This window comes from Cohnella zeiphila, assembly GCF_014212055.1.
Lineage (GTDB): Bacteria > Bacillota > Bacilli > Paenibacillales > Paenibacillaceae > Cohnella > Cohnella zeiphila.
Map to the genome: position 1 here is coordinate 57,672 of NZ_JACJVO010000031.1, position 56,334 is coordinate 114,005.

The window sequence follows — 56,334 nt, forward strand, 5'->3', positions numbered from 1 at the left end:
CCAGACGCCGTACTTCCCGAACCACCGGTACGTTTTGCGCACGTCGGACGGGGTCAGCCGCAGCCACCGGCCCCATCTGCCGACGATGCGTTCCATCCGCGCTTGATCGAATAGGAATCCGATATAGTAGAGAATGAGGGCGCCGGCCAGCGAGCCAAGTGTGGAAAAAAGGATGACGCCCGCGATGCCAAGGTCCGAGTAGGTGGTCATAAAGCCGCCGAACGTCAGGACGATCTCCGACGGGATCGGCGGGAACACGTTCTCCAACGTGATGAGCAGGAACACGCCCGCATATCCGAACCGGTCCATCCACTCCACGATCCATTGTTCCATTTTCAAACACCTCTTTTATCGGAATATTAAGAAAAATGATGCTGCAGCTTCCGATGAATGGCCGCGTCCAGCACCTTGTAGACGAAGAACAGGCCCGCCAGCGCCGCCCCGTAGACGGCCAGTATCGTTTGGGCAATGACCATTCCCGTGCCGTCCGCTTCGAACAAATCACCGACGATTGTCAACGCCGCCAGCAGCGCCCAAGCGAGAACCGTCCAACCGAACAAATAATAATGGGCGGGGAGATGGAACAGCTCGGTGTTCTTGGAGAGCGACAGCAGCTCCTTTACTTTGAACTGCGAGATCGCTTCCGCCGTCGCCTGCTCCTTCGTCCGGCCCTGGGCCGTCAGATCTTGGGCGTAATCCTCCAAGTAGTTGCGGAGCTCCAAGCGGTCTTCCTCGCTCATGGCAAGCTGTCTCACGTATGCCTCGATATCGTTCATCTGCCGGTACATGGCGTTGAGCCGAATGTGGGAAATGTAGTTGACGGCGCTCCACAGCACGGCGACGGCGAACGAGACGCCGTAACCGACGGACAGCCAGAACTGATCGTCCGAAGCCGATCTTTGGTCCATCCAGAAAAACGCGCCGCATACGACTACGGACAGCGCCAGCAGCCACCCGTGCCGGAGATCGCTCAGACTGAATGCTTTTCTCCATCCGATCATGCTTGCTCCTCCTTTCAAATAAATCGATCCACGATGTCGCGCGTCTGCAGCCAATCCCGGACGTACCGGTCGAACAGCTCCCGGCCTTCCGCCGTAATCGCGTAATACTTCCGCCGCCCGCCGTGCGTCTGGTCTCCCCAATAGGAAGCGATGGCGCCCTGCTTCTCCAGCCGCTTCAAGGACAAGTACAGCGTCGCCTCCTGCAGCTCGAGGCCGCCGCCGGTTCTCTCCTTGATCGCTTTGGATATCTCGTATCCGTAATTGTCCCGCTCCCGAATGACCGACAGGATCAGCAGATCCACGGTCCCTTTGAGCATCTCCGCGTTCAATCGCCGCACCCCGCCTTACGTTGACTACCTAACGTTCCTAGGTACATCCCGATTATAAAAGAATGTACTTAACATTGCAAGGTACTCGCGCAAAAAAAGAAGCACCGCAGGAAATGCCCCCTAACGGTGCGATTCATGTTCTATAACGACAACAGGCATAAAGACGTCATCCAGACGGCGTGCAAAGACAAGAATCAGGTCTTCGCCATCGCGTTCTATGCTTATCGGGCTGCGATCGGGAAGCAGGCTGGCTCTGCCTTCCGCGAACAGTCCCTTGATTCTTATTGGCGATCCGTCCGGCTTTCCCGGAAGCATCAGGTACAGCTTGTCGCCCTTATGCGTAAACCGGACGGCTTCTCCCGTCTCCGTTACTGCTTCCGCCCGGGTCCACGGCCGTGTGCCGTAAACCGCCTCGCCATTCCGCTTCAGCCAATTCCCGAATTGCGACAATCGGCTCAGCTGTTCGTCCGGAATTTGCGCGTCTTCGCCGCGGGGGCCTACGTTCAGCAGCAAATTGCCGTTTTTGGACACGGCATCCGCAAAATCCGAAAGCAAATCCTCAAAGGAAGCGTAGTCCGCCTCTCGCTCATTGCGGTTATAGCCGAACGAATTTCCGATGCCGCGGGTCATCTCCCAGGAGTGGGCTTGAACCTCTCGGTATTGGGTATATTCCGGCGTGGCAAAATCGCGGTGGGGAATAGAGGGCGGGGCCAGGGCGGAGTGGATATCGGGATTCTTCTTGATCATCCGCTTGACCATGGCGTCCATCATGGCTCGTACCGGCTTCAGGCCCATCAGCTTGCCGATCGAAGTCGAATGCTTCCAGCGGTCATTGACCGCTCCGTCCGGAACGACCTCATAATAGTAAGCGAACAATCGGAACAAGGCGTCCCGGCCGCCCGGCCAGCAGATATCGTTCCATAAGATATCCGGGCGGTACCGCTTGATCAGCTCGCGGACCTGGGCATCGGCATAGGCGGGATAATCGCCTCCGGGCGTGGAGAAGGAATAATCCATGAAAGTCCGGGACATTTTCCGGCGGAACGTCCAGTCGATGCCTCCCGAATAGTAAATGCCGAAGCGCAAGCCTTCTCTTCGGACGGCTTCGGCCAACTCGCCGACGATGTCGCGTTCGCTGAACCAGTTCGGTTCGCGGGGATTCTTCACCTCCGTGGGCCATAGACAGAAGCCGTCATGATGCTTGGAGACGATCACGACATATTGGGCGCCGGCTTCGCTGAATACTCTGGCCCATGCGGAAGGATCCCAATTCTTCAGTCCTTCCGTAAACATCCGTTTAAACCCCTGATAGGGCATATCGCCATACTTCGCCTTATGATATTGGGCGGTTGGAGTGGCCGGATCCTTCATCGCATTCCAATAGCCTTCGGCGTAGGGGTAAACCAACATAGCCCGGTCGTAATCGTTTTTCAATGTCTCCGCGAAATGGCCCAATGGCGCAAAGCCCGGGACGGAATAAGGTCCCCAGTGAATAAAAATGCCAAACTTCGCATCTTGAAACCATTCCGGAACGGGATGAGCGTTTAGAGACTCTTGGGTGGGCTGATACGCCTTAGGTTCCATGCTCCGAATCTCCTCCATTCTTGCGGGCATCCGAGGACGGGGACGACAAAAAGTGTTTCACCGCCCTGTCGATAAAGGCTTGGGAAGCTTCCATCAGATCGCGATCTCCTTCCGGCCACGAGGCCCGGTTTTCTTGAAGCTGCGCGAAGGCCTGAATTTGCCCGGCATCTCCTCCGGTCGCTTCCTGCACCATTCGCCGCCATGCCTCGGCCAGCTTCTGCGCGGCGGGTCCGTCCGCGGCCTCTCCTGAACGCGCAAGCGTCACGGCTTTCAAGGTCAGCGCTCTCCAGGTATGATACAGTTCGAAAGCGCCATGCCCTTGCGCAAACCTTCTGCCGAGAACCTCTTTCTGAACGTCGCTAAAGGCATATTCCTTCCAATCCATCAAATTGCTGTTTCTCAGGATTCGGATAAAGGAGGTCAGCAGCTGCCACGACGGGTAGTTTCCGGCTGCGATCGCCGCCCGGTACGCTTCGATGGCGGCTAGGCTTACATGCGCGTCTTCTATTTTTTTGTAGAGAGCCATCTCCTGTTTTTGCAGGATGGATTCGATCTGAGACAACTCGGGACGGTTGACCACCTTGTCGCGAATTTCCGGCAAGGAAAGCCCTAACGTTCGATAGAAGATGATCTGCTCCAGCGTAAGGACGTCTTCCTCGGTATAAGATCTTCGCCCGCTTGCGGTACGTCCGGATGTCGGCAAAAGCCCGATGTGGTCATAATGCTGGAGCGTTCGTACGGTAACGCCGGTTGCCTCCGCCAGTTCGCCGATCAAATAAGTTTTGCCCGTTTCGCCCATGCGCCGCACCTCCTTGATCATTACATCACATGACGCAACGTCACGCGCAACCCATTTTCCGTTTTCGACTCAAAAAAACTACGGAGGCATCATCGACTAACAAAATTTGTGGGACATGCATGCCCATTCACAGGGCTTGCCAGCAAGCCAGTGCGCTATAACGATGCAAATCATCGCATCGTGAGCCCATTCGGCAGGCTTCGACGGCGAGCCGATGCGCTTGCGGTACAATATCGCACCGTTTTCGGGGGTTGGTGAAGCGATGGGGCTGTAAATGGTTCGTTAATTATGCCGTCGTAGAAAAAAAACATCTCCGAAGATCAGTCGTCTCCGGAGATACCGATGGAAAAGCGTTCGTCTCGATTCGGCGAGCGCGTGTGCGCCGCGTCTTTTGCTAGTGCGAATTGCGGGTGCTGTCCCGGACGACCAGGCGGGTATCCACCACTTCGCGGTAGCCTCCGCTTTTGCCGGCCTGGGACTCGTTGATCTTCTTGAGCAGAATATCGAGCGCGCGGCGCGACATCTTGCTCTTGGAATTGCTGATCGAGGTCAACGGCGAAGGAGAGAAGATACGGGCGTTGATGTTGTCGAAGCCGATAACCGAATAATCCTTGGGAACGCCGTAGCCCAACTTCTGAAGCATATAGATCGTCTCCCAGGCAATGACGTCGTTGAAGGCGAACACGCCCGTGAAGTCGACTCCTTCTTCGATCAACGAGCGGATCAGATGCCGCGTCTCGCTCTGAATCAGGCCGGGCTCCCGGACCAGCTGCGGGTCCAGCGGGACGCCGTACTCTTGCAACGCCTTCTTGTACCCCTCGTACCGCTCTTCCGCGCTGGAGATGTGAAGAGGACCGTTCAGGAACAAAATCCGCTTGTGGCCGGTGTCCAGCAAATACTTGGTCGCCAGATAGCCGCCCTTCTCGTCGTCGCAGATGACGTAGTCGAATTCGGGGATGCTCTTGAAGCGTCTTCCGATCAGGACGAACGGAACGCCGGTGCGCTGAAGGAACCAGATGTTGTCCTCGCTTCGCTGCGAAGGACAGATGATGATCCCGTCGACGTTCTTGCTAAGCGCCGTGCGGATGGCGCTCTCCTCCAGCTCCTCCCGATCCTCCGTATTGAGCACGATGATCGTGTAGCGGTGCTTGCGGGCCGCCTTCTCGATCTCTTTGACGATGATGCCGAAATGCGGGTTCGAGATGTCGCCGACGATGACGGCGATCGTCTTGGAGTATCCGGAACGGAGCGAACCGGCGACGGAGTTCTCGATGTACCCCATTTCCTTCGCCAGCCGCTGAATTTTTTTGCGCGTCTCCAGGGCGATGTCTTCCTTATCCTTGAGCGCCCTGGAGACGGTGTTGATCGTATAGTTGGTTCGCTCGGCGATATCTTTGAGCGTGACCCGTTTGCCGGCCATAGCATTTCCCCTAATCTTTCTTGAACGTTAATGTTATGATCGTAGCACGATTTTCCGCGGAGCGTCAATTGGTGTCGATCGGACCCGATGGAGGGGATAATGCTATGGCTTCTCCTTACTCGATGCGAATTCGGGTTCCGGTCTCGTAGGAGCGGATGGCCGCGTCGGCCAGCCGCAGCGCCCGATGTCCCGCACGCGCAGGGATGGGGGGCTCTTGGCCGGATCTCAAGGCGCCGAGCAGCGCATCCAGGTGCCGGTGGAACGTCCGGTGGAAGTCTCTCCCTTCGTCGTTGAAATAGCCGGCCTCCCATACTTCGCCGATCTCGCTTCCCGAAGGATGGTAGGTATATCTCCTCACGGTATCGTGAATGACCGCCCGGCCTTTCGTACCGTCGAGCTCCACCCGGTGCGTATCCGGATAAGCGTAGGAGGAATCGTACGTCCCGATCAGGCTGCCGACCGCGCCGTTTGCGAATTTGAGCGCCAGGATCAGCGTTCGGTAGCCGCCGCCCGTTTTGTCCGTCATCTCGGCCATGACCGATTCGATGGGCCCGCACAGATGCTCGAGCATGTCGAAGCCGTGGCACTGCGTCTCGATCAGGTTCGCATGCGGATGGCCTGGGCCTCCTTCCCCGCCGAACCGCCACGAAGCGAACGTCAGCTCGCCGATCTTCCCGCTCTCCATCGCGGCCTTGGCCAGCTCGACCGGCTTGGCGTAACGGTGATTGAAGTTGATCGCGAAAAAAAGGCCGCGCCTCTCCGCCTCCTCGAGGAGTTCGGCCGCTTCGCCCAGGTCAAAAACGAGCGGCTTCTCCACGAGCAGAGGGACCCCCGCCCGGATCACCTCCAGCGTCGCGGAGAAATGCTCCTGGTTGGGCAGGCACAGGCTGACCAGGTCCGGCTTCTCCTTCTCCAGCATTTCCTCTACGTCCACGTACGGCCGCACGCCGAACAGCTCGGCCTTGGCCTGCGTCTTGGCGGGATCCCGGCCTACGATCGCGCAGAACTCGACGTCGGGCCGCGTCGCGAAGATGCGCGCATGCTGCCAGCCCCAACTGCCGGCGGAGTCGAACCCCGTCGACAACCCTTGAACCGGCATCGCTCCTCCGGCGCCGACGAGCGCGATTCTGACTTTGCCTCCGCCGCTCATTGTTCGATCAGCACCTTTCCCGTGTCTCCCTGGAAGAACAGCTCGTAAGCATGCTGAATCTCGTCGGGGCCGAAGCGGTGCGTAATGATCTGCTTCAAATACGGAAGATGCTCCAGGATGAGCCGGTGATTCTCTTCGATCTCGCGGTAGCAGAAGTACTCGCTGCCGAGCACGGCGCGTTCCGTCGCGATCAGATCGGACGATACCTGCAGGTCCAGTCCTTCCCCGTGTCCGACGCATACGAGCACGCCTTTCTGGTTCAAGGCGTCGAGCTCGGCGCGCCGGGCCGCGCTTTTCCCGGTCGTGTCGATGGCCGCGTCGACGCTCGCGTATCCGTGAGCCCGGAGCGCGTCCGGGAGCTGCCGCTCCTTCAGGTTGACGGGAATGCCGCCCAGCCGCTCGGCCAATTGGAGACGATAGGGCACGAAGTCCATGATGAAGACGGGGACATCGTCGCCCAGCAGAAGCTTCGCCATCGCGAGCACGCCGAGTCCGATCGGTCCGGCGCCGCCGACCAGCACCGAGCGGATGGAGGAATGGACGAGCTTGGCTCGTTTGACGGCATGGCCGCCCGTACCCATGATGTCCAGCAGCATCGTCGCTTCACCTAGCGGAATGGAAGAATCGATCGCGAAGAACACGTTCTCGTTCACGACCATGTAAGGGCCGTAGCCCCCGTCGTGCGAAAAACCGTAATCGGCGCGCTTCGCCAGGCATTGATTGGTGGAACCCGAGCGGCAGTTGGCGCATTCGCCGCAGTAATCCATCAGGAAGACGACGCCCGGCGTGCCGACCGGCGTTCGGGTTCCCGTGCCGGCCGCCTCGACGATTCCCGACGCTTCATGTCCGGGGGTCGCCTGCGAGCCCTCAAAGAACTGGCTGCGGTCCGAGCCGCACAGGGCGTTCGCCTTCACCTTCAGCAGCAGTTGGCCCGGCCCCGGAACGGGCACTTCCTTTTCCCCGTATTCGACTTTGCCGTTCCCGACGAAAACCGGAATTCTCATGGTGCGCAGCGTTTGGGCGTTCTCCATGTCGTTTGTCCTCCCATGTAAGAAAGTTCGGCTCCAATAACGTTAATGTAAACGGTAATATTGTAGATTGTCAATATATATTACGTAAATATAAACAACCATTATCCCTTTAGTCCGGACATGACGATGCCTTCCACGAAGTACTTTTGACCGAGGAAAAAGACCGCGATGGCGGGCAGGATCACGACGGTCGTCGCGGCCATCATCAGGTTCCATTGGGCATTGTACGTGCCCTTGAACAGCTGCAGGCCGAGCGCCAGCGTGAACTTGTGGTCGTCGTTCAAGTAAATGAGCGGACCCATAAAATCGTTCCAGCCGTTCAGGAAGGCGAACAGTCCGACGGCGATAAGCGGAGGAACCGTTAGCGGGAGCATGAGCCGGCTGTAAATCGTAAAGTAGCCTGCTCCGTCGACGAATGCCGCCTCGTCCAGCTCCTTCGGGATCGTGCCGTAAAACTGGCGCATCAGGAACACGTTGAACGCGCCCCCTCCGAACCAGGCGGGCACCGTGAGCGGTATGATGCTGTTGGTCGCGCCGAGCTCTTTCCAGCCGATGAACTGCGGAATGAGGGTCACGGCGCCCGGCATCATCATGCTCGACAGAATGACCATGAAGATGATATTGCGTCCGGGCCAGTTCAGCCGGGCGAAGGCGTACGCGCACAGAGAGCTCGTCAGAACGGTCCCGGACACCTCGAGCACGACGATCTTCAGCGTATTCCAGAAGTACCGCCCGAACGGAAGCGCCGTTAACGCGTCCGAATAATTGCTCCACTTGAACGGACGGGGCACCCAGATCGGCGGCATCTCGAAAATTTGCGTAAGCTCCATAAAAGAGCTGCGGATCAGCCAGAAGAACGGAAACAGGCAGATGCAGGAGCCCCCGATCAGAACGACGTACAGGACGATGTTCACCGCACGCTTGGAGCCGGTCATGCCTTCCCCTCGCTTTCGTAATACACCCAAAGGGATGAAGATTTGAAGATCAGCAGGGTGAGCAGAAGGATAATGACGAACAAGATCCAGGAGATCGCCGAAGCGCTGCCCATCCGCATCGATTCGAACGCTTCCCGGTACGTGAAGAAGGAGTAGAACAGCGTCGCGTTATTCGGGCCGCCCCCCGTCATGATATAAGCCTGGCCGAATACCTGAAAGCTGCCGATAAACCCCATGACCGTGTTGAAAAAGAGCGTCGGCGTCATCATCGGAACGGTAATTCGGAACAGCTTGTGGCGCGCGGTCCCTCCGTCGACGTCCACCGCTTCGTACAGATGCTTCGGAATGCCCTGCAGGCCGGCCAGAAAGATGACCATCGTCCCTCCGACCGTCCACAGGCTCATCAGCACGAGGGACGGAACGGCCATCCGCTCCGAGAAGATCCACTGGGATTGCGGCAGGTGCAGGAATTTCAAGACCTGGTTCAGCAGCCCGAGATCCGGATTGAACAGCCACAGCCAGATGACCGAGGAAGCGACGACCGGCACCATCGTCGGCAGGAAGAAGATCGTTCGGAACACCGCTTTTCCCCGGATGCTCCGATTCAAGAGCAAGGCGACCGCGAACGCGAAGACGACCTGCAGCGGAACGCTAAGAACGACGTAATAGCTGGTCACCAAGAGCGACTTGTAGAAAAAAGGATTCGTCCCGTCAAACAGGCTGCGGTAATTCGCCAAGCCGACGAACGACATTTTGCTGAGGATGTTGTAGTCCGTGAAGCTGATCCCCAGGCTGAACGCCAGCGGCCCGAAGACGAAGATCAAATATCCGAGAATGACCGGCGAGGCGAACAAGAAGCCGAATAACGCCTCTTTCCTGGCTCTCCTCCACTTCTTGCCCGGCTTCGCCCGCCGATCCGATCCGTTCTCCCGCAATCCGTCCTCGCCTCCTTATTGGGGTTTGGTGTAGACGCCCTTCAAGGCCGCCTGCGCTTTCGCCTTTATGCCGTCAAGCGCCTCCTGGGCCGACGTTTTGCCGGACCATACGTTGTCCAGAGCCGGATCGATGATGGCGTTCAGGTCGGGAAGATCCCGGACGTAGTAGATCGGCTGCTGCATGCCGTTCTCGAAGGCGTTGTTCATGACCGCATCCTCGTAGCCTTCAGGGTGCGCGGAATTTCCCTCCGCCCACTTGGCGACCAGATCGGGCTCCTGGTACCACTTCTTCAGCACGGGCATCCACAGGCCGCTGCTCTGGAGCTCCAGCGTGCTGTCGGGGTTCATCATCCATTTCACCAGCTCCCAGGCTTCTTTCGGATGTTTCGTGCCTTGGAAAATGACGATCGGATCGCCCAGCGTCATCGTCACTTCCTTCTGCATCTTCGGCAGAACGCCGATACCGAAGTTCATCTTCGACACGCCAAGATCCGCCAGACTCCACTGGCCGTCGATCGTCATGGCGACTTTCTTGGTCTGAAGTCCCGTCGCGCCGCCCGGAATGTTCTTCTGCTGCGCCGGCGAAGGAGCGACGTGGTACTTGTTGATCAGGTCGGCCCACCTCTGAATCGCTTCGGCCGCGGGAGGCTCAGCCAGCATGAACTTCGTGCCGTCCTCGTTGACGAGCTGTCCGCCGTTGGCGTAGACGGCGGTCATATAAAGACCCGTCGGCAGCATGACGCCGTACTGCTTGATCTGCTTCGGATCGAAATCCGGATCGAGCGCGTTCCTCCCCTTCTGGTCGATCGTCAGCTGCTGCGCCGTCTTCACGAAGTCGTCCCAATTGTAAGCTTCTTCGGCTTTGGTCGGAGGAAGCGGCACGTTCAGCTGCTGGAACACGTCCTTGTTATAAAAGATGGCCATCGCCTCCAGCGCGCCGTTGATGCCCGCCAGCTTTCCGTCTGCCCACCAATACTGCGTATTCTCCAGGATGTCGGAGAGCTGAATGTCGGGATCGTCGTTCAAAAAGTCCATCAAGTTGTAGATGCGGCCTTCCTCGGCCCACTTCAGCGTCTGGTCGCCTTGCAGGAGGCCGACGTCCGGGAGCTGGTTGCCCGCCGCCATCGTCGTCAGCTTGGTCACGTAATCGTCGGGGATATGCTGGGTATTGACGGTGATCCACGGATACTTTTTCATAAAGCCTTTGATGGCGTTCTCCTGAATCTTCTTCTCGTTCGGACTGCCCCAGAACGTATACTTCAGCGTCACCGGAGCGTGGTCGTCCGAGGATGGGCTGCCCGAACTCCCTTCCGTTCCGGATTCCGAAGCGCTCGGCGCGGCGTCGGAACTTCCTCCCGAAGCGCCGCCCTCATTGCCGTTCGAACCGCCGCAGCCCGCAAGAACGAACCCTATCACGAAGATCGTGCTCAACAGCCATCCTGCTTTTCCGTTCATCGGAATGACCTCCTCTTTAACATTCATGTTATCGTTAATGGAAAGGTGAAAAAATGGGGAGGCCGTCCCTTAGCGGCTCCCGGCATTCAAGATCCGATAAAGCCGGCGCTTCCAGCCCTTCTCGGCTTTCGGCTTATCGCAAGACAGCCAGATGTTCATCGCGCCGCGCGACCGATTGTTCCAGTACGGGTACGGAATCGCGACGATGTCGTTCCCTTCCGCGTCCTTCGACCGGATGAGCACGGCTCCGTCGAAGAAGTCCTCCCGCTGCTCCAGCTCGAACCCGGCGTCCGGCGCGATCTTCCGGTTCCGGTATTTGTCGGGATCGAGCGATTCCCGGGTATATTGCACCGCCCCCCGCTGGATCGCGTACCGCTCGTTGTCCATGGACTCGAGACAATACAGGACGGGCCCCCGTCTGATCGCGACTTTGTCGGCGTGGCTGGCGACGTTCGGGTGAGCTTCAATGAGTGCCGCAGGCATATCCAGGTCCAGCCGGACGGTATCGCCTCTCTTCCAAACTCTCTCGATCTCGGCGAAGCCGTTCACGACCGTGAAGGAAGCCGGTTGGCCGTTTACGCTGACGGCATACTTCCGGCACCAGCCCGGAATGCGCAGCCGCATGGAGAACGAAGCCTCGCCGCCGGGATCGACGCCGATGTCCACCGTGCCGTCCCAAGGATAGCTCGTCGTCTGCTTCAGGCGCACTTCGTGTTCCCGAATGTTCAAGGCGGCGTCGCTTTGGACGTACAAGTTGACGGACACGCCGTTGTCATCGCAGGCATAAACAAATGAATCGATCTCGGGCATCAGCTTGACGATCATCGGCGGGCAGCACGGACAGCTGTGCCATTCCCATCGGTTGTGCTGGCCGTGGCTGACCAGCGGATTCTCGTAAAAATATTTTCGTCCGTTCATCGATCGGCCCGCGAGCAGAATGTTGTACAGCACCGTCTCCAAATAGTCGACGTACCGGCTCTCGCCCGTCGCCAAATAGAGGTTCCAGCTGAAGTAGCCCATGCCGACCGCCGCGCATGTCTCCAGGTAGCCGTCATCCGGCAGCTCGTAATCGCCTCCGAACTTCTCGTCGCGGCGAACGGCGCCTACGCCGCCGTTAATATGCGACTTCCGGTACGCGATATTGTCCCAAAGCTTCACGGCCGTCTGCAAATATTTCTCTTCCCCCGTGGACAAATAAAGCGCTGTCAATCCCGAGTAAAGAAGCGTGGCGCGAACGGCGTGACCGACGGCTTCCTCCTGTTCCAGGAGCGGCTTATGGTCCTGCGCGTAAGCCTCCCACGAAGGCCGGCCGTCATGGTTGCCACGGTTCTCGATCCAGAAACGGGCCAGTTCCAGATAGCCCGCCGCTTCGAACGGCTCCTGCAAGCGTCCTTGCAGTTCCGGCTCATCCAGCGCCAGCCGGTGCAGCTTGAGCAGCGCTTCCTCCGGAAGCGAATGGGCGGGCACGATATTCCGCTTGGGCGGAGGCCCCATCAGCTCGCATAGATGATTGGCGAACCGGACGGCCGCCTTCAGCAAAGTCGTCTTGCCGGTCGCTTTGTAATGGTGCACCCCGGCTTCCACCAGACAGCCGGCGTTATAGACGTCGTGCTGCCACCGCAAATTGCCTCCATTGTCTCCCCAGCGTTGGTTCGGCCGATCAAGCAGCGTGTACGTGTTGAGATAACCGTCTCCGACCGCTTCTTGCGCCCGCGCGATTTTCTCGATGATCCGGTCCGCCCTTCGGTCGAGCGCTTCGTCGCCATGGACGGCGAGAACGTCCGAAATCCCCCTTAACGTCTCATAAATAAGTCCGTCAAACCAAGGCTCTCCCGAATGATAACCGCCGCGCCCCTCGCTGACGAAATCGAAATTGCGCAGCGCCCCGTCGCTCTCGAACTTGTCGAGCACGTCATGCACGGTCACTTCCCGCAGCACCTTCAGCTTCGGCGCCCAGAACGCGTCCGTCAGTTCCACGCTGCCGACCGGAAGGTTCCGCAGCCTCTGGAACGGATAGGACGTCGCACGGCCCCTTCTTGCCGCAAAACGTTGATGGGACATGGACCCGCCTCCTTGAGATGGATTGGAAAACGATAACATTAACGTTAATGTAGCACCGAACTTGCGCAGGTGTCAATAGAATCTTCCGGATATTTTCGGAAGCCGGAGCGGACAATACGGAAAGGAGTGCAGCCATTTCCATTCAAAATTCGGGGAGGGTCGTTCATGGCGGAAAGAGCGGTGCTTGCCTACTTCAATACGCCGGATCAGGCGAAGCAGGCGGTGGAGGAGATGAAGTCGCTGCGGCTGATCGACTACGCGATCGATCGGTTCGACGGCTACAGCGGCACCGGCATGCAGCATCTCGATCAGCTGGGGAACACGATCGACGGAAGCTTCCGGGGGCTCGGCTTTTTGACGCTCGGAGGGGACTTCGACAATCCCGACGCGGCCATTCTGGCCGCCGCCAGCGTCAGCGCCAGCGGCATGAGCTCGGGCGGCCCGGACAACCGGGTGACCGGCCGCGACATTCTGCTGACCGCGATCGTGGACGCGGAGGATTACGAAGAGGCGACGCGGATCGCGCAGGCCGCGGGCGCGCTGTAAACGGAAGGGCCGGGAGGCCGCCCGGGAAGGGCGGCCGTTCCCGGCCTTTTGATTTTGCGCGGCGCCAACGCTCGGCATGGCGCCTTTAAGGTTCGCGGTGCAGGATTTGGTCCGCCGTGAGAGGGCCGTGCTAGGCTGAGCGAGCCGGAGATCTCGGAAGGCATGCTCCGGCTTCGCCGCTTCCTGCTCGGCTCCCCGGGGAGCGAGTGAACGGGTTATTTCTTTGCGAGATACGTGTCCAACTCTTTGAAGGTACTGCCGAACCCTTCCCTCATGATGTCATGCGAAGCTTCGAAGGTTTTGGCTTCTTCCTCGGTCGGAGATACGGGAGCCGTAATCAACGTAATCGTCGTTTGGCCCTCGTCCTCGGCGAACGTCATGGTATTCAAGATTCTCATCGGCCAATTGGCGTCGAAGGGAGCCCGGACCACGTTGCCCGCTTCATCGGAAAAGTAACTCGTGTACACGATTTTCTCCGGCGGATCGATCTCGCCGTATTCGAATTTAACCCACATGACGTCGCCGTCGTCCGGCTTCTGGCTGTAATGGAACACGCCGCCCGAACGGAAGTCCGCTTCGGATACTTCAAACGCCCATCCTTTGGGCCCCCACCAATTCTGCAGATGTTCCGCTGTGGTGAATGCCTGAAACACCAGTTCGCGCGAAGCATGGAACGTATGCGTGATCTCGACTTGAAGCGCCATTGCGATCCCTCCAACATGGATTGTTTTCAAGCTGAGTATATCACACGGGGAATATTCCCACAATGGAATATATAGAGACAGGACGGACCTTCTCCACGATCCGCGGTAGCGGCAGCGGCTCATTCCGCGCCGTCCAGCTCTGCCACGGCTTTCTTGATATATGCGTAGAGCTCGCCGTCCATCCCCTGAAGGAATCCTTCCCGGGGATGGTCCCGATAATACTTTTCCGCCGCCTGAACCCACTTCCCGTCTTCGGAAGCGACTGAATGAATCTCCTCTTTCCAACGACGGGCCAGAGCGGCGACCTCCGGATCGTCCGTCGGCTTTCCCCGGTCGCGGCAATCTCGGAAGTCGCCCATGAGCCGCCCCCCTTCCGCCCGCTCCCCCGGACTCCGGGCAAGAAAACGGCTTCTCATATGCTTCATCTGCTCCGGCGGGAAGTACGGATTCCGCATCATGTTCATAAACCGAATTTCGTCCAGAAAAGACTCTGCGGTGACGGGATGCCCCGTCTGAAGATGGTCGTGCATCGTCCTTACCCGGTCCCGAAGCTCTTCCAAAGCGCGGATCTGTTCCTCGATCTGGACCAGTTGCCCATGCAGCAGCTCCCCGGGGTCATACCCGGTATGACTCAGCATGACCTTGATCTCCTCCAGCGGAAAACCAAGCTCCTTCAGCATGATGACCTGCTGAAGCTTCCGCAAATCCTGCTCCAGATATAGCCGATGCCCCGATTCCGTGGCCCTCGACGGAGACAGCAGCCCGATTCGGTCGTAGTGATGCAGCGTCCGAACGGTAAGTCCCGTCCGTTTGGCCAGTTCCCCGATTTTCCATTCCCGATTCATCGCGACTCTCCTTGCTGTCCGTCCATTTTCCCGCCTGCCGTCATTATACCTTATTTCGAAAATCGGAAACGAAGGGCCTTGAACCTGACGCTGCGTCAGGATTTATGCTGGATGAACAGCACCTGGTCAACCGAGGAGAGGATTCAAATGCAAAGCGCCAACCGCCTGATCAAGACGTTAGCCTATGACCAACAGGTACGAATGATTTTTGCCGAGAACACGGAATTGGTCCGGAACGTGTGCCGCAACCCCAAGATCGCATCCATGCTGCTGAAAACAGCGCTCGGCACGACGGTATCGGCCGCCAGCCTGCTGGCCGGCACGCTGAAGGACGGGCAGCGCATCAACTTAAAGATCAAGACCGGCCGCCCCGGCTGCCAAATATTCGCCGACGTCGATGCCTTCGGGAACGTCTCCGGTTATATAAGCGATGGACTGTTCGAGACGCCGCCCCATTCGCCGGAAGGGCTGTCCCTCCCGGACCTGATCGGCGACAAAGGATGCGTTCAGATCGTCAAAGACATCGGGATGTACCGCACCTTTACCGGAATCACCGACATGCCTTATCGGAACATCGTCGACGATCTCTCCCATTACTTCCGCCAAAGCGAACAAACGCCCGCCTGCTTCGCGATTCATCTCGAGTTCGACGAGCAGGGGGAAGTATCGGCCAGCCGCGGGGTTTGGGCCCAACTGCTGCCGGGAGGGCGAGAGGAGCTGATCGGCCGGGTTCGGGAGCTGCTGGACCGCCGCCGCATGCAAGATCTGCCGCTCGCCGGCCCGGAGCGATTCCGCGAGTGGGCCATCGAGCTGTTCGGCGGCATCGAAGTCCTGGGGGAACAACCGATACGGGCATATTGCGGCTGCTCCAGGGAGATGTTCTACCCGATGCTGTACGGCCTGGGAACGGAGCAGCTGAGGCAAATCCGCGAGGAGAACGCCCCCGTCGAGATCGCCTGCCATACTTGCGGCAGCGAATACTCGTTCTCGGCCGAGGAGATTCGTGCCCTTTTGGCACCAAGGGAGAGAGACTAGCGCAGCGAAAAAAATACTGGACTGTTCGTTCCGAAAATGCGATAATCCTTTCAACGGGAAAGGAGAGAACCGTCGTGGGACGTTCGAAAGAGTTCGACCGGGAGCACGTGCTTCATCAGGCGATGCTGGTATTCTGGAAAAAAGGCTACGAAGCGGCCAGCATTCCGGATCTGCTAAACGCGATGGGATTGAGCCGATCCAGCCTGTACGAGACGTTCACGGACAAGGAGACGCTCTATGCCGAGGCCTTGAGACATTATAAAAAAGTCGGCCAAAGCAAACGAGAGCTCCTTGCCGGCGCCACATCCGCGAAGGAGGGAATTCGGCAGTATTTCGAGCGGCATATCGCCTTCGCGTTCGACGATAACTTGCCTCAGGGCTGCCTGGTCACCAACGCCGCCGTCGGATTGAGTTCGCCGGACGAGCCGTTTCGGAGAGCGGTTCGGGACAGCTTCGAGGAATTGGAGCGGCTTTTTTGCGAGCTTCTGCGCAAAGGACAGCAGACGGGGGAGATCGACCCGAACCAAGATATCAAGACCTTGTCTTTCCTACTGCTCAATCTCAACCATAGCATCAACGTCGTGTCCAAGGTCGAAACCGACAAACAAAGATTTCACGACATGGTGAATAAGGTCATCGAGATGCTGTGAATGCTCCCACCGCCTGGAGAGGCGGGGGCTTCTTGTTTCGACGATCGCTGCCTCTCCGAAAGAAAGGTCTTACATGATCTCCACAAGCGTTCGATGCGGTACGCAGCCCGTTCGGGGCAAACCCTCCCTACGGTATTCGATCCATTACGCTGCGATTTCCAAAGCCCGCTGCAAGATGACCTTGGCCGAAACGATGTCCCGGTCCTGCACCAGTCCGCATCTTTTGCATTCATGAAGCCTTGTGGCTAACGTTTTCGGAACATTCGCGCCGCATACGCAGGTCTGCGATGTGCCGTGGGCAGGCACTTGTACGAATCGCTTTCCCTGTCTTTCGGCCTTATAAGACAGATACGTGATGAACTTTCTCCATCCGGCATCCGAGATGCTTTTGGAAAGGCGGCGATTGCGGATCATGTTCTTCACTTTCAACTGCTCCACGGCGATCAGGTCATGGCTTCTGACGATGCGATGGGATTGTTTGTGCAAGAAATCTTTGCGCTGCCGCGCGACTTTTTGGTGGATTCTCGCAACCTTCCGTTTCGCCTTCTGCCGGTTACGGGAACCGCGTTGTTTGCGGGAAAGCCGCCGCTGGGCGCGTCTGAGCCGCTTTTCCGCTTTTCGCAGATGCCGCGGGCTGTTCACCTTCGTCTCATCGGACAGCGCCGGAAACGTGCGCAGCCCTACGTCGATGCCTACTGCCGTTTCCATCGTTTGACTTGCTTCGGCTGTCTCCACTTTCACGCCGATGCCCGCCATCCACCCGTCCGCATACCGTTTCACATTGATTTGGGTCACGTTCGCCCGATCGAATGGACGGTGTGCACGCATGCGGACCAAGCCGATTTTGGGCAGATAAACGTATCCGCCCTTGGCGAATGTCTTGGTTACTGCGCCCGGCTGGGGGTATGTAAAGGAGAGATATCGATCAGCTGACTTGTAATGGGGAAAACCTGCCTCCCCTCGGAAGAACCGCTGATAGGCATGATCCAGACGCCGCAGGCAATCCTGCAGCACTTGCGAATGGACTTCCTTGTATGCGGGGAATTCCTTCTTGAAGGCGGGCAATTCATTCTGCTGCATGGTATTGGTGACGGTCTTGCCCTCTTGGTTATTGGCGGTATCCCGTTGCTCCTTGGCCCTGTTGTAAAGCTTCCGGCACAAATCCAACGTTCGATTCATTTGTTGTTCCTGTTCGGGAGTCGGATACAGTCGAAACTGAAACGTGATTTGCACAAAAGGTTACCGCCTATACGGGAATGTATGTTCCCATCATACCACACAAACATTCGCCATTCATCCTCTTTTGTAAGAAAAACAGAAGGATTCTGACGCCCAAGGGCACAAGCAATAACAAGTATATTTAGGCTTCGCCTAACCGAGATTCATCCCCCACCTGCAGGGGAAGGGGACTTCTCTCGGAAAGCTGTTAAATTTTTTTTGCAATTATCGGAACGAACGTTCCAGAAAAGAGGTTTGCCATGAATACCGGAGAACTCCATGCAGACGAACGCCAAACCATCGACACCCCCTTCCCGGCGCGAATCATCTTCCTTCTCGCCGCCGCGTGCGGCTTGATTGCGGCGAATCTCTATTATGCGCAGCCGTTGGTAGGAACGATCAGTTCGGGATTCGGCCTCTCTTCCGGGGCGGCGGGCCTCATCGTCACGCTGGCCCAGATCGGCTATGGGATCGGATTATTGTTCATTGTACCCTTGGGGGATATCCTGGAGAACCGAAAGCTTGCGGTCGCGTTATTGCTCTTTAACGCCGTCGTGTTGACAGCCGCGGCCTTTGTCCAAAGCGCCGCTTGGTTTCTCGCCGTCTCCCTGCTGATCGGGCTCGGCTCGGTCGCGGCTCAAGTGCTGGTTCCGTTCGCGGCTCATCTGTCGCCGGACGCGACGCGCGGCCGCAACGTGGGCAGCGTCATGAGCGGATTGCTGCTCGGCATCATGCTCGCCCGCCCCGTATCAAGCTTGATCGCGGAATATATGGGCTGGCGGGCCGTGTATGGGCTCTCCGCGGCTGCGATTCTGCTGCTGGCTCTCGTGCTGGCGGCGGCGCTTCCGGCCAGACGCCCTTCGGCCGCGGCGCGATATTCCGCTCTGCTGGGCTCGATGTGGCATTTGCTCCGAACGACGCCCATCCTGCAGCGCAGGGCCTTCTATCACGCCTGCGTGTTCGGAACGTTCAGCCTGTTCTGGACGACGGTCCCTCTGCTGCTTACCGGCCCGACCTTTCACTTCTCCCAATCGGCCGTCGCCCTATTCGCCTTGGTCGGGGTCTCCGGCGCGGCAGCGGCTCCCTTGGCCGGACGGCTTGCGGACCGCGGCTGGATTCGCCCGGCCACCGGGCTCGCGCTGGCCTTGGTCATCGTATCCGTCGGCCTGCCTTTTGCCTTCCCGGGAAGCTCGACCCTCGCCCTGATCGCTCTGGTTGTAGCGGCCATTCTCCTGGATATGGGCGTTTCGGCGAATATGGTCCTGGGGCAGCGCGCGATTTTCTCATTGGGCGCGGAGTTCCGAAGCCGGCTTAACGGCCTGTATATGGCAATTTTCTTCGGCGGCGGCGCGTTGGGCTCGGCACTCGGAGGATGGGCCTATGCCGCCGGCGGATGGGAAGCGGCTTTGGCGATCGGAGCCGCATTGCCGGTTATCGCGATGATCTACTATGCGACCGAAAGAAAAGACTAAGAGCGGAATTCTCGTGCAAGATACGCTGCAAAGTGCGCCTCAACCCGTTCGGCTACTTCGTCCGCGGATTTCGAGCCGTCAACTTCGATATAAGGCAGCTTGCGCGAGATAACCTCTTGGCGAATATAGTCCCGCAAGAGCGCTTCGCGACCGAAAAAGTTGCTTCGGAACCGCTCCGGGTCGCCGGACCCGAACCTCCCTTGCGGCTTATCCCGCTTGGCGGCGGATTGCAGGGCGAATTCCTCGGTCGGCAGCAGCCAGATCGCCTGACGAACGTCCGCGAGCAGCGGTTGAACCAGCTTCGGAAAAAGCCTGGGGCCCTCCGCCAGAATGGGGGGCCGGGCGGGCATCGCCCGGAGATCCTCGCAGATCATCGGGAACCGCTCGTCGTTGGTCGCGAGAATATCGCGAAATAAAGCCTCGGGCGACGGATGCACCCACTTCTCTTCGACCGACTTGCCCAATCCGCTGTACATGGCCGGGTGCAGCGAAGGATCGGCTCGGGCGATGAAGTGGTTGTGTTCATGAAGATCGCAAGGGTAGATCTGCCAGCGATTGCGCTCCGCGAGCATGCGGGCGACGGTGGATTTGCCCGAATCCGACGCGCCGCCGAGCCACAGAACGTGGGATAGCGCAGACTTCGGCTCACTCATCGTTTGGCGCTCGATCGGCATCATTCGTCATTCGGTCGATCGCCTCTTCCCAGCGCAGCTTCATCCGCGCCCGCGTCAGCGGACCGTCCAGATGCTCCTGGTGAAACGCGACCGTCGTCTTCCCGGAGTCGACGGCGAGCAGCCGGATCTGCACCGTCGAAGCTCTCTCCCATCCTCGCGGCTGCCAGGTCAGCCGAAGCTGCTCGAGCGGCTTGACCACTCTCACTTCGCCCACGGAGCCGTCTCCGGTCCGATAGGCCCTCCCCGGCTCCAATTCGAGCTTGGCCAAGTCGCCCAGCCAGGCCTTCAGCCCCTCGGGGGAGAGCAGATAACTCCAGATCCGGTCTCTCGCAACGGGAAGCGTGCGGCGAACCCCGATCTGGTAGCCAGTCGTCCGGGTCAATCCGACGGTTTTATCGTTATTCATTAGTTCGCTCCTCCCAAAAACGGCAAACAAATGTTCGGCTCGATTGTATCGCGGTTTCCATTTTCCTGTCAAGAATATCGATCCGTGCGGAATGCGGCCTTCCCCTGATCTCCGGTAGCGCCTGTTACTGACGATACCTGTATAACCGTTAACTGGCTCCCCTCTCTCGGAAGCGGCATACTAAGTGCATCCAATCATCTGAGAAAAAGGGGAGATCCTCATGCGAGCCGTTACGATTCCGAAGTTCGGAGGTCCGGAAGTTCTTGCGTTGACGAATATATTCGTTCCTACGCCGGGGGCGGGGGAAGTGACGATCGACGTCGCGTATGCCGGCGTCAATTATGCGGAGGTGCTGTTTCGAAAAGGAGGGGTGCCCGACTTGCCGCTGCCGTTCGTCCCGGGCATCGAAGTCGCCGGAACGATCCGGGAGATCGGCGAGGGAGTCGACGAATTTCGCGTCGGCCAGCCGGTCGCGGCGTTGACCATCGTAGGCGGAGGCGGCTACGCGGAGGTGGCGAAAGCGCCGGCGCGGCTTGTGTTCCCGCTGGACGAGCGCCGGACCTCGGAGCCGGAGCTCGCCGCGGCCGCCGCCTCTCCCTCCAACGTCACGACCGCCTATATGATCATGGCCGATGCGGCCCGGCTGCAGCCCGGCGAGACCGTGCTCGTTCACGCCGCGGCCGGCGGCGTCGGCAGCGCGATCGGGCAGATGGCCCGGGCGTTCGGAGCCGGACGCGTGATCGGAACCGTCGGCAGCGAAGACAAAATTCCGTATGCCCGCAGCCTGGGGTACGACGACGTCATTTTGCGCGATTCGTTCAAAGAACAAGCACTGGAGCGAACGGACGGCCGCGGCGTGGACGTCGTCGTGGACCCGGTCGGCGGACAGACGAGAAGAACCTCGCTGGAGCTGCTGAAGCCGCTCGGCCGGCTGATCGCGATGGGCAATGCCAGCGATGCCGCCGACGTCGTTCAGTCCACGAACGAGTTATGGTTTTCCAGCAAAGCCGTGCTCGGGTTCAACCTGCAGCTCCTCAGCATGTACGCTCCCGAGCGGGTATCCCGGTCCGCCCGGGAGGCGCTGCGTCTGGCCGGAGAAGGCCGAATCCGGGTCGACGTGACGGACGTGCTCCGGCTGGACGATGCCGCCGAAGCCCACCGCCGTATCGAGCAGAGGAGCACGACGGGCAAGCTGGTGCTGAAAATCAACCCTTGATCCGGCTACAGAATGCCGAGCTCGCGCAGCTTGGCGTCCGTGTCCGTCCCTTCGCACGGGATGAACACGCAGCAATGGGCCTGGGTGCTTCCGTTGATCTGGGAAAAGGAATGAATGCGGAAGTTCAGCAGTCCGGCTTCCGGATGAAGAAGCCCGATCTCCGTGACCGTCTTCTCGGTCACATCGTGCGTCGCCCAGAGCGCGGCGAACTCCGGGCTGGCGTCAAGGAGGCGATCAACCAGCCGGCGGAACGCCGGATCGTCCAGGCTTTTCTCATACCGGCCGCGTACGACGGCGACCGTATAGCGGGCGTACTCGTCCCAATCCGCGATCGCATCCCGCAGGACGGGGTCCATGAAGACGAGCCATGCCATGGATCGGTCGTTCGGCTCCACGCTCGCAAAGTCGCGGATCACGCGGCCGGCGGCTTCATTCCACCCCAGCACTTCCGTGCGGTCGGTGGCGATAAACGCCGGATACCGGATTTGCCGGACCACCTTCTCGATCTCGCCCAATGTCTGCTCCAGGGGAGAACCGGCATTCGGCGGCATCTCCATATTCGCGAGATGGAGTAGGTGCAAATGCTCGTTCTCGCTGAGCCGCAGCGCCCGGGCAACGTTGTCTAGCACCTGCCGCGACGGCGCGGCGGCGCGCCCCTGTTCCAGCCACGTGTACCACGTCGTGCTGACGTGGGCCAGCTGCGCCACTTCCTCCCGCCTAAGCCCCGGCGTTCTCCTCCTCCCGTAGCCTTCGGGAAGCTCAGCTTGGGAAGGATTCAGTTTCTCCCGCCGCGACTTCAGAAAATCGCCCAGCAGCTTCTGTTTATCGATGGACAACGGAATCCCCCCTTGCCTTTGCTACTTAACCATCCGGCTGCGGATGGCGATTACGACCGCCTGCGTACGGTCGGCGACGCCCAGCTTGCCGAGGATGCGGTGCACGTGCGTCTTGACCGTACCTTCCGAGATGTACAGCGTTTCGGCAATCTCGACGTTGCGCCGGCCGTAAGCCATAAGCTGCAGCACTTCCAGCTCCTTGTCCGTCAGAGGCTCGAACTCCGCTGCTTCTTCTCCTGCCGGCAGGCTGTCCGGAAGCGGCTCCTGCTTCATCGCCTCGGCCATCGCCCGCGCGGCGGTCGTGCTCTGGAAGATTGCCGCGCCCCGGTGCGCCGCGCGAATGCCCTCCAGAAGCGTCTTCGTATCGGCATCCTTCAGCAGATAGCCGACCGCCCCCGCGCGAATGCCGTCGGCGACGTAAGCCTGAACGTCGAAGGTCGTCAGCAGCATCACCTTCGCTTCGGGATAGGCCTGGGCGATTGCCCGCGTCGCTTCGATGCCGGTCCGCTTCGGCATCTGGATATCCATCAGCACCAGATCCGGCCTCGTCCTCTCTACGGCCGAGATCGCCTCGTCCCCGTCGTTCGCCTCTCCGACCACCTCCATGTCCGGCTGCGTGCCGATAATGAAGCGAAGCCCTTGCCGAATAATCGGCTGGTCGTCTGCGAGCACGATGCGGATCGGATTGTCGAATTCGGTCATTCCTCATTCTCCTTTCGCTCAAGCGGCAGGTTCGCCTGAATCGTCAAGCCGCGCGGATCGTTCGTTCTCCAAACGAGGGAGCCCCCTGCCGCCTCGCAGCGCGATCGCATGCCCCGCATGCCGAAGTCGGGCGTCAGGCCGGACCCTTCCGTGTAGTTCCCGTCGTCGGAGACGGTCATGACGATGCGTCCGCTTTGCGCCTCAAGCCGAATGACCGCCGACTTCGCGCCCGAATGCTTGACGACGTTCGTCAGCGCTTCCTGCAGCACGCGGTACAGGGTCGTGCCCACCGCCATCGGAAGCTCCGGCAGTCCTTCTTCCCGGCATTCGAACCGCATCCGGATGCCCGAATGCTCCGCGCTCTGGCCGACAAGCCCCTTCAGGGCGATCAGGCCGAGCCCGGTGTCGTCGTCGCTCCATTCCCGCACGGCGGAACGGACTTCCCCCATCGCCTTGCGGGCGACGTCGAGCAGCACCGGCAGCTGCCCGGCCGCCTGCGCGGGACGGTCCGGCAGCATGAGCTCCAGCGCCTGAAGCTGGACGATCAGCGAAGTCAAGTGATGGCCGATCCCATCGTGTATTTCGCCCGCCAGCCGGGTCCGCTCGGTCAGCGCCGCGTAGCGCATCGACTGCACGGCCGCTTCCTGCAGTTCCCCATGCGCCTGCTGAAGCCGGGCGTGGGCTTCGTTCAGCTCTTCCAGATGCAGTTGGCTGATGCGGACGCTCTCTTTCAGGGAAGTAATCCCCCGCACCCCGAAAAAAAGCCCCAGCGGACCGAGAAGCTGGCTGAAAGGAGAAGAAGAGTCGTGATTGATGTACACGATTGCGGCCAACACCGCGGCGAGCGAGACCAGCACGATTTTCCCGAACCGATGCGCAGACGCGACCAGCCAAACGAGAGGCCACAATAGCAGGGAAGCGATATCCCCTCCGAAGCTGGGGCTGTAGCTCGGATGCCGCGCCTGGATCGCCAACGAGCAAACGATGACCAGCGCGGCCATGGCCGCGTACTCCCGCATTCCCCACGATCGCTCGCGCAGCCAGATGAACGCAAGATAAGCCAGCAGCAACACCGTGAAGGCGGTCCAGTCGACGACGCCGAACGCCGGGAACCGATCGCTGTATTGGAAAAGCAAAAAGACGGTAAACGCGGTGGCAAAAAACCGTACAGGCATCGGTCCCATACCGAACATATCCCCTCGAACACCGATTCATCGATAGTGTAGTCGGCTGAAGGTTCGATTGTCCAGCCCGGTCCGCCATATTCCTGAAGCTAGCGACCGGACGGCCGGATTCGCTCCTAACGCCTGCATCCATCATACCAGAAAGCATCTGCGAACCGAGTCTACCGCGGGCATGACGGGGTTCATCGCCTGCGTCTATCCGGAGATAGACGAAAAGAGCCGATCGGGAACCCGTTCGGCTCTTTCGTTACGCATCTTAAATCGAGGGGCCTTCGCCCTTCTCCCGAACGCCGAACCTTTTGATCGAACGGGCGCGCGCCCGCTCGATCTCGATCTGGCGGTTTCGCGCCGGAGCTTGCGTCACCAGCGAGCCGAGCAGCTTCTCGGCGGCGGCCGTGACCTCCTTTACCGCCAGCCGGAACGCCTCCTCGTTCGCCTTCGACGGGGAATTGAATCCCGAGAGCTTCCTTACGAATTGCAGCGAAGCCGCCTGAATCTCCTCATCGGTAGCCGGCGGATCGAAATTGAACAGCGTCTTGATATTTCGGCACATGCGGGGGAGCTCCTTCCGTTCTTTTCCCCCATTATAGGACAAACCGGGCAAGGCGGCTACGATTTGAAGTCCCGAAGGCGGAACTCGCGCCTCATCGCAGAAAGGCCGGCTCCCCGTCGCGGGGAACCGGCCCTGGTCCGAAAAACGTTAGCCCATATGCATGCCTTCCATAGCCCTCTCGGGCGCCGCTTGAACGGCGGCTTCTTCCGACGGCTTCTTGCCGCGCCGCAGCAGGAAGCCAAGCAGGATGCCGAACAAGGCGACGGCGAGCATTACGCGGAACGTGTAGTCGAACGCCTTCGGCGCCAGCGCGAGCATCGCCTTCGCCGCATCGGCCGCATTGCTTCCGGAGGCGGTCGGATCGGCAGCCGCAAGCGTCTTGAGACGCGACGTCAGGACGGTTACGACCGTCGCCACGGCGAGGGAGTTGATCACCTGCTGCATCGCGCTGGTCAGGGAAGTGACGCGGCTGACCAGGTCGCGCGGCGCTTTGTTGATCAGATGCGAGTTCAACGGCATCATCATGAGCCCCATTCCGCAGCCGGCCATAATGAGCGGAAGCAGCAGGTCCTTGCCCTCCGTCGTCATGTCCACGTGGGCATACTGGTAGATCGCCCCGGACACCAGCCCCAGGCCGATCACGACGAGCCAGCGAACGCCGATCCGGTCGAACAGGAAACCGCCGAGCGGCATGATGCACGCCGATGCCAGCGCTTGGGGAAACAGCGTCAGACCGGTGTCGAACGAGCCGAACCCCCTGGCTTGCTGCAGGAACTGGGGCAGCAGGAAGATGGCGCCGAACAGGGAGAACTGCACGATCCACTGCACGAAGATGGCGAACGAGAAGTCGGCGGACCGGAAGACGCGCAGCTCCAGAAGCGGAATTTTGGCGCGCAGTTCCATCGCGACGAAGGCGATCAGGGCGGCGCCGCCGCCGATCAGACCCGTCAGCGTCTGAACGGACGTCCAGCTGCTAGCCCCTTCGCTTACGCCGTAGGAGAGAGCCGCGAAGGCGATCGGGCCCAGCAGCATGCCGGGCAGGTCGAAGCCGGCCACCTTCTTGCGGGCGATCTTCGGCAAGCTCCACACCCCGAAGATCAAGCTGAAGATGCCGACGGGGAGATTGATCAGGAAGATCCAGCGCCACGAGTGATACTCCACCAGCCAGCCCGACAGAATCAGGCCGACGGGAGGCGCCAGCAGAATGGGCACGCCGAGCAAGCCCATGACCATGCCGATCTTGTTCGGCGGGGCGAGCCGATAGACGTACGCCATCGCGACCGGCATGACGAATCCGCCGCCGAGCCCTTGGATGACGCGGAACGTGATAAGCAGGTTCGCGTCGTTCGGCGTCGCGCAAAGAACGGAACCTACGGTGAACATAATGACGGACGTCAGGAAAACGTTCTTCGCTCCGAACCGGTCCGACAGCCAGCCGGCCAGCGGAATGACGGCCGCCGTGGCCAGCATGTAGCCGGTCACGGTCCATTGCAGCGTGGGCAGCTGCGCGTGAAAATCCGTTACCAGCTTCGATAAGGCGACGTTCATGGCGGTCGAATCCAGAATGACCATGAAGCAGCCGGTAATGAGCGCGATCAAAGGAATCATCAACTTGGACATGCGAAACTCGGACGGAGCGTCGCCGCCGGCGACTGCTTGCGCCATCTCTTCCACTCCCTTCACGTTCAACTTCCGCATGCCCCGCTGTTCCGGTTGACTTATTTCGGATAAGATAGGCACATGGACCGTTGAATGTGATATATTTTTAATTGCGGACAATTGTCCGCACTCAAAAATATACCGGACAATTGTCCGCTGTGTCAATCGTCCGTTTGCAAATTTTTTCCGTGGAAGGAGAATCGGCCGTGGAACCCCCCGAGACAAACGGCGCGTCGGATAGCCGCGATCTGCAATACCGCCGCCGCATTCTGGAGGCCGCCAGCCGGCTGTTCGAACGGAGCGGCATCGAATCGGTCAACATGTACCAGATCGCGCAGGAGGCCGGAATCGGCCAGGGAACCTTATATCGCCGCTTCGAGCATCCCGGAGAGATCTATTCCGAACTGTTGCATGCAAGCGTGGAGGAAATCTTGACGGAGCTGGAGGGGATCGCGGACGACGATTCGGACCGCGCCCCGGCTTCCGCTTTGGACCGGCTGGACGAAATCGTATGCAAGGTGCTTGATTATATAGACAGCCATGCAAAGCTTCTCTCCGCCATCAGCTGCATGTACGGCAAGAAGAAGTTCCTTCCGCATAAGAGGCCGGTTACCGACCGGCTGCACGGCGTGATCCGCAGGTGCCTGAGCCGCGCAACGGAACAGGGGGAGATTCGCGGAATCGATGTCGGGCTGACCGCCCACTTTATGCTGACGACTCTCACTCCGGAGCAATATCTGTATCACCGCGAGGATCTGGACTACAGCAAGGAACAATACTTGGCGGGCGTCCGCCGCCTGTTTCTGGAAGGCATTCGCGAGAGGTGACTTTTGGGGTCCGGACAGCCGAACGGTCCCGAGGCGGATAACCTCGGGACCGTTTGCCGGCTACTCCGGTTTCGCCGCCGCGATCAGCAGGAATATCGGGCGGCGAACCTCGTCCCGATACTCCGGATGGCGGTTCAGCATCTCCTCCGTCGGCTTCAGCTCCGACAGCTTCTCGACGCGGAAACCCGATCCGATCAGCGAATTCAGGTAGGTCGCGACCGTCCGATGGTACTTGACGACGTCATCCTCCAGGAACCGGGCATCGCGAGCCCCTTCCAGATGGTAATCGTCGACCGGCCAATGGCGCTTTTCTCCTTGCGGTCCGTATTCCCAGTCCTGCGCGGAGAGCGCGGTGAAGATCGGGTGCTCCACCGAGAAGACGAAGCTGCCGCCCGGAGTCAGACAGCGGTTCACTTGGCGGCAGACTTCGTCGAACGACTCGACGTAGTGGAAAGCCAGCGAGCTGAGAACCGCGTCGAACTCTTCTTCGGCGAAGTCGGCGTCCTCGATCGCGATCCGCCGATACTCGATCGCCGGATCGCTCGTCATCTCCCTCGCGCGCTCCAGCATTTTCTCCGACAAGTCGATCCCGACAACCGAACGCGCTCCCCTCTCCCGGGCGTACCGGCAGTGCCAGCCGTAGCCGCATCCGAGGTCCAACACGCGCTTGCCTCTCAAGTCGGGCAGCATTGCCCTCAGCTCGGGCCACTCGCCCGCCGCCTGCAGACCGTCGACCGACCGGGGCATCTGGCTGTATTTGCGAAAAAAAGCCGGTTCGTCGTACTTGTTCTGTTTCATGGATCTATTCCTCCTTGTCATCTCGGCCCGTCCCGCTTCGTTACCCCTTCGACAACGGAAACTCTCTGCCTTCGTCGTATTCGGCTCGCGCTTCTTTCACCTGCGAATAATGGTCGGACGCCCACTCCTTCAACATCCCCATATAGGGAACGAGCGATTGCCCCAGCGGCGTCAACGAGTATTCGGACACGGGGGGCACCGATGCCGTCACTTTCCGGGCCACGAGTCCGTCCCGTTCCAGCTGCCTCAGGGTCTGGGTCAGCATCTTCTCGGAGACGCCTTCGATGCGCCTCTTCATCTCGCCGTATCGGATCGTTCCGGCCTCGAGCGCGTAAAGCACAAGCGCGGCCCACTTGCTCGATATGATCTCCAGAACGTGCGTATAGCTGCATACCTCAAGGGAAATGTCGGGCTTGCTCGCGGTCTTTTTCACGGCACGGCTCCCTCCTTCCGAACTTTCAGGTTCGTATCGCACTTCAAAGTGCCTTCTTACCGAATTCTAGTTTATGGCTTATGGTATGTCTATTCCCGATTGAAGGAGTGATCGTCATGAAAGCATATTGGATCGAGGGCGGTTTCGGATTTGACCATATAAAAGAGACGGATAGGCCGATTCCGTCGCCTGGGCCGGGGCAAGCGCTCATTCGCATGAAAGCCGTATCGCTGAACTCGCGGGACATCGGGGTTATCGAAGGGTTTTACGAGCCGCGCCGCACGAAGCCGCTGATTCCGGTGTCGGACGGCGTCGGGGAAGTCGTCGCTTTGGGGGAAGGAGCTTCCAAGTTCCGGGTCGGAGAGCGCGTGGCCGCCATCTTCACCCAGAGCTGGACGGTGGGAGAACCGACGCAGGCGAATTGGACGTCGACGCTGGGCAGCCCGCTGGACGGTCTGCTCGCGGAGTACGCCGTGCTTTCGGAGGATGGGCTCGTCCGCGTGCCGGAGCACCTGACCGACGAAGAAGCCGCGGCCCTTCCTTGCGCCGGCGTGACGGCATGGCATGCGATCGTCGAGGAAGGCAAAGTCGGGGCGGGAGATACGGTCGTCGTGCAGGGGACGGGAGGGGTGTCCCTGTTCGCCCTTCAATTCGCCAAGCTCCAAGGGGCTCGGGTCATCGTCGCGTCGGGCAGCGACGAGAAGCTGGAGCGCGCGAAGTCCTTGGGCGCCGATTACGGCATCAACTATAAGCGAACCCCGGATTGGGACCGGGCCGTGCTGGAATATACCGGCGGAACGGGAGCGGATCATATCGTGGACGTAGGCGGCGGCACTACGCTAAACCGGTCCGTCTCGGCGCTGAAGGTCGGCGGACAGATCAGCATCGTCGGCATCCTGTCGGGTTCCGCCGTGGAGGATTTCGCGATCGTTCCCGCCATCATCCGCAAAGCCAGGCTTCAGGCGATCAACGTCGGCAGCCGCGCCATGTTCGAGAAGATGAATCTGGCGATCGCGCAGCACCGGCTGCGGCCGGTCATCGACCGCACTTTCCCCTTCGAGCGGTCCCTGGAAGCCCTCCGTCATTTGGCATCCGGCTCCTACTTCGGCAAGATCTGCATCTCGTTCTGAATCGCATCAAACAAAACCGGCCGGAGAAATTCCCGAGAGAACTCTCCGGCCCGCGACTTATACGATGCCCTGCAGAACCATGGCGTCCGCGACCTTCAGGAAGCCGGCGATATTGGCGCCTGCCACCAGGTTGCCGGATACGCCGTACTCTTCGGCCGCTTGCACGCTGTTTTCATATATATTTTTCATAATCGTGTGCAGTTTCGCGTCCACCTCTTCGAAGGTCCAGGACGTTCTCATGCTGTTCTGGGCCATCTCCAGCGCGGATACCGCGACGCCGCCCGCATTGGCGGCCTTGGCCGGACCGAACAGCACGCGGTGGTTCAGGAACACTTCGACGGCTTCCAGCGTCGACGGCATGTTCGCGCCTTCGCCGACCGCCCGAACTCCGCCCGCAACGAGCTTGCGGGCCGCCTCTCCGTCGATCTCGTTCTGCGTCGCGCACGGCAGCGCGATGTCGCAAGGGATGGACCAGATGCCCTCGCACCCTTCCGTATAGACCGCTTGCGGATGCTTGTCGACGTATTCGCGGATCCGCTTGCGCTCCACTTCCTTCAGCCGCTTCACCGTCTCGATGTGGATGCCTTCCGGATCGTAAATGTAGCCGTCGGAATCGCTGCAGGCGACGACCTTCGCTCCCAGCTGCGCCGCCTTCTCCATCGCATAGATGGAGACGTTGCCCGAGCCGGAGACGACAACCGTGCTGCCGTGGAAGCTCAACCCTTTGTACTTCAGCATCTCGTTTACGAAATAGACGCAGCCGTAGCCGGTCGCTTCCGTCCGGGTCAGGCTGCCGCCGTAACCGACGCCCTTGCCCGTGAGTACTCCGGCTTCATGGCCGCCGCGAATTCTCTTGTACTGCCCGAACATATAGCCGATCTCCCGCGCCCCGACGCCGATATCGCCGGCCGGAACGTCCGCGTCGGGCCCGATGTACTTGTACAGCTCGGTCATGAAGCTCTGCGTGAACCGCATGATCTCTCCGTCCGACTTGCCCTTCGGGTCGAAGTCGGAACCGCCTTTGCCGCCGCCGATCGGCTGCCCGGTCAAGGCGTTCTTGAAAATCTGCTCGAAGCCCAAAAACTTGATGATGCTGGCGTTCACCGTCGGGTGGAAACGCAGACCGCCCTTGTACGGGCCGATCGCGCTGTTGAACTGCACGCGGAACCCGCGGTTGACCCTGATCTTCCCTTCGTCGTCCACCCACGGAACGCGGAACTGGACGAACCGTTCCGGCTCGACAACCCGCTCCAGAATGCCAAGTTCCCGATACTTGGGATGCTTGGCGAATACGGGCAGGAGGGAATCGAGGATCTCCTTTACCGCTTGATGGAACTCGCTCTCGTTCGGATTGCGCCTCACGACGGTCTCGTAAACGGACTGCACATACTGGGCCGCTGCGGCCTGCTGATCTGACGTTAACGTGGTCAATTCGACTGCTCCTCTCGACATTTGCACTTCATGCACGAAAATTTGCATTAATAACCTAATTTAAACGAACTAGTAAGGAAACTTCAAGAATAAATTTTGTGAAAGTTCCACAAAAAAACCCCGCCTTCGCAGGCGGGGCAGAAGTTTTATAACAATTCTCGACGAAGTTCCTCGGGCGATTTGGGGGACAGATAGCCGAGCGGAATGTCGAACACGGTCTTGGCGCCCGTCGCGCCTTCCTTGCTCAGCCGGTAAGCCGCCCGGGCATACGCGACGAGCACGCTGGCCGTAAACTCCGGATTGCTCTCCAGCTTCAAGCCGAATTCGACGATCTGCTTGGTACCTTCTCCGGTCGTTCCGCTGCGGATGACGAAGCCGCCATGAGGCATTCCGGCGTGCTCCGAGCGAAGCTGCTCTTCGGTAATGAAAGTGACCGTCGTATCGTAATCCGAGAAGTAGTTCGGCATCGTCACGATCGCCTCGCGAATCCGATCCTGATCCGCTCCTTCTTCGGCCACGACGAAGCATTGCCGAAGGTGCTTCTCGCGCGTGGACAGCTCCGGCGTCTCGCCCGACCGGATCCGGTCGATGACGCTTTGCACGGGAACGGTATACTGAACGCCCGCCTTGACTCCCGGCACGCGGCGGATCGCATCGGAATGGCCCTGGCTGACCCCTTTGCCCCAGAACGTATAGTCCTTGCCTTCCGGAAGAATGGCTCCGGCCAGCAGCCGGTTCAGCGAGAACAGACCCGGATCCCATCCCGTCGAGATGACGCTCAGATGGCCGCCTTGCTTGGCTGCGGCGTCTACCGTGCCGAAAAACCCGGGAATGTTGGCATGGGTGTCGAAGCTGTCGACCGTATTAAACATTCGGGCGAATACGGGGGTTTGCTCCGGAAGGTCCGTCGCGGAGCCTCCGCACATAATCATGACGTCGATGCTGCCTTTGTATTGCTCGGCCGCCGAGACGTGCTCGAAGCGCAAGCCTGCCGCTTCCGAGTTCATTTGTTCGGGCTGCCTGCGGGTGAACACGGCCGCCAGCTCGAAATCGGGGTTCTGGGCGAGCGCCTTTTGGACGCCTTTGCCAAGATTGCCGTAGCCGACGATGGCCGCTTTTATTTTGCTGCTCATAGGAATCCTCCTCTGTATCGGATAATGGGTCGTCGATGGTTTCAACAGATATTAGTATATCTATACTTTACATGGGGTGTAAACTATTTCGTTGTGAAAAATCGACAAAAACCATCGCAACCAAGCCTCAAGCAGGAAAGATTCGGCTCCCCTACGCAGCCCGAGGGAAGCTGAGCGAGATGACGGCCCCGCCCGCCGCCCGGTTGCTCGCCGTGATCCGCCCGCCGCACCGTTCGACGATCGCGCGCGAAATGGCCAGGCCAAGCCCGGTTTCTCCATCCTTGCCTTTGACGAACCGGTGGAACAGATAGGGCAGCAGGCCGTCCGGGATTCCCTTCCCGTCGTCGGCGACGGTGAGAAGGACCTGGCCGCTCTCGATCGCGGCTTCGATGACGATGGTCTCTTTCGCATAGCGCGCCGCGTTCGACAGAACGTTCAGCAGCGCCTGCAGCAGCTTGTCCCGGTCGGCCTGCACGACAAGCCCCTGCGTCTGTGCCGCACCGCGGTATATCGTTCGAAGGCTCAGCCCCTTGGCGGCCAGAAGCGGGTTCATGCGCTCGATCGCCTCCGTGACGATCTCCCGGATGGCGACCGCGGAGGTCTGGAAGATATCCTCTTCGCTGTCCAGCTTGGCCAGAAGCGTCATCTCCGTGACGATCTTCGTCAACCGGCCGCTCTCGCTTAAGATAATGTCCAGCCCCTTGCGCGAGCTTTCCCCTTCGAATACGCCGTCCCGGATTCCCTCTGCGTAGCCGGCGATCGACATGAGCGGCGTCTTCAGCTCGTGGGATGCGTTCTGGAAAAACTGCTTTTGCGCGCGGCTATACCGGTCCAGTTCTCCGGCAAGCTCATGTACGGCCCGCGACACAGCCCCGATCTCCCCGCCTGCCTTCACGAGGGCAACTTCGCCGAATTGCCGCTCCCGCACTTTTTTCAGCTCTTCCCGCAGCTTCGCCAAAGGAAGGATCAGTCTCCGCGTGATCAGGACGCTGAGCAGGAGCGCCACGATGCCGCCGACCCCCAGCACGATCAGCAGCCGGCCCATCAGTTCCCGCTCGATCGCCTTGACTTTGCTGACCGGCGTCAGCAGCGTCAGCGTCCCTTGCGGAACTGTGCTGACGCTGGCGATATAGCTGCCGCTATTGCCGGTCGTAATCTCCTTCAGCGTAGAGGATGCCATCGTCCCCTGCAACGCGCCCGCCTTGGCGGCCGTCAACGTGGACGCGGTGCTCTTCAGCACTTGGCCTTGCGTATCCACGAGATAGGCTTCCACGTCTAAGGGAACCGCAAGCGCGGCCTCCAGGGAGGAGGCGGTGCTTGCGGTTCCCGCCGTCTGGCTGGCTTGCAGGCTCAGCGTCGAGGCCACCGTCGTCCCGATCGAGCGCAGCTCCTGCCTCTGCGACACCATGAAGTGATCCATCAGCACGAAATGAATGAGTACGGCCGCCACTCCCAGCACGACGACCAGAAGCAGACCGAACGCCAAATTAATCTGATGCAGCAGTTTCATGGATATCCCCTCCGTTCCATCTCAAGCGATAGCCATGCCCCCATACCGCCTCGACCGGCAGCGGATCGATTTTTTTCCGAAGCCGCTTGATCAGATGGTCCACCGCCCGGTCGCTCCCGTAATAATCGTCCCCCCAGACCAGAACGAGCAGCTCCTCTCTCGTAAAAGCCCGGTTCGGATGCTCCGCGAACACTTTGAGCAGCGAGAATTCCTTAAACGTCAAATCCGCCTCTTCTCCGCCCTGGAAAACGCGCCGTTCCTCCGGCAGAATCCGCAGCGTCCCGACCTGGAGGACGGCGTGCTCCGCCGACTCCGCGGAGCCGGCTTCCGGCTCTCCCGCGCTCCGCAGCCTGTACCACCGCTGAAGCTGGCGCTTCACCCGGGCGACCAGCTCGCGGGGGCTGAACGGCTTGACGAGATAGTCGTCGCTCCCGAGCTCGAGGCCCAGGATCTTGTCCACCTCGCTGTCTTTCGCCGAGATCATGATGATGGGCACTTCCGCCTCATACCGGATTCGCCGGCACAACTCATACCCATCCATGCCGGGCAGCATAATGTCCAGCACCCACAGGTCGGGAGGGGCGCTGCGCCAGAGCTTCCACGCTTCCTCTGCGTTCCCGAGCCCGATCGTGCGGTAATTTTCCCGATTCAAATAGGCTTCGACCAAATTCCGTATGTTCAAATCGTCGTCCACGACGGCAATCGTATAGTCGCTCATGCGGAGATAACCTCCCGGTTCCGGATCTGCCATCATTATAGCAAGTCCATATCGCGGAAAAGCCCGTGCCATCGTTTTTCCACAATTCCACCAACGGCCTGCCATTCTTCCGCGATAGGATAGGAGCCGTAAGAACAATCGAATCCGATAGGAGAGTGCCTTATGCCAAGCAAAAGCATCGCAACCAAGATCGCCGCCATTACCCTCGCGCTGTCCGCCGTCGCCAGCCCGCTCGCTGCCAACGCGGCAAGCGGACCGCTCGCCGACCGTTACGCCGCGGGCCAATCCGCAGCTTCGAGCACCGCGGTCTCGATCGCCCCTGCGATCCGACTGGCCGACCCGCTCGAGCTCGCCAAGCAATACGCTCCGGATACCGTCCCGGAATGGGAAAAGGCGCTCGCCGCCTTCAACTCGCTGACCAAGAGCGCCGCCGTGCTGACGATAAGCGAATCCGCCGAGGGTTTGAAAAGCGGCACGTTCCAAACGGTTGCGGCCGTTAAGCTTTCACCCGCCGATATCAAGCCGGGGTCCGCGACTTTGAAGGCCGTTCCGATCGGTCAAGCTCAAGCCTTGAAAGCCGGAATCGTGTCCCAAGGCGAGATTAAGGCGTTGAAGCTCTCCGCCTCGCAAGCCGCCGTTCCGGGAACCGCCGCAACGTTGACCAAGGCGGATGCGGTCGGGCTTCCAGCCGGGCAAACTGCCGTCACGACGGCTGCGGCTGCTCAGCCAGGCCCTCTCTTCCAAGCCCGGATCGACCTGGGCAAGACGGCCGAATCCAAAGATGCGGAAGCGATCCGGCAATCGCTGGCCAAGCTGCTGAAGCTGTACCAAGCGGAGATCGAGGAACTTCAAGACGGCAAGTGAGATAGATTAAAAAAAGGTTAGAACGAACGATAGCAAAGCAAAGCAAGGCTGCTGCATCGCCCAGCCTTGCTTTTGCTTTTGTTTTGCCCAGCTCTGTAAACCAACAGACAGCATGCGGACACGCCCCAGTTGAAAATGGTATGCTAGTAGACAGCCATCAATCAAAAAGGGGATCCGCCATGCCTGAGAATCATTCGTCGCCCCGCTCCGCTCTGCGGGCCGACTGCGACAAGTGCTTCGGCCTGTGCTGCGTTGCGCTGCCTTTCGCGGCATCGTCAGATTTCGCAATGGATAAAGCGGGCGGAACGCCCTGTCATCATTTGCAAGCGAATTTTCGCTGCGGCATTCATACGGAATTGAGAGCGCGGGGATTCCGCGGATGCACGGTTTTCGACTGCTTCGGAGCCGGACAGAAAGTCTCGCAGACGACGTTCGCCGGGCGAGACTGGAGACAAGCTCCCGAAACGGCGAAAAGGATGTTCGACGTACTCCCGATCATGAGGCAGCTTCACGAGCTGCTCTGGTATTTGAGCGAAGCGCTCGAATTCGAAGCCGCCCGGCCGATCCGGGACGAGCTCGGCTCGACGTTGGCCGAGACGGAACGGCTCACCCTGCTCGATGCCGAATCGCTCCTCGAATTGGACGTCGCGGCGCATCGGGCGGAGGTCAACCGCCTGCTTTTGCAAGCCAGCGAACTCGCCCGCGGTGAAGCGCTGAAGAAGGAGAAGAACCCGCCGAAGTGGCGAAAAGGAATCGGCCGCGGCGCGGACCTGATCGGCGCCAAGTTAAAAGGGGCCGATCTACGGCACGCCAACCTGAGAGGAGCCTACCTGATCGCATCCGACCTGAGAGGGGCCGACCTGCGGGGAGCCGATCTGATCGGAGCGGACCTGCGAGACGCCGATTTGAGCGGCGCCGATCTCACCGGCAGCCTGTTCCTGACCCAGGCGCAGCTGGACTCGGCGAAGGGCGACGTTGCGACCAAGCTGCCCCCTTCTCTTACTCGGCCGGCCCACTGGGACATTCGAGGCTGAAAAAACAAGCTGACGCCGCAAATTGCGGCGTCAGCTTGCAGGTTAGGTTGCTTTTTTCAGTTAATAAGTCCTGCCTTCTGAAGCATCCTCCGGAGCAGTACCGCCGTCTCCGCCCGCGACAGGTTCGTTTCCGGCTTCAATTGCCCTCCGTCGCTTCCCTGAACGAGTCCGCCGCGAATGGCAGCCGCCACCGCCTGAATCGACCAGGAATGCAAGGCGTTATGATCCTTGAAGGAATTAACCAGATCCTTCGCGTCTTCTTGCGAGATCTCGCTGTCCAGGCCGGCGATCTTCATCGCCCGGGCGATGACGACTAGGGCCTCTTCCCGGCTGATCGTGCGGTCAGGCCGAAATGTCCCATCGTTATAGCCGCCGATGAGGCCGTATTCCACCGCTTTGCCGACGGCTCCGTAAGCCCAATGGTCCGGAGCGACGTCGCTGAACGGAGTCGAGCTTCCGTTCTCCTGCAGTCCTAACGCCCGCACGACGAACGCCGCGAATTCCGCACGGGTTACCGCTTGATCCGGGTTGAAATGTTCGCTGTCCGTTCCTTTGACGATGAGCCTGGATCCCATGTCGTTCACGTCTTCTTTGGCCCAATGGTTCTCGACATCTTTGAACGCAACCGGGTTCGAAATGACAGTATACGTACTGTTGGTCAGGCTGTTGATTCTCGCCACGTAATGACCGTCTTTCAAATAGACGTAGGTCGGAACATGGGAGATCGCCTGACCGTTCTCGTCAAGCACGACCCCGGTGGTGATTTGGCTTGGATCTACGTCATCCGGAATCGTAATTTCCCGTTCTACGTAGGCGGTGAACTTCTTGACCACAATCGTCTGGTTCCCCACCGTAGCGCGGATCGTAAAATCGATCGGCGGAACGAGAACCGTCGAATGATTCTGCTGGGCGGATTGCTCAAACGCCAGGATCTGATCGGGAGTGCCGCTCGAGATGGCAATCTCGATCGAAATATCGCCCAAGCTCGTATCGGCTCTGGCTTGGGACAAAATCTCGTCAACCGGAATTTGATCGGCCGGGACCATATAAGCTGCGTTGCCGGTTCGCAGTTCAACAATTGCCGAATGGCTCACCATCGTTTGGGCCAGTTCGCCGCTCATTTGACCTACGACGGCATCCGAAGAAGCAGCGGCCGGAATGACGATCCGGGGTTTATCCGTTCCTTCCGTCAGTTTCTCCTCGACTTTCTTCTCATCCAATTGGACATTCGTCGTTTTCTGTCCGTCCTTCTCCGTCTCGGTTATGTTAGCCGCATCCGTAACATCGATGACTTGGGTGCCGTCATTCGAAGCCGGGGGCTCCGGATTGCTCGGAGGTGTCGGATTGCTTGGGATGACCGGCGTACCGGGATTGTTCGGAATGAACCTCGTTACCGTGATCTCGTAGGTCCGCTTCGTTTTCCCGTCGGCTGCCGTCACAACGATCTCGATGTCGTTATCTCTAGGCTTTAGCTGAATGTTCCCGCTCGGCTGGCCGCTGACGGCGCTATCTCCATTTACCTTAATTGTGGCTCCGGAGTCGCTCGCCGTTGCCGTAAGTTGGATTCGATTGACGTTGATGGCAACGGTAGACGAATAATTCAAGACATCCGAAGCGAAACCAGGCGTCAACGTTCCGTCGGACAACGTTAAACCGCTCAAGTCTGCGTTGCTGCTCTTGGCCCGGACGACCGTTACGGTGTAGGTCTTAGACGTCGTACCGTCCTGAGCCGTAACTTTTATCGTAACGGCATTAGAACCATCGCTTAAGTTAATCGGAGCGCTGGCTTCTCCGCTTATCACCGCAACGCTTCCCACCTGGATGCCGGCTGTCGAGTCGGCTGCTGTCGGCGTTATTGTAATGGCGCTCACTTCATGTTCTACGTTTACGGTATAGTTCGTCGTACCGGGAACGAAAATAAGCGTCCCCCTCGACAGCGCCAAGTCGCTCAGGTCGGCATTGCTGCTCGGAGCCTCGCGAGTTACCGTTACCCGGTACGTTTTCGCTATCGCACCGTCCTGCGCCGTCACCTCGATCATGATGACATTCCCGCTTCCGACGGTCAACGAAACCGCCTCGCTTTCGCTTCCGCTCGCAACGGCTTTCCCGTCTACCTTCAACGTCGCGTGGCTCTCCGCTACCGACGACAAAACCTTGATGCTTTGCGTGGCGTAGCTTACATTCGCCGTATAGTCGGTTTTGCCGCTGTCAAACGTCTCGTTCAGGATGGCTCCCGCCAGCGAAAGCCCGCTCAAGTCGGCATTATTGCTCTTCGCCCGTACGACGGTAACGGTGTACGTCTTTGTCGTTGTGCGATCCTGAGCCGTAACTTCCACAGGGATTAGATTGTTGCCAACGTTCAGTTCGATCGAGGCGCTATCTGATCCGCTATCCACGACCGAGCCCTTTACTTTAATGCCTGCCGTTGCGTCTGCCGCCGTCGGCTTTACCGTGATGCTGTCAACCTCATTGCCGACATCCACCGTGTAGTCCTCGGTGTCGGGATCGAACGCCAGCATTCCCTCCGACAACGTCAGGCCGCTCAATTTGGCATTGCTGCTGGGCGCACGCTTAACCGTTACGGTGTATGTCTTGGTTGTCGTACCGTCTGGGGCCGTTACCTCGACTGTGATCGGATTATCCCCTACGTTCAGATCGATGGGAGTACTGGCAGTGCCGCTATTTACGGCCGTCCCCTCCACCTTAATGCTCGCCGCCGCGTCGGCCGCCGTCGGCGTTACCGTGATGCTGTTTACCTCATTGCCGACGTTCAAAATGTAGTTCATTGTATCGGGATCGAATGTCAGCGTTCCTTCTGATAACGTCAGGTTGTTTAGCTTGGCGTTGCTGCTCTTTGCCCTAACGACGGTTAAAGTGTACGTCTTTACCGTTGAGCCGTCCTGAGCCGTAACCTCCACAGAGACCACATTATCCCCGACGTCCAGGCCTATCGCGGCGCTGGCAGTGCCGCTATCCACAACTGCGCCCTTTACTTTAATACTCGCTGTCGCATCTGCCGCCGTCGGCGTTACCGTGATGCTGTCTACAGCGTTGCCCACATTGACCGTGTAGTCCTCGGTATCAGGGTCGAACGTCAGCGTTCCTTCCGATAGCGCCAGACTGCTTAGCTTAGCATTGCTGCTTTTCGCACGGACGATGGTTATCGTGTAAGTCTTTGTCGACGTGCCATCCTGGGCCTTTACTTCCACGGGAATGACATTATCGCCCACATCCAGGTCGATCGAGGCGCTAGCCGTTCCGCTATCCACGGCTGCACCCTTCACCTTAATGCTTGCCGTCGTGTCGGCCGCTGTCGGCGTTACCGTAATGCTGTCTGCCTCATTGCCGACGTCCACCGTATATTCCGTCGAATCTGGATCGAACGAGATCGTTCCCTCCGACAACGTCAGGCCGCTCAGTTTGGCATTGTTGCTGGGCGCGCGCTTGACCGTTACGGTGTACGTCTGGGTTGTCGTGCCGTCTTGGGCCGTTACTTCGACCGTGACCGGGTTATCCCCTACGTTCAGATCGATGGGAGTGCTGGCAGCGCCGCTATCTACGGCCGTCCCCTTTACTTTAATGCTTGCCGTTGCGTCGGCCGCCGTCGGCGTGACGGTGATGCTGTCTACCTCATTGCCGACATCCACCGTGTAGTCCTCGGTGTCGGGATCGAACGCCAGCATTCCCTCCGACAACGTCAAGTCGCTCAATTTGGCATTGCTGCTGGGCGCGCGCTTGACCGTTACGGTGTACATCTTTGTTGTCGTGCCGTCTTGGGCCGTTACCTCGACTGTGATCGGATTATCCCCTACGTTCAGATCGATGGGAGTACTGGCAGTGCCGCTATTTACGGCCGTCCCCTCCACCTTAATGCTTGCCGTAGCGTCTGCCGCAGTGGGCGTAACCGTGATGTCGGTAGTTTCATTACTGACGTCTACCGTATAATCCGTGATCGCAGAATCAAACGTCAGGTCCCCATTCGACAATGTAATATTGCTCAAGTCCGCGTTGCTGCTGACAGCGCCGCGCGTTACCGTTACCGTGTACGTCTTCTTCGTCGTCCCGTCTTCCGCGGTCACCACGATGGTAATTACGTTACTGTCGCCCACCGCCAACGGAATCGTCTCGCTCGCGCTGCCGTTGGCGACTGTCTTTCCGTTTACCTGGAGCGTCGCATGACTCTCTTTCACCATCGGCGTCACCGTGATGCCCTCTGTGGCATAACCGACGGTTACCGTATAGTTGAGTGTTCCGCTATTGAACGTCTCGTTTAGGCTCGCGCCGGATAGGGTCAATCCATTTAGATCCGCATTATTACTCTTTGCTCTATTCACCGTAATATCGTAGGTATGAGTGGTCACTCCGTCTTCCGCAGTCACCTTGACCGCGATCGGATTGTTCCCCACGTTCAGGCTGATCGGAGTGCTGGCCGCACCGCTTGCCACAGCGATTTCATTTACTTTGATGCCTGCTGCCGAATCGGCTGCCGTCGGCGTAACGGTTACGCTGTTCACGTCATTACCGACGCTTGCCGTGTAGCTATCCGTAGCTGCATTGAATGTCGGCGAAAGCGTCCCGTTGGAAAGGACAAGGTTGCTTAGGTCGGCATTGACTGATATAGCATCCGTATCTTTAATGGTAATGTCCGCAATGTTTAGATCAAGTGCCGGATTGCCGTTGCCCATCGTCCAATTAAGCTGAATGGAAGCCACGCCGGGAACTTCCGCCGGGAAATCCGCCACGCCGAAGACGTCTCGGAATTGCAGAATTGAGCTACTGCCGTGATATCCGGTTCCAGTTGGAGAGGTGTAAGTATCCAACACGTCTCCGTTCGAATTCTTTAATTGGATTTGAAAGGAATCTACGACCTCCGGTTCATCCCAACGCAACCCGAGACTAACGAACGTAAAAGACCTGAGAGAGGTGCCCCCCTCCGCCTTGATCGTCAGCGAACCGGCAGTTGGATAATTGGGCGCATCACCTTCGCCCGAAGCGTCATAGATTTGGGTGTCCACATACTGCTTGGCATTATCGCTGACCAGAAACTTATCTCCGAGCTTGTAGAAACCGTTCTGGTGCCAGGAGGTATCCAGCCCCGAAAAATCGTACTTTCCGTCCGCAACAGGATCCGCATACCCCTTTGGCAGCTGCAGACCTAAGCCTAAAGAACAGATGAGCAACCAAAGACATGCCGTGCGCAATCGTGACCATACTCTTTTCCCTGCCGACTTCATCCAGAACCCTCTTCCTCTTTTAATTTTCTAAAACCGTTTGGCCGTGCTGTCCTAATTCCCTCCGCATCATAAAAGACTGCATAGAAATTTTCCTCCATGCAGTCTCTTCGTTGTCTTCCGCCGATTATGATCTTACCGGAAAAGCGCCGTCCAAACAGATGATATAATTTACCGCCAAATAAGGCTGCATATTGTTGTGCGGTGCCCCTTCTCCGGTTGACGCGAGCGCCATCGGGGACATTTGCGAATCCGGTGTCGAACCATAGAGGGCCGTCTGGGTCCCGACTTTCCCGACTTTAGGAGTCTCCGCCCAAAAACGCTGCTCCGGCTCCTTTTCGCCTCCCGGGCTGCTGATCCCGAACGGCGTGTGCGTATGGATGGGCATCTCGCTCTCCCGAAGCGCAACGGTGGGCATTCCCTCCGGCTCTCCCACGTAACGCGGCGAGAGTCCCGGTCCTTGTCCTTGACCCATCGGAGCGGATCCGGACAGGTTCGGCAACGCAAAGGTGGTTCTTCCGTCCCCGCCGTATTGGTTGCCCAAAATGGAAAAGAGAGTCGTATACTGAGAAAGCGGCAGCAGTCGGCCGTCGCAGAAAGCCCAGCCGCGCGGGGGATAATTCCCCGCGAAAATTCGAATTTCTCCAAGAAACGCGTCCATTTCTATCCCTCCTAATTCCTCGACGGGAAGATCCCTTGCAGGGCGATGCAAAACCGAACGGCCAGATAGGGCTGCATATTGTTATGCGCTTGACCGCTGCCCGCGGTGCCGATTGCTTTGGGGTTCATTGCGGTGAGTGAACTCGCGGATGTATAAGGCGCCTCAACCTGGGCCCATACGTTGCCGGCTGGAACGACGGATGTCGCCGAAACCGACGAAGCTTGAACCTGGTGAACGTGCTTAGGCATCTCGGACTCGGTCAATGTATGGGCAGACTCGCCCGCAGATCTTCCTAACGGATATTGCGCGTCCATATGAATGGGCACTTTGCCTCGCAGATCGGGAAGCATGAACGTTCTTACCCCGTCTCCTCCATAGGTGGTTCCTAACAACGCATACAAAGCCTGGTTACTTGAGATCTGCAGAGTCTGACCTTCGCAATAAACCCAGCCCCGCGGAGCGAAGCCGAGCGGAAACAGGCGAATCTCGCCAAGGAATGGTTCCGCCATCTGAATCCTCCTTCTATTTGTATAGGATTGAGCTTCCGATTATCCCTGGCTCGGGAAAGCTCCGGCCGTGGCGATGATGAAGGAAATGGTAAGCGAGGGCATCATATTCGAGTGAGGCTGCCCGCCCCCTGAGACGGTCAAGGACGCGGCATTCATCGGCTCCGGAACGCCTTTGTCGATATCCCCGTAGCTCAGCAGGGAGGAAGGGGCCCAGACCGCTCCGACCGGCGATTTGGCGTCGCCCTCCATCTTGGACGCAGCCGCCGCGTGCGTATGGGACGGCAATTCCGCTGCGGTTAGAGTAACGGTCTCGGAACCGCCCATTTCTCCTTGAACCATGGCGTAGCTTGGATGGACCGGGACTCGGCCTCTAAGATCGGGAAGGCCGAACGTCGTCTGTCCGTCTCCTCCGAAGGTCGTGCCCAACAAAGAAAAAAGCACTTGATACTCCTGAATCGGAAGCTGTTGACCCTGGCACAGCAGCCACCCTTGCGGAGCGAAGTTCCCCGCGAACATGCGAATTTCTCCTACATACGGTTCTGCCATCCTCGTCCCTCCAATAAATTGCGTTTTGCGAACGACTCGCCGCTATCGTGCCTTCGGCGCAGGCTCCTTGCGATCTTGCCACCGCATCTCCCAATGCATTCCCTGATCCGCGACAGTTGCGAAGCCAAGCCTTTCGTAGAGCCGGATAGCCGACGCGTTCTCCTTCAACACGTGCAGCTTGATAAAACGGCCCGACTCGGCGGCTTCCTCCTGCAATCGTTCGATCAACTCCCCGCCTATCCCCCGCCCCCGGAACGAAGGGAGCAGGGATATGTCCACCAGGACAAGCTCATCCTCCCGGCTGCTTGTGAGGATTCGGCCCGCAAGCGTCTCATCCGCAAGCACCATTCGATGATGCAGGTCCGGATACTGCATGGAATAGGAATGCATTTGCGCGGTCCACTGCATTCGGAGAAACGCCTGGGCCGTCTGACCGTCCCAACCCCACATCGAGATTTCCTCCATCCGGGTGCTGGCATAAAGCTCATACAGGAACGGATCGTCATCTGGACGATTTGGCCTAAGTTTCAGCATGGCCCACCTTTATGACTATGACCTGAGATAATAGAAGGGTTCGACAGAAATTGGTAGACACCTCCTCGAAATGCTTTTCGTCTCAGCTTTCGACAGGAAATAAGTAGAATAGTCCCATCAAACGTATCTGCAACGATTAGGCTTTTCGCCTGTATTTAGCGTCTATAGTCCTAATTCTTAAACGGAGCTTCTCCGCTTTGGAGCAGGCATAAAGATTCATGAACCGCAAAAAACCCACCCTCAGTGGGGTGGGTCAACCTCGCGCAAAGTTCGGGTTGATTAGGAGAGCCGAAGCCAATCTTCCAGCCGGCGAAGCTCGGATTGGTTCATATGTCTTGCGTGGGGTTCCGCCGGAAATTCGGCTTGACGAACCTCTTCGGCGTACGAACGGAACGCGGCCAGAGCCTGTTCGCCGAAGTCGGCGTACAATTTGACATGGCGCAGCCGGCGAGGGGTCAGTCCCAGCATGTCGTTCACGATCTGCACTTGGCCGTCCGTATGACGTCCGGACGCGATCCCGACGGTCGGGATCGACAGCTTCTTCGTTACGGCTTCCGCCAGTTCTTCGGGAATCAATTCGAGAACGAGCATGGAAGCTCCGGCACGCTGCAGCTCGAGCGCCCCTTCCGCCAGAGCGGCCGCTTGCTCGAAGGTTTTGCCTTGCAGAGCGACTTCCGAATGGAATTGGGGAGTATAGCCGAGATGTCCCCACACTTCGATGCCTTGTTCGCGCAGGCATTCGACGACGCGAGATTGCACGCCCTCCAGCTTGACTCCGTCCGCTCCGGCCGCGAGCAGCCGCCTGGCGGTATCCAGCGCAATCGAAGGCTCCTCGTAGGTCCGATAGGGCATGTCGGCGAGCAAATAAGCATCGCGGACGCCGCGCTTGACCATTCTCAGATGGTAGAGAATCTCGTCGAGGGAGACTTCCTTTTCGCTCTCGTACCCCAAAACATTGGTGCCGACGCTGTCGCCGACGAAAATGACGTCGACCCCCGCCTCTTCCTGCAAAACGGCCGTGCGATAATCGTAGCAAGTAAGCATCGCGATCTTCTGTCCGCTTCTTTTCCTCTCGTGCAGGTACGCCATTGTCTTCTTCATTCCGCGCCTCCTTAGTCTCTGTCCGTTCGCGGATCAGAGCTTCGACAGAAAAATAAAATCAGGTCATGCCGGTAAGGTTCCGTAGGGATACCTTCCTCAGGGAAATTATAGCAATGCCATAACGCTTAATCCAGGCTCAAAAGAGCGCCCAAGGCGCCGGAGTACTCGCCGCCCTCGACAAAGAGCGGGGAGCCTCCCCGGAGCACGGTATACCGCTTCACTACGTCACGGAGAAGATCGTTGCGGATAAAGGACGAACCGACGAACAGAATGGATGAAACCCCGCAGGAAGACGCCGCCAGCACGCTTACCGTGGCGGCCGTCTCCCCGACAAGGCCGATGACGGAGGCCAGCAGGTCCTCCTCGGACAATCGTTCCGAGGACGCCAGCGAGAGAACGCGGCCGAAGTTGCTTGCCGTCAAGTCTCCCGGAATCGGAGGTTCCGCCCCTTCGTAAATATGGTTCACGGTCAGATCGATCCGGTCGCGACGGCCTTGGGCGGCCAGCCGAACCACGGCATCGAAATCGGTCTGCCCGGTCAACAAGCGCGCCAAGCCGATAATGGTTCCGCCGCCCACTCCCGTTCCTCCGACTCGCCGCTGCCGTCCGTTCGCGACATGATGGATCGAGGTGCCCGTGCCGACATTCGTCAGCAGGAAGGAGTCGGGCTCCGCTCCGGCATCGCTCAGCAAGCGGCTAGCGCCGCGGCACGTCGCTTCGAATTCCACCGTTTCCGCGACCGGAATTCCCGCCAGCGATTTCAATGCGGCCGCTCTGCCCCCGGTCAGGCAAACCGCCGCTCCTTCCTGTTCGCGTAACCAGTCGGCCACGGCCCGCAGCTCGGATGACGGGCGCTTGAAATATTCGATCGCCCCTCCTTTCTCGCAAGCTACCTTCACCAGCGTTCCGCCGGCGTCAACGCCTATTTTCATCATGAGTCCGCATTTCCCTTCCTTATGTAAATCCGTGCTCGATAGCCGCAGCTCTCCATTCCCGGGCGGCCGATTTGTGATAGGATAAAAAGAGTTCGTTCCCGGCTTAAGAGGAGTGCTTCGATTGGGATCCTATGTATTCGTGCTATTCGTCGGTCTGCTGGCCGGAGCGATCAGCGGCGTGATCGGCACCGGGTCCTCCATCATGCTGCTGCCCGTTCTCGTCTTTTCTTTCGGCCCCAAGCAAGCCGTGCCGATCATGGCGCTGGCCGCGATCCTGGCGAACGTCTCCAGAGCGCTCGCTTGGCGGCGCGAGATCGACTGGAGGGCTTGGGCCGCTTATTCTGTTACGGGCGTGCCGGCCGCAGCCATCGGCGCCCGGACGCTGCTGGTTCTGCCGGCAACCCTCGTCGACGTCGCGCTCGGCCTTTTTTTCCTGGTCATGATTCCCGCCCGGCGCGTCATCGATGCCAAGAAGCTGCGGATTCGCTGGTGGCAGCTATCTGCCGCGGGAGCCGTCATCGGCTTCCTGACCGGGGTCGTCCTCTCCACCGGCCCGCTCAGCGTCCCGGCCTTTACCGCCTACGGGCTGACCAAGGGAGCGTTCCTGTCCACGGAAGCGGCCAGTTCGCTGGCGCTTTATATCAGCAAAGCGGTCACTTTCCGCGAATTAGGAGCGCTTCCGCCGGAGGTCATGCTGCAAGGAGCGATCGTGGGCTCCTCGCTCATGGCCGGGACGTTCCTGGCCAAAAGGATCGTGCAGCGAATGAGCGTCGCCTCGTTTCGCTTCGTGCTCGATATTCTCCTGCTCGTCTCCGGCATTTCCCTGCTGTGGACGGCGATCCGCTGACCCGATCGGCAAGTCCCAATACCAGAACACCGCCACTTCGTCCTGATGCTTCTCTATCCCCCGATACAAGCGGGTATCGAAGCCTCCGATAACGAATCCGCAGCTTTCGCAAAACTTGCAAGCGGTCACGTTGTTGCTCTGCGTCTCCAGCATGATGCCCGGCATCCCGCCGGCTTCGGCCCGGTTCTTGGCCCGACCGATCAACGTACGGCCGATGCCGCGTCCCCGATAATCGGCGTCTACCGCCAGATTCTCCACGTAAGCGTACCGGTTCCAATTCTTTCTGAGCAAAAGGCGCCCGACCGCCCGTTCCCCGTCAAAAGCGAAGCAGGCGATCCGGTCCGGGCTGCCGATGTAGGCCGCCAGTTCTTCTGAGTCGTCCTGCTCGTCCGAGTATCGCTTCCGGTAGCGGGAAACCTCCTTCACGGAATATTCGATCTTGCCGTTCGCCGACGTCAGGACCAGAACGGAATCGACGATAAAGCTGTCGTCGAACGCCAACGGCAGACGCAAGTCCGCCGCCGTTAGTTCCCGAAACGTGATTCCCGAGTTCATCCCTGCGCCCCCTCTTTCCTGCATTATACACCGCCGGAACGATCCGGGCCGAACAAGCGAGGGTTTCTACCGGTTGCGCTTCGCCCGGGGTGAAGACGATAAACAAAAAACCATGTTCCTCCGTCCTGGAAGGAACATGGGTCAGATCCGCTTTCGTTACTTGGCGATCCAGGCGAGAAAGTTGTTCACGACCGTATCGATAAACTGGATCGTCGGCTCGTGAGTCAGCTTGCCTTCGGCATCCATCTTCTCGTGCACCGATCCAACGTAGACGTCGTTCGCCGTCATGATCGGCGAGGAGACGCCCGGAGCGAACAGAATGTCCCGCAGGTGCAGCTGGGCTTTGACCGTGCCGAGCAGGCCGGGGGTCGCTCCCATGATCAAAGACGGCTTGCCGACGAGCACCTTGTCCACCCGGGACATCCAGTCGATCGCGTTGACCAGCACCCCGGGAACCGTACCGTTGTACTCCGGCGTCACCCATAAAATGGCGTCGGCCGCTTTGACCTTGTCCTTGAAGACCCGCACCGCTTCCGGCGGATCGTTCTCGATGTCCTGATTGTACATCGGAAGGCCGTTCAACGTCAGAACCTCCGTCTCAAAACGATCTTGGTACCGGTTCTTCACGTGCTCGGCCAGCTTGCGGTTGTACGAATCCTTGCGAATGCTTCCTACGATGGCAGCGATTTTCACGGGGTGTCCTCCTTATCTGTGCGTTCCTATTATTGTCCCCAATTCGGTCCAATTCGCCACCACTACTTTACTACTAAGAGATGAGCAATGGCAACCTCGAATGAGAAAAGATCCAATGCGCAAAATAGGCTTTATGGATACGATCCCGTTCGATGAAATTTATGCGATTATGAAAGCTTCGTTCCCGGACAGCGAGACGAGAACCTACGAGGGGCAGCGAGAGCTTCTGGGCAACCCTCACTACCGAATTCTCGCCGAGAAGAACGGCGACGGGAAAACAATCGCTTTTCTGGCCGCATGGGAGTTTCCTTCCATGCGGTTCGTGGAGCATCTGGCCGTCGATCCCGCCGTCCGAAGCGGCGGCATAGGCAGAGCTTTAATGGCTGACTACATGGGGCAATCGCCATTGCCCATCGTGTTGGAAGTGGAGCCTCCCGTTACGGAATTGGCACGAAGGCGAGTGGGCTTCTACGAACGGTTGGGCTTCCATCTGAACCCTTACGGGTACGTCCAGCCTCCTCTTCGGGAAGGCCGGCGGGAAATGCCGCTCCGCCTCATGAGCTATCCGCACCCGCTTGCCGAAGAGGAATTCGAGCGGTGCAAAAGGAAGCTGTACACGGAAGTATATCGGGTCCCGTCCGCGTAAGCGGACGATTCAAAGCTTTTCCCACCGCGGCCACATGTCGACCGGATTTCGCTCGTAGATTTCATTCTCCCGGAACATGAACTGCTGCATGATGAATTCCCGGCGGATCGTCGCGAAGTCTTCGTGGAAGTTCCGAATGAACTCGTTGATCTCTTTCTCGCCGTACTTCCGCCCGTTCTCCAGCTTGGATACCAAATATTCAAGCACGATCAGCTTCTTCTTGAGCTGGGCGGGAATGCTCTTCAGCCTGCCGTCCGCCGCGAAGAAATTTTTGAGCACGGATTCCCGTACCCGATTCGCTTCTTCCTCGTTCAACCGGTTCTCGCCTCCTTCGGTTTTTCGGAAAATAAGCTGTTCCGCCGCGCGGGCGCCGTCATGGATGAAATCACGGTTCAGCGAAAAAAAGATCGTGTTCTTGTCCCGGCGCTCGTTCATCAAGCCGGCCTCCCGCAGCTTGGCGGCATGGTGGGTGACCGTCGCGGGCGTCACGCCCAGCTTCTCCGCCAGATCCTGGCCGCTTCGCTCCCCGTCGGCGAGCAGAATCAAGATTCGGATCCGGGTCGGGTCCGCGAGCGCCTTGTGGTATTGCACGACTTTGTCCAGCTGCATGGCGTACCTACTCTCGCGACAAATTTAACAGTCATCTAATTAGATGTTTGTTAAATTAGATATTAGCGAGACGGCGGCGAGTTGTCAACCGGGCGAATCCTCCTCCCCTGGGTCAACCCCTGGCGTCGGCCGCCAGTCGCCGGAATAAAATCGCGTACAGGAGAATGCCGATCAGCGCGCACAGCAGGATGATTCCGAACACGCCGACCGGAGACATCCAGGCCGACAATACGACCGTCGCCGGAGCGAGAAAGCGGCCGATCGAGACTTGCAAGTTGGAGGCTCCCATGTAACGGCCTCTGGCTTCCTCCGGGGCGTACTTGCTGACGAAGCTTTGCAGAACGGGGGAACGCATGATCTCTCCGATCGTCGCCACCGCCATGAACCCGAACAGGAGCCACGCGTTCGAGGTCAGTCCGATCAAGAACATGCCGATGCCGAACAGCAGCGCCGAGAGCATCAGAACGTTCCGGTCGCTCCAGCGCCCGATCCGTTTCGTAATCGGCATTACGCCCAGCACGTATAGAAGCCCGTTCAGTCCCATCATCCAGCCGAACACTTCGATTCCGTCGAGCTGAAACGTCCAGCCTTTCCCGGCAAGCAGCGTCTGCGCGGGAACGTACTCCTTCACGTAAACGGCCAAGTAAAGATCCAGCTGCATAAAGGCTATCGTGACGAAGATGCCCGCCGCAATATAAAGGGCAAACGCCCGGTCGCGCAAAATCGCGATATAGCCCCTGAGCGCGGCTTCCGCCCGAGGCTCTCCGGTCCCCCGCTCTCTTTGCCGGGCCGCTTGCGGCAGCGTCTCCCTCACGATGAAGAAGATCGCGACCGCGTAGGCTGCCGTCACGAACGTGCACGCCCAGAGCAGCTCGCCGCGATGAGCGAAGAAGAAGGCGGAGCCGAGCGCCGGACCGAACACGGCCCCGATGTTCATGGCCGTGACGAAGGCGGCGAATACCCGCCGCCGCTCCTTCTCCGGCGTCAGGTCGGCCACCATGGCGGTGCCGGCCGGCGCATAGATCGATCCGCCGAGGCTGATGCCGATAAAGGCAGCGTAATCGCACCAATCGCACAGCGACGCCGCGAACAGCGCGAACATGACCGCTTGCAGGGCAGCGCCCAGCAGCATCGCCGGCCGGCGGCCGAGCCGATCCGACATGCGGCCCCCGAGCAGGCTGCCGGCGATGCCGATCAGAGGCGGAACGGACATGAGGAGACCTGCCGCGTTTTTGCCGAACGTTTGGCTGAAGTACAACGTCATAAATGGAAAGTACATCCAGAACAAGAGGTTGAACAAAGTGTCGCCGATCAGCCTTGTTCTCAAATTCAAGTCCCATGTCCGCCAGTTCACCGCTGGTTCCTCCATCGAAAACGTATTTCTCCGGCCGGAGCAACCCTTACTGTAAAAGATTTCGCGGAAAAGAAATAGACTTATATTCGCCTGCCGATTATAATAATATTATCGAGGGCAGGACACTGCCTCCTTGCTTAAAATGCGCCATTTACAGGTAAACGCCGCTTCCCAGCGGCGTTTTTTTATTGTCTGCGGGACGGCTCCCGCGAATGAGCGAGCAACATTTCGAAGGCTCCTCCATGTTACAACGGTAGGGAACACAAGAAGAGGAGCTGAGGATTCATGAGCAAGTTAACGGGGAAAGTCGCGCTCGTCACGGGCGCCAGCCGGGGGATCGGGCGCGCGATTGCGCTGCGTTTGGCGGAGGAAGGCGCTTTGGTGGCCGTTCATTACGGCAGCCGGCGCGAAGCGGCCGAACAGGTCGTTCATGACATCGGGCGGAACGGGGGAGAGGCTTTCGCGCTGGGCGCGGATCTCGGTTCACCGGACGGGGCAAGCCTACTCTATGAAGCTTTGGATCGCGCTTTGGAAGAGCGCACGGGCGGCTCCCGCTTCGACATCCTGGTGAACAACGCGGGCATCGCCCTGACGGCGTCCGTCGAGGAGACGACGGGAGAAGCCTTCGACGAATTGATGAGAATCAACGTCAGAGCGCCGTTCTTTCTGATCCGGGAAGCCCTTCCGCGATTGCGGGACGAGGGCCGGATCGTCAATCTGTCGTCGGCCGTCACGAGAATCTCCCTGCCCGGAATCCCGGCTTACAGCATGAGCAAAGGAGCCGTCAACGCGCTCACGCTATCTTTGGCGACGCAGCTTGGTGCCCGAGGAATTACGATCAACGCCATCCAGCCCGGCTTCGTCGCCACGGACATGAACGTCGGGATGCTGCAGGATCCGAGTGCCCGAAAGTTCGGGGCCGACTATTCGATCTTCGGCAGGTGGGGAGAGCCGGCGGACGTAGCGGACATCGCGGCATTCCTGGCGTCCCCGGACAGCCGCTGGATCACCGGCCAATGCATCGATGCCAGCGGCGGGTCGCACTTGTAAGAAGAGTTTGATGACGCCGGTTGAGCGGCTTGCTCATATTGCCTAATCCCCATTGGAATGATAGAGTATTGAAAAATCCAAAAGGAGGATGCCTTATGAGCAAGCCGATTCTGGTTATCGTTGGAGCAGGGCCCGGGGTCAGCGCGGCGGTCGCGCGGAAGTTCGGAGCGAACGGATTTCGGGTGGCTCTCGTTGCGCGTAAGCAGTCGACGCTCGATTCGCTGGCAGCGGAACTGGACGGTCAAGGAATCGAGACTTTGCCCGTCACGGCGGATGCGACCCGGCCGGAGACGATCCGCGAAGCGTTCGAGACCGTTCGGGAGCGGTTCGGCTCTCCGGACGCGCTGCTCTACAATGCGGCCGTTATCTCGCAATCGACGGTCTCCACGCTGGAAGAGCAGCGGCTGATCGAGGAATTCCAAGTTAATGTCGTGGGCGCCCTCACGAGCGTCAAGCAGGTCGTGCCGGAATTCGTGAAGCGGCGCCAAGGCACGATTTTCGTCACGGGGGGCGGCATCGCCATCTCGCCCAATCCGGAGTACGCTTCGCTGTCGCTCGGTAAAGCCGCGGTTCGCTCGCTCGTCTATTCGCTGGCAGAGGAGCTAAAACCGCATCATGTCTACGTCGGCACCGTGTCGATCGGCGGCCACGTGGCCAAAGGCACATTCTACGACCCGGACCGGATCGCCGAGAAGTATTGGGATCTGTACCGGTCGCGGGACGAAGTGGAGTATTTGTTCGCTCAGCCCTAAACGTTCCGTTCGATCAGCTGCTCCCGTCTCGGACCGACGGATACGGTCGCGATGCGCACGCCGGTGGCCGATTCGATCCATTCTACGTACCGTCTCGCCTGTTCGGGCAAGTCTTCATATCTTCTCGTCCGGGATATATCGCAGCGCCACCCGGGCAGGCGCGACAGGACCGGCTTGGCCGCGAACAGTCGGCCCGTGGACGGGAACCGGTCCACGATGCGGCCGTCAGCCAGCTCATAGGCCGTGCACACGGGAATCTCGTCCAGGTAACCAAGCACGTCCAGGTTGGTGAGCGCCGCTTCGGTCGCTCCCTGAACGAAGCATCCGTACCGCGTGGCGACGGCATCGAACCAACCTACCCGCCTGGGCCGGCCCGTCAATGCGCCGTACTCCTCGGCGTCGCCGCCTCTCGACCGCAGCTCCTCCGCATCCGCCCCTTCCAGCTCCGTCACGAACGGCCCGGCTCCCACGCAGCTGGAATACGCCTTGACCACGGCGATGACTCGAGCGATCGCCGCCGCGGGCAATCCCGCCCCGACCGAAGCGTGCCCGGCCAGCGTGGAAGACGAAGTGGAGAACGGATAGATGCCGTGATCGGGATCGCGCAGCGCCCCGAGCTGCCCTTCGAGCAGGATCGATTCTCCGTTCCGGTCCGCCTCCCGCAGCAGCTCCGTCGTGTCGCATACGTAAGGAGCCAAGCGATCAGCCTCCTGCCGCAGCGTAACCAGCAGTTCGTCCGGATCGATCGGCGGATGTCCGTAGAGATGCTGTAGCAGAACGTTCTTCGGAACGAGCAGCCGCTCCAGCCTCGTACGGAGCCGCGCCGGCTCGAATAAGTCCGACACTTGAATGCCGAGCTTCGCCTGCTTATCGGCGTAGAACGGCGCAATTCCCCGCTTGGTCGAGCCGAACCCGTCCGCTCCCAGCCGGCCCTCCTCCAATTCGTCCAGCAAGCGGTGCACGCCGAGCACCACCTGAGCCCGCTCGGATACGAACAGCCTCGGTTTGGGCACCCCGCGATCCGCCAACGCCTGCAATTCCCGCAGCATCATTTCCGTATCGAGCGCAACCCCGGGCCCCAGCACGTTCGTCACATCGGGATAGAAAACCCCTGAGGGCAGCATATGCAGCGCGAACTTCCCATATGGATTCAGGATGGTATGTCCGGCGTTGCTCCCTCCTTGGAACCGTACGACATAGGACGATGTCGCGGCGAGCGCGTCGGTCATTTTCCCCTTGCCTTCGTCTCCCCAATTGGCTCCCACAATCGCGGTTACCGTCATCGACTTCCGCCTCCAGCACTTGTATTTTGGCTTCGGCCTCAGTATAGTGCTACAATTGTCATAAATAAAATTGATATTAATAATGATCACCATAAAATGAGGTAATGGCTATGAACATCGGCGTCGATCTGGAATGGTATCGCGTCTTCTACTGGATCGCCAAGACCGGAAGCGTGACGGGAGCGGCGGCGAGGCTGCATATCACGCAGCCGGCGGTCAGCCACACCATCAAGCGGTTGGAGGAGCGGCTCGGCGGCTCCTTGTTTTTTCGCACGTCCAAAGGGGTCCGGTTGACCGCGGAAGGAGAGACGCTGCTGCGCTATGTCGAGCAGGCCTTCGCCAGCGTCAGCATGGGCGAGAAGGCCGTCGCGGACATGCACGATCTTCAAAGCGGGGAGATTCATATCGGGGCGAGCGACACGCTGTGCAAGTATTATCTGCTGCCTTATCTCGAGCGGTTCCATGAGCAATACCCGAAGATTCGCATCCACGTCACGAACCGGACGACGCCGGAGACGCTATCGCTGCTGAAGGACGGGAAAATCGACTTCGGCATCGTCAGCCTGCCCGCGGCCGACCCGCAAGCGGAATTCCGGACGAGCTCCGCCATCCGGATGTGCCTCGTCGGAGGCAAACGGTATGAACGGCTGGCGGAAGAAGGCCTGTCTCTCGGCGATCTGGAGCGATACCCGCTGCTGCTGCTGGAGAAGGGCGCGGGCACCCGCGCATTCCTTGACGACTACGCGGCCCGCTACCGGGCGGTTCTCGCTCCGGAATTCGAGCTGGGCAGCATCGACCTGCTGGCGCAGTTCGCGATGCGCGGCTTCGGCCTGGCCTTCGTCATTCGCGACTACGTGACCGAGGAGCTGGAGGACGGCCGGCTGTTCGAAATCCCGCTGAGCCCGACGCTGCCGGAGCGCCAGATCGGAATCGCCGCTCTTCGGGGGGCTCCCCTGTCCGCCGCGGCCAAAGCGATGCTGGAGATGCTGCCTTGAGGCGGGCCGATCGAAGCTATGTATCGGGACCGTTCCGACGCCTGTCGGACGGCGCCGGAACGGTCCTTGCAAGGTTAGAAAGTGATAATCGTACCGCTAACGGTAACGGCGCCCAAGCCGATATTCCGGATGCGGAGCCTGAACGTGCCTGCCGGAACAATGAAGCGCAATACTTCGATCCGGGTGCCGACGAGCGTTACGCTGTTGGTGACCGGAAGGCCGGTGACGGCGTTCACGATTTGATAGTTGACCCGGGGAATTTCCCTGCTGCCGGCCGCAGGGCGCTGGCTGACGACGACTTCCCCGCCTAAAAAGTCAAAGGTCCTGAAGGCGCCCGTCACAACGGTCCGGCCGGGAAAGATAACCGGGAACCGGAACACGACCAGCCTGCGAATGGAGGTGCGGGAGCGGCCGCGAGACAATTTCAACGAACCCAAAAAATTCACCCCCCTGTCCATGCGGATGGGTTATGTTATGTGAGCGCTTCTTGTTCAGATTGGACAGGTGTGGAGGGGACGGGGGAAATGAGGCCCCATTTGTTCGAAAAGGGACCCCGGGGGTCCCTCGCTCTTAAGTTACAATGGCAGAATTGGGGTAACGGCGACCGACCTGGGCGAAAAGCCTGCCGCGAGATTCGCCGCCACCGACTGGCTGGCCGTATCGATGACGGTTACCGCGTTGATGACCTGGGAGGAAACGTAGGCAAGCCTGCCGTCGGAGGTGACCGAGACGGACACCGGTCGGCCGGGGGTCGGAATATCGGTCAGCACTTCGTTCGTAAACGTATGGATGACCGTTACGGAATTGAATATTGATTGATCAATCACTTCCTTGCAGACAAAACGTTTTTTTGCTGCATAGCGCGGACGGTTGCGGAGATCCCCGCTTCGAACGGCGTCGCCCGGGGCGGGCCGATCCTCCGTTCGTACTTCTCCCCGCTAAGCACTACCGGGTCCTCGGTCAAATACAGCATCTCGAGCACTTCCCTCATCACCGGCACACCCATGCCGAGAAGGGCGAGCCCTACTCGCTTCAGCGGGATGACCGGCTTGGCGCGGCCGCTCGCCCGCCGGGCCAAACGGACGATCTCCCGGCCCGAGATCAAGCCGGCGCCCGGTATATTCCAGTTCTGACCGAACGCATCATCCCTGCCGGCCAGCTCCACGATCATGGCGGCCGCGTCCGGCAAGTAGACGAACTCGCGCGGCACCTTCATATTGCCGATGAAAAAGGCCGTCTTGCCCGCCGCGATCGCTTCGAGCGTCGAACCGAGATAGGACGCCTCGTTGGCCGTCGGGCCGTAATAATCCGGCAGCCGGGCGATCAGCGTTCTCGCCCGCGTCCACCGCGGATCGAACAGCATATGCTCGAAGGCAAGCCTTACCTTGCCCTTCCTCGTATGCGGCTGCTTCGGATGGTCCTCGGTTACCCGCTCCGTCTGCCTTCTTCCATAGGGGTAAATGCCGTCGACCGCGACCACCTTCAGCCCGAGCCGATCGGCGGCTGCCATGACCGATTCTCCAAGCGGAATCAGCTTGCTCGCCATTTCATGGTACGGAACGTTCGCGCAGTGGAACAGGACGTCCGTTCCTTCCGCGGCCGAAGCCACGTCGTCCGGGCGAAACGCGTCTCCGACCGCGAGCGTCAGGGCTTCGGGCCTCCCCAATCTGTCCGCAAGCTGCTCCAGCTTCCGTCGGGACCGGCCGAAGGCGACCGTGCGGATGCCTCTTCCGACCAGTTCCTCCGTAACCGCCG

56 protein-coding genes and 2 pseudogenes (2 of these 58 running past the window's edge) are annotated in these 56,334 nt (G+C 59.3%); 14 read left to right on the forward strand and 44 right to left on the reverse strand.

Features of this window, described 5'->3' with window-relative positions; translation table 11 throughout:
• The 12 genes from H7C18_RS23075 to H7C18_RS23130 form a co-directional block, all read right to left on the reverse strand.
• On the reverse strand, positions 1-333 hold the 5' portion of the coding sequence (locus H7C18_RS23075) for a DedA family protein (protein ID WP_185131473.1). The gene continues 285 nt to the left of window position 1, outside the view; only the first 333 of its 618 coding nucleotides appear in the window; it begins with the start codon at positions 331-333; the stop codon falls past the left edge of the window.
• 26 nt (positions 334-359) lie between these two features.
• The gene (locus H7C18_RS23080) at positions 360-1,001 is read right to left on the reverse strand and encodes a hypothetical protein (RefSeq protein WP_185131474.1); all 642 of its coding nucleotides are present in this window, start codon (positions 999-1,001) and stop codon (positions 360-362) included.
• Between the two features lie 14 nt (positions 1,002-1,015).
• Positions 1,016-1,339, reverse strand: a complete 324-nt coding sequence (locus tag H7C18_RS23085) for a PadR family transcriptional regulator (protein WP_337913891.1) — start codon at positions 1,337-1,339, stop codon at positions 1,016-1,018.
• 111 nt (positions 1,340-1,450) lie between these two features.
• Positions 1,451-2,914 (reverse strand): alpha-L-fucosidase, encoded by a 1,464-nt coding sequence (locus H7C18_RS23090; RefSeq protein WP_185131476.1) that lies wholly within the window; start codon positions 2,912-2,914, stop codon positions 1,451-1,453.
• Positions 2,904-3,713 (reverse strand): MerR family transcriptional regulator, encoded by an 810-nt coding sequence (locus H7C18_RS23095; protein ID WP_185131477.1) that lies wholly within the window; start codon positions 3,711-3,713, stop codon positions 2,904-2,906. The genes H7C18_RS23090 and H7C18_RS23095 overlap by 11 nt, the downstream gene beginning before the upstream one ends.
• A 394-nt stretch (positions 3,714-4,107) precedes the next feature.
• A complete protein-coding gene (locus tag H7C18_RS23100; RefSeq protein WP_185131478.1) occupies positions 4,108-5,133 on the reverse strand; it encodes a LacI family DNA-binding transcriptional regulator in 1,026 nt (341 codons plus the stop codon).
• A 115-nt stretch (positions 5,134-5,248) separates the two neighbouring features.
• Complete coding sequence (locus tag H7C18_RS23105) at positions 5,249-6,283, reverse strand: Gfo/Idh/MocA family protein (protein ID WP_185131479.1); 1,035 nt, start codon at positions 6,281-6,283, stop codon at positions 5,249-5,251.
• Positions 6,280-7,314 carry an alcohol dehydrogenase catalytic domain-containing protein gene (locus H7C18_RS23110; RefSeq protein ID WP_185131480.1) on the reverse strand — a complete coding sequence of 345 codons (1,035 nt, stop codon included), beginning with the start codon at positions 7,312-7,314 and terminating at the stop codon, positions 6,280-6,282. Before H7C18_RS23110 ends, H7C18_RS23105 begins: the two co-directional genes overlap by 4 nt.
• A gap of 101 nt (positions 7,315-7,415) precedes the next feature.
• Positions 7,416-8,249, reverse strand: a complete 834-nt coding sequence (locus tag H7C18_RS23115; RefSeq protein ID WP_185131481.1) for a carbohydrate ABC transporter permease — start codon at positions 8,247-8,249, stop codon at positions 7,416-7,418.
• Complete coding sequence (locus tag H7C18_RS23120; RefSeq protein ID WP_185131482.1) at positions 8,246-9,184, reverse strand: carbohydrate ABC transporter permease; 939 nt, start codon at positions 9,182-9,184, stop codon at positions 8,246-8,248. The genes H7C18_RS23115 and H7C18_RS23120 overlap by 4 nt, the downstream gene beginning before the upstream one ends.
• A gap of 15 nt (positions 9,185-9,199) precedes the next feature.
• Positions 9,200-10,639 carry an ABC transporter substrate-binding protein gene (locus H7C18_RS23125; RefSeq protein WP_185131483.1) on the reverse strand — a complete coding sequence of 480 codons (1,440 nt, stop codon included), beginning with the start codon at positions 10,637-10,639 and terminating at the stop codon, positions 9,200-9,202.
• A gap of 69 nt (positions 10,640-10,708) precedes the next feature.
• Positions 10,709-12,700 carry a glycoside hydrolase family 127 protein gene (locus tag H7C18_RS23130; RefSeq protein ID WP_185131484.1) on the reverse strand — a complete coding sequence of 664 codons (1,992 nt, stop codon included), beginning with the start codon at positions 12,698-12,700 and terminating at the stop codon, positions 10,709-10,711.
• Positions 12,701-12,865: 165 nt separating this feature from the next.
• Between H7C18_RS23130 and H7C18_RS23135 the strand changes: the two genes are divergently transcribed.
• Positions 12,866-13,246 carry a hypothetical protein gene (locus H7C18_RS23135; RefSeq protein WP_185131485.1) on the forward strand — a complete coding sequence of 127 codons (381 nt, stop codon included), beginning with the start codon at positions 12,866-12,868 and terminating at the stop codon, positions 13,244-13,246.
• 215 nt (positions 13,247-13,461) lie between these two features.
• Here H7C18_RS23135 and H7C18_RS23140 read toward each other — a convergent pair whose 3' ends face one another.
• Together H7C18_RS23140 and H7C18_RS23145 are read right to left on the reverse strand one after the other, a co-directional pair.
• Positions 13,462-13,950 carry an SRPBCC domain-containing protein gene (locus tag H7C18_RS23140; RefSeq protein ID WP_202887274.1) on the reverse strand — a complete coding sequence of 163 codons (489 nt, stop codon included), beginning with the start codon at positions 13,948-13,950 and terminating at the stop codon, positions 13,462-13,464.
• A gap of 119 nt (positions 13,951-14,069) precedes the next feature.
• On the reverse strand, positions 14,070-14,795 hold the full coding sequence (locus H7C18_RS23145) for a MerR family transcriptional regulator (RefSeq protein WP_185131486.1): 726 nt from the start codon (positions 14,793-14,795) through the stop codon (positions 14,070-14,072).
• Positions 14,796-14,942: 147 nt separating this feature from the next.
• On the opposite strand from H7C18_RS23145, the gene H7C18_RS23150 reads away from it, so the two are divergent.
• Both H7C18_RS23150 and H7C18_RS23155 read left to right on the forward strand, forming a co-directional pair.
• On the forward strand, positions 14,943-15,830 hold the full coding sequence (locus H7C18_RS23150) for an Hsp33 family molecular chaperone HslO (RefSeq protein WP_185131487.1): 888 nt from the start codon (positions 14,943-14,945) through the stop codon (positions 15,828-15,830).
• A gap of 74 nt (positions 15,831-15,904) precedes the next feature.
• The gene (locus H7C18_RS23155; RefSeq protein WP_337913892.1) at positions 15,905-16,480 is read left to right on the forward strand and encodes a TetR/AcrR family transcriptional regulator; all 576 of its coding nucleotides are present in this window, start codon (positions 15,905-15,907) and stop codon (positions 16,478-16,480) included.
• Between the two features lie 144 nt (positions 16,481-16,624).
• Here H7C18_RS23155 and H7C18_RS23160 read toward each other — a convergent pair whose 3' ends face one another.
• Positions 16,625-17,713 (reverse strand): RNA-guided endonuclease TnpB family protein, encoded by a 1,089-nt coding sequence (locus H7C18_RS23160; RefSeq protein WP_185131488.1) that lies wholly within the window; start codon positions 17,711-17,713, stop codon positions 16,625-16,627.
• A gap of 245 nt (positions 17,714-17,958) precedes the next feature.
• On the opposite strand from H7C18_RS23160, the gene H7C18_RS23165 reads away from it, so the two are divergent.
• On the forward strand, positions 17,959-19,170 hold the full coding sequence (locus tag H7C18_RS23165) for an MFS transporter (protein WP_185131489.1): 1,212 nt from the start codon (positions 17,959-17,961) through the stop codon (positions 19,168-19,170).
• Here H7C18_RS23165 and H7C18_RS23170 read toward each other — a convergent pair.
• Together H7C18_RS23170 and H7C18_RS23175 are read right to left on the reverse strand one after the other, a co-directional pair.
• Positions 19,167-19,823, reverse strand: a complete 657-nt coding sequence (locus H7C18_RS23170; protein WP_185131490.1) for a hypothetical protein — start codon at positions 19,821-19,823, stop codon at positions 19,167-19,169. The genes H7C18_RS23165 and H7C18_RS23170 overlap by 4 nt on opposite strands.
• Positions 19,816-20,250 (reverse strand): SRPBCC family protein, encoded by a 435-nt coding sequence (locus tag H7C18_RS23175; RefSeq protein ID WP_185131491.1) that lies wholly within the window; start codon positions 20,248-20,250, stop codon positions 19,816-19,818. Before H7C18_RS23175 ends, H7C18_RS23170 begins: the two co-directional genes overlap by 8 nt.
• 220 nt (positions 20,251-20,470) lie before the next feature.
• On the opposite strand from H7C18_RS23175, the gene H7C18_RS23180 reads away from it, so the two are divergent.
• On the forward strand, positions 20,471-21,466 hold the full coding sequence (locus tag H7C18_RS23180) for a quinone oxidoreductase family protein (protein WP_185131492.1): 996 nt from the start codon (positions 20,471-20,473) through the stop codon (positions 21,464-21,466).
• A 5-nt stretch (positions 21,467-21,471) separates the two neighbouring features.
• Here the strand turns inward: H7C18_RS23180 and H7C18_RS23185 are convergent, their stop codons facing one another.
• The 5 genes from H7C18_RS23185 to H7C18_RS23205 form a co-directional block, all read right to left on the reverse strand.
• Complete coding sequence (locus tag H7C18_RS23185; protein WP_202887289.1) at positions 21,472-22,302, reverse strand: helix-turn-helix transcriptional regulator; 831 nt, start codon at positions 22,300-22,302, stop codon at positions 21,472-21,474.
• A 21-nt stretch (positions 22,303-22,323) separates the two neighbouring features.
• Positions 22,324-23,004: a response regulator transcription factor gene (locus tag H7C18_RS23190; protein ID WP_185131493.1), complete on the reverse strand. Its 681-nt coding sequence runs from the start codon at positions 23,002-23,004 to the stop codon at positions 22,324-22,326.
• Complete coding sequence (locus H7C18_RS23195; RefSeq protein WP_185131494.1) at positions 23,001-24,188, reverse strand: sensor histidine kinase; 1,188 nt, start codon at positions 24,186-24,188, stop codon at positions 23,001-23,003. The genes H7C18_RS23190 and H7C18_RS23195 overlap by 4 nt, the downstream gene beginning before the upstream one ends.
• 256 nt (positions 24,189-24,444) lie before the next feature.
• Positions 24,445-24,741 (reverse strand): DUF2277 domain-containing protein, encoded by a 297-nt coding sequence (locus H7C18_RS23200; RefSeq protein ID WP_185131495.1) that lies wholly within the window; start codon positions 24,739-24,741, stop codon positions 24,445-24,447.
• 147 nt (positions 24,742-24,888) lie between these two features.
• Positions 24,889-26,439, reverse strand: coding sequence for a DHA2 family efflux MFS transporter permease subunit (locus H7C18_RS23205; protein ID WP_238357900.1), 1,551 nt, complete (start codon positions 26,437-26,439; stop codon positions 24,889-24,891).
• 167 nt (positions 26,440-26,606) lie between these two features.
• On the opposite strand from H7C18_RS23205, the gene H7C18_RS23210 reads away from it, so the two are divergent.
• Positions 26,607-27,227, forward strand: a complete 621-nt coding sequence (locus H7C18_RS23210) for a TetR family transcriptional regulator (RefSeq protein WP_185131496.1) — start codon at positions 26,607-26,609, stop codon at positions 27,225-27,227.
• Positions 27,228-27,287: 60 nt separating this feature from the next.
• On the opposite strand, the gene H7C18_RS23215 is transcribed toward H7C18_RS23210, so the two are convergent.
• Positions 27,288-28,025 (reverse strand): class I SAM-dependent methyltransferase, encoded by a 738-nt coding sequence (locus tag H7C18_RS23215; RefSeq protein ID WP_185131497.1) that lies wholly within the window; start codon positions 28,023-28,025, stop codon positions 27,288-27,290.
• 40 nt (positions 28,026-28,065) lie between these two features.
• A complete protein-coding gene (locus H7C18_RS23220; protein WP_337913893.1) occupies positions 28,066-28,458 on the reverse strand; it encodes a winged helix-turn-helix transcriptional regulator in 393 nt (130 codons plus the stop codon).
• 116 nt (positions 28,459-28,574) lie between these two features.
• Between H7C18_RS23220 and H7C18_RS23225 the strand changes: the two genes are divergently transcribed.
• Positions 28,575-29,588: a zinc-dependent alcohol dehydrogenase family protein gene (locus H7C18_RS23225; protein ID WP_185131498.1), complete on the forward strand. Its 1,014-nt coding sequence runs from the start codon at positions 28,575-28,577 to the stop codon at positions 29,586-29,588.
• A 57-nt stretch (positions 29,589-29,645) separates the two neighbouring features.
• Here the strand turns inward: H7C18_RS23225 and gdhA are convergent, their stop codons facing one another.
• From gdhA to H7C18_RS23245, 4 genes are all read right to left on the reverse strand, one after another.
• On the reverse strand, positions 29,646-31,019 hold the full coding sequence (gdhA, locus tag H7C18_RS23230; protein ID WP_185131499.1) for an NADP-specific glutamate dehydrogenase: 1,374 nt from the start codon (positions 31,017-31,019) through the stop codon (positions 29,646-29,648).
• 146 nt (positions 31,020-31,165) lie between these two features.
• Positions 31,166-32,152, reverse strand: coding sequence for a diaminopimelate dehydrogenase (locus H7C18_RS23235; RefSeq protein ID WP_185131500.1), 987 nt, complete (start codon positions 32,150-32,152; stop codon positions 31,166-31,168).
• A 151-nt stretch (positions 32,153-32,303) separates the two neighbouring features.
• Positions 32,304-33,662 carry a sensor histidine kinase gene (locus H7C18_RS23240; RefSeq protein WP_185131501.1) on the reverse strand — a complete coding sequence of 453 codons (1,359 nt, stop codon included), beginning with the start codon at positions 33,660-33,662 and terminating at the stop codon, positions 32,304-32,306.
• A complete protein-coding gene (locus H7C18_RS23245; protein WP_185131502.1) occupies positions 33,640-34,380 on the reverse strand; it encodes a response regulator transcription factor in 741 nt (246 codons plus the stop codon). The genes H7C18_RS23240 and H7C18_RS23245 overlap by 23 nt, the downstream gene beginning before the upstream one ends.
• Positions 34,381-34,542: 162 nt before the next feature.
• Here H7C18_RS23245 and H7C18_RS23250 point away from each other — a divergent pair, with 162 nt between their 5' ends.
• Together H7C18_RS23250 and H7C18_RS23255 are read left to right on the forward strand one after the other, a co-directional pair.
• Complete coding sequence (locus H7C18_RS23250; RefSeq protein WP_185131503.1) at positions 34,543-35,244, forward strand: hypothetical protein; 702 nt, start codon at positions 34,543-34,545, stop codon at positions 35,242-35,244.
• A gap of 179 nt (positions 35,245-35,423) precedes the next feature.
• Complete coding sequence (locus H7C18_RS23255) at positions 35,424-36,278, forward strand: pentapeptide repeat-containing protein (protein WP_185131504.1); 855 nt, start codon at positions 35,424-35,426, stop codon at positions 36,276-36,278.
• Positions 36,279-36,334: 56 nt separating this feature from the next.
• Here the strand turns inward: H7C18_RS23255 and H7C18_RS36100 are convergent, their stop codons facing one another.
• The 8 genes and pseudogenes from H7C18_RS36100 to coaW form a co-directional block, all read right to left on the reverse strand.
• Positions 36,335-37,324: an S-layer homology domain-containing protein gene (locus H7C18_RS36100; RefSeq protein WP_420481882.1), complete on the reverse strand. Its 990-nt coding sequence runs from the start codon at positions 37,322-37,324 to the stop codon at positions 36,335-36,337.
• 351 nt (positions 37,325-37,675) lie between these two features.
• A pseudogene (locus tag H7C18_RS23260) lies at positions 37,676-41,512 on the reverse strand (cadherin-like beta sandwich domain-containing protein); the annotation flags it as partial.
• A 124-nt stretch (positions 41,513-41,636) separates the two neighbouring features.
• On the reverse strand, positions 41,637-42,170 hold the full coding sequence (locus H7C18_RS23265; protein WP_185131506.1) for a phage tail protein: 534 nt from the start codon (positions 42,168-42,170) through the stop codon (positions 41,637-41,639).
• Positions 42,171-42,181: 11 nt separating this feature from the next.
• Positions 42,182-42,679 carry a phage tail protein gene (locus tag H7C18_RS23270; RefSeq protein ID WP_185131507.1) on the reverse strand — a complete coding sequence of 166 codons (498 nt, stop codon included), beginning with the start codon at positions 42,677-42,679 and terminating at the stop codon, positions 42,182-42,184.
• Positions 42,680-42,718: 39 nt separating this feature from the next.
• A complete protein-coding gene (locus H7C18_RS23275) occupies positions 42,719-43,225 on the reverse strand; it encodes a phage tail protein (protein ID WP_185131508.1) in 507 nt (168 codons plus the stop codon).
• A 42-nt stretch (positions 43,226-43,267) separates the two neighbouring features.
• Complete coding sequence (locus H7C18_RS23280; RefSeq protein ID WP_185131509.1) at positions 43,268-43,759, reverse strand: GNAT family N-acetyltransferase; 492 nt, start codon at positions 43,757-43,759, stop codon at positions 43,268-43,270.
• Between the two features lie 279 nt (positions 43,760-44,038).
• Positions 44,039-44,860, reverse strand: a complete 822-nt coding sequence (gene panB, locus H7C18_RS23285) for a 3-methyl-2-oxobutanoate hydroxymethyltransferase (protein ID WP_185131510.1) — start codon at positions 44,858-44,860, stop codon at positions 44,039-44,041.
• Positions 44,861-44,985: 125 nt separating this feature from the next.
• A complete protein-coding gene (gene coaW / locus H7C18_RS23290; RefSeq protein WP_238357901.1) occupies positions 44,986-45,795 on the reverse strand; it encodes a type II pantothenate kinase in 810 nt (269 codons plus the stop codon).
• 121 nt (positions 45,796-45,916) lie between these two features.
• Between coaW and H7C18_RS23295 the strand changes: the two genes are divergently transcribed.
• Positions 45,917-46,642 (forward strand): sulfite exporter TauE/SafE family protein, encoded by a 726-nt coding sequence (locus tag H7C18_RS23295; RefSeq protein WP_185131511.1) that lies wholly within the window; start codon positions 45,917-45,919, stop codon positions 46,640-46,642.
• A gap of 18 nt (positions 46,643-46,660) precedes the next feature.
• Here H7C18_RS23295 and H7C18_RS23300 read toward each other — a convergent pair.
• Both H7C18_RS23300 and H7C18_RS23305 read right to left on the reverse strand, forming a co-directional pair.
• Positions 46,661-47,197: pseudogene (locus H7C18_RS23300) on the reverse strand (GNAT family N-acetyltransferase); the annotation flags it as partial.
• A 156-nt stretch (positions 47,198-47,353) separates the two neighbouring features.
• Positions 47,354-47,890, reverse strand: a complete 537-nt coding sequence (locus tag H7C18_RS23305; protein WP_185131512.1) for an NAD(P)H-dependent oxidoreductase — start codon at positions 47,888-47,890, stop codon at positions 47,354-47,356.
• Between the two features lie 133 nt (positions 47,891-48,023).
• Here H7C18_RS23305 and H7C18_RS23310 point away from each other — a divergent pair, with 133 nt between their 5' ends.
• On the forward strand, positions 48,024-48,536 hold the full coding sequence (locus tag H7C18_RS23310; RefSeq protein WP_185131667.1) for a GNAT family N-acetyltransferase: 513 nt from the start codon (positions 48,024-48,026) through the stop codon (positions 48,534-48,536).
• A 9-nt stretch (positions 48,537-48,545) separates the two neighbouring features.
• On the opposite strand, the gene H7C18_RS23315 is transcribed toward H7C18_RS23310, so the two are convergent.
• Complete coding sequence (locus H7C18_RS23315) at positions 48,546-49,145, reverse strand: DUF2087 domain-containing protein (protein WP_185131513.1); 600 nt, start codon at positions 49,143-49,145, stop codon at positions 48,546-48,548.
• A 112-nt stretch (positions 49,146-49,257) separates the two neighbouring features.
• Positions 49,258-50,499 carry an MFS transporter gene (locus H7C18_RS23320; protein ID WP_185131514.1) on the reverse strand — a complete coding sequence of 414 codons (1,242 nt, stop codon included), beginning with the start codon at positions 50,497-50,499 and terminating at the stop codon, positions 49,258-49,260.
• 285 nt (positions 50,500-50,784) lie between these two features.
• Between H7C18_RS23320 and H7C18_RS23325 the strand changes: the two genes are divergently transcribed.
• Both H7C18_RS23325 and H7C18_RS23330 read left to right on the forward strand, forming a co-directional pair.
• Positions 50,785-51,549, forward strand: a complete 765-nt coding sequence (locus H7C18_RS23325; RefSeq protein ID WP_185131515.1) for an SDR family oxidoreductase — start codon at positions 50,785-50,787, stop codon at positions 51,547-51,549.
• Between the two features lie 95 nt (positions 51,550-51,644).
• Entirely contained in the window at positions 51,645-52,301 is a 657-nt protein-coding gene (locus H7C18_RS23330) for an SDR family NAD(P)-dependent oxidoreductase (protein ID WP_185131516.1), read from the forward strand.
• On the opposite strand, the gene H7C18_RS23335 is transcribed toward H7C18_RS23330, so the two are convergent.
• Complete coding sequence (locus tag H7C18_RS23335) at positions 52,298-53,584, reverse strand: adenylosuccinate synthase (RefSeq protein WP_185131517.1); 1,287 nt, start codon at positions 53,582-53,584, stop codon at positions 52,298-52,300. The two genes, H7C18_RS23330 and H7C18_RS23335, sit on opposite strands and share 4 nt — an antisense overlap.
• A 116-nt stretch (positions 53,585-53,700) precedes the next feature.
• Here H7C18_RS23335 and H7C18_RS23340 point away from each other — a divergent pair, with 116 nt between their 5' ends.
• Positions 53,701-54,579, forward strand: a complete 879-nt coding sequence (locus H7C18_RS23340) for a LysR substrate-binding domain-containing protein (protein WP_185131668.1) — start codon at positions 53,701-53,703, stop codon at positions 54,577-54,579.
• Positions 54,580-54,653: 74 nt separating this feature from the next.
• On the opposite strand, the gene H7C18_RS23345 is transcribed toward H7C18_RS23340, so the two are convergent.
• From H7C18_RS23345 to H7C18_RS23355, 3 genes are all read right to left on the reverse strand, one after another.
• The gene (locus tag H7C18_RS23345; protein ID WP_185131518.1) at positions 54,654-55,016 is read right to left on the reverse strand and encodes a hypothetical protein; all 363 of its coding nucleotides are present in this window, start codon (positions 55,014-55,016) and stop codon (positions 54,654-54,656) included.
• Between the two features lie 138 nt (positions 55,017-55,154).
• Positions 55,155-55,406 (reverse strand): YVTN family beta-propeller repeat protein, encoded by a 252-nt coding sequence (locus tag H7C18_RS23350; RefSeq protein ID WP_185131519.1) that lies wholly within the window; start codon positions 55,404-55,406, stop codon positions 55,155-55,157.
• A protein-coding gene (locus tag H7C18_RS23355; RefSeq protein WP_185131520.1) for an NAD-dependent epimerase/dehydratase family protein crosses the window boundary here: on the reverse strand, positions 55,403-56,334 show its 3' portion. The gene runs 43 nt beyond the window's last position; 932 of the gene's 975 nt are visible here — the last part of the coding sequence; its start codon lies beyond the right edge, outside the window; the stop codon is at positions 55,403-55,405. The genes H7C18_RS23350 and H7C18_RS23355 overlap by 4 nt, the downstream gene beginning before the upstream one ends.

Coding starts and splice junctions, on each gene's coding strand:
- H7C18_RS23105 (WP_185131479.1), bottom strand. CDS start 6,283: ATGAGCGGCGGAGGCAAAGTCAGAATCGCGCTCGTCGGCGCCGGAGGA.
- H7C18_RS23080 (WP_185131474.1), bottom strand. CDS start 1,001: ATGATCGGATGGAGAAAAGCATTCAGTCTGAGCGATCTCCGGCACGGG.
- H7C18_RS23115 (WP_185131481.1), bottom strand. CDS start 8,249: ATGACCGGCTCCAAGCGTGCGGTGAACATCGTCCTGTACGTCGTTCTG.
- H7C18_RS23190 (WP_185131493.1), bottom strand. CDS start 23,004: ATGACCGAATTCGACAATCCGATCCGCATCGTGCTCGCAGACGACCAG.
- H7C18_RS23255 (WP_185131504.1), top strand. CDS start 35,424: ATGCCTGAGAATCATTCGTCGCCCCGCTCCGCTCTGCGGGCCGACTGC.
- H7C18_RS23315 (WP_185131513.1), bottom strand. CDS start 49,145: ATGCAGCTGGACAAAGTCGTGCAATACCACAAGGCGCTCGCGGACCCG.
- H7C18_RS23330 (WP_185131516.1), top strand. CDS start 51,645: ATGAGCAAGCCGATTCTGGTTATCGTTGGAGCAGGGCCCGGGGTCAGC.
- H7C18_RS23215 (WP_185131497.1), bottom strand. CDS start 28,025: ATGAAACAGAACAAGTACGACGAACCGGCTTTTTTTCGCAAATACAGC.
- H7C18_RS23125 (WP_185131483.1), bottom strand. CDS start 10,639: ATGAACGGAAAAGCAGGATGGCTGTTGAGCACGATCTTCGTGATAGGG.
- H7C18_RS23130 (WP_185131484.1), bottom strand. CDS start 12,700: ATGTCCCATCAACGTTTTGCGGCAAGAAGGGGCCGTGCGACGTCCTAT.
- H7C18_RS36100 (WP_420481882.1), bottom strand. CDS start 37,324: ATGGTCCCGGCCGATCAAATTCCGGTTGACGAGATTTTGTCCCAAGCC.
- panB (WP_185131510.1), bottom strand. CDS start 44,860: ATGAAGAAGACAATGGCGTACCTGCACGAGAGGAAAAGAAGCGGACAG.
- H7C18_RS23140 (WP_202887274.1), bottom strand. CDS start 13,950: ATGGCGCTTCAAGTCGAGATCACGCATACGTTCCATGCTTCGCGCGAA.
- H7C18_RS23110 (WP_185131480.1), bottom strand. CDS start 7,314: ATGGAGAACGCCCAAACGCTGCGCACCATGAGAATTCCGGTTTTCGTC.
- H7C18_RS23275 (WP_185131508.1), bottom strand. CDS start 43,225: ATGGCAGAACCGTATGTAGGAGAAATTCGCATGTTCGCGGGGAACTTC.
- H7C18_RS23270 (WP_185131507.1), bottom strand. CDS start 42,679: ATGGCGGAACCATTCCTTGGCGAGATTCGCCTGTTTCCGCTCGGCTTC.
- H7C18_RS23225 (WP_185131498.1), top strand. CDS start 28,575: ATGAAAGCATATTGGATCGAGGGCGGTTTCGGATTTGACCATATAAAA.
- H7C18_RS23250 (WP_185131503.1), top strand. CDS start 34,543: ATGCCAAGCAAAAGCATCGCAACCAAGATCGCCGCCATTACCCTCGCG.
- H7C18_RS23095 (WP_185131477.1), bottom strand. CDS start 3,713: ATGGGCGAAACGGGCAAAACTTATTTGATCGGCGAACTGGCGGAGGCA.
- H7C18_RS23280 (WP_185131509.1), bottom strand. CDS start 43,759: ATGCTGAAACTTAGGCCAAATCGTCCAGATGACGATCCGTTCCTGTAT.
- H7C18_RS23205 (WP_238357900.1), bottom strand. CDS start 26,439: ATGCGGAAGTTGAACGTGAAGGGAGTGGAAGAGATGGCGCAAGCAGTC.
- H7C18_RS23325 (WP_185131515.1), top strand. CDS start 50,785: ATGAGCAAGTTAACGGGGAAAGTCGCGCTCGTCACGGGCGCCAGCCGG.
- H7C18_RS23145 (WP_185131486.1), bottom strand. CDS start 14,795: ATGAATCGGGAATGGAAAATCGGGGAACTGGCCAAACGGACGGGACTT.
- H7C18_RS23245 (WP_185131502.1), bottom strand. CDS start 34,380: ATGAGCGACTATACGATTGCCGTCGTGGACGACGATTTGAACATACGG.
- H7C18_RS23165 (WP_185131489.1), top strand. CDS start 17,959: ATGAATACCGGAGAACTCCATGCAGACGAACGCCAAACCATCGACACC.
- H7C18_RS23265 (WP_185131506.1), bottom strand. CDS start 42,170: ATGGACGCGTTTCTTGGAGAAATTCGAATTTTCGCGGGGAATTATCCC.
- H7C18_RS23100 (WP_185131478.1), bottom strand. CDS start 5,133: ATGGCCGGCAAACGGGTCACGCTCAAAGATATCGCCGAGCGAACCAAC.
- coaW (WP_238357901.1), bottom strand. CDS start 45,795: ATGATGAAAATAGGCGTTGACGCCGGCGGAACGCTGGTGAAGGTAGCT.
- H7C18_RS23175 (WP_185131491.1), bottom strand. CDS start 20,250: ATGAATAACGATAAAACCGTCGGATTGACCCGGACGACTGGCTACCAG.
- H7C18_RS23150 (WP_185131487.1), top strand. CDS start 14,943: ATGCAAAGCGCCAACCGCCTGATCAAGACGTTAGCCTATGACCAACAG.
- H7C18_RS23135 (WP_185131485.1), top strand. CDS start 12,866: ATGGCGGAAAGAGCGGTGCTTGCCTACTTCAATACGCCGGATCAGGCG.
- H7C18_RS23180 (WP_185131492.1), top strand. CDS start 20,471: ATGCGAGCCGTTACGATTCCGAAGTTCGGAGGTCCGGAAGTTCTTGCG.
- H7C18_RS23195 (WP_185131494.1), bottom strand. CDS start 24,188: ATGGGACCGATGCCTGTACGGTTTTTTGCCACCGCGTTTACCGTCTTT.
- H7C18_RS23310 (WP_185131667.1), top strand. CDS start 48,024: ATGGATACGATCCCGTTCGATGAAATTTATGCGATTATGAAAGCTTCG.
- H7C18_RS23335 (WP_185131517.1), bottom strand. CDS start 53,584: ATGACGGTAACCGCGATTGTGGGAGCCAATTGGGGAGACGAAGGCAAG.
- H7C18_RS23235 (WP_185131500.1), bottom strand. CDS start 32,152: ATGAGCAGCAAAATAAAAGCGGCCATCGTCGGCTACGGCAATCTTGGC.
- H7C18_RS23170 (WP_185131490.1), bottom strand. CDS start 19,823: ATGAGTGAGCCGAAGTCTGCGCTATCCCACGTTCTGTGGCTCGGCGGC.
- H7C18_RS23200 (WP_185131495.1), bottom strand. CDS start 24,741: ATGTGCCGAAATATCAAGACGCTGTTCAATTTCGATCCGCCGGCTACC.
- H7C18_RS23090 (WP_185131476.1), bottom strand. CDS start 2,914: ATGGAACCTAAGGCGTATCAGCCCACCCAAGAGTCTCTAAACGCTCAT.
- H7C18_RS23240 (WP_185131501.1), bottom strand. CDS start 33,662: ATGAAACTGCTGCATCAGATTAATTTGGCGTTCGGTCTGCTTCTGGTC.